The sequence below is a fragment of the Paenibacillus sp. LS-5 genome (assembly GCF_056121505.1).
Genome location: NZ_JBWAVA010000020.1, coordinates 57,672 through 103,341, shown reverse-complemented (window position 1 = coordinate 103,341; position 45,670 = coordinate 57,672). Strand labels below are relative to the sequence as shown.

General features: G+C 51.0%; 39 protein-coding genes and 1 riboswitch (1 of these 40 running past the window's edge). Of the genes, 33 read left to right on the top strand and 6 right to left on the bottom strand.

Annotation, left to right across the window (positions count from 1 at the left end; genetic code table 11):
* The first annotated feature begins 258 nt into the window (after positions 1-258).
* From AC0MA3_RS22965 to ilvA, 20 genes are all read left to right on the top strand, one after another.
* On the top strand, positions 259-1,488 hold the full coding sequence (locus AC0MA3_RS22965; RefSeq protein WP_474657942.1) for an MFS transporter: 1,230 nt from the start codon (positions 259-261) through the stop codon (positions 1,486-1,488).
* A gap of 80 nt (positions 1,489-1,568) precedes the next feature.
* Positions 1,569-1,832, top strand: coding sequence for a DUF1294 domain-containing protein (locus AC0MA3_RS22960; RefSeq protein WP_074102819.1), 264 nt, complete (start codon positions 1,569-1,571; stop codon positions 1,830-1,832).
* Positions 1,833-1,858: 26 nt separating this feature from the next.
* Positions 1,859-2,293 carry a universal stress protein gene (locus tag AC0MA3_RS22955; RefSeq protein WP_379163333.1) on the top strand — a complete coding sequence of 145 codons (435 nt, stop codon included), beginning with the start codon at positions 1,859-1,861 and terminating at the stop codon, positions 2,291-2,293.
* A gap of 161 nt (positions 2,294-2,454) precedes the next feature.
* Positions 2,455-2,556: riboswitch (purine riboswitch) on the top strand.
* Positions 2,557-2,798: 242 nt separating this feature from the next.
* Positions 2,799-3,284: a 5-(carboxyamino)imidazole ribonucleotide mutase gene (purE, locus tag AC0MA3_RS22950; RefSeq protein ID WP_379163330.1), complete on the top strand. Its 486-nt coding sequence runs from the start codon at positions 2,799-2,801 to the stop codon at positions 3,282-3,284.
* A 113-nt stretch (positions 3,285-3,397) separates the two neighbouring features.
* Positions 3,398-4,594, top strand: coding sequence for a 5-(carboxyamino)imidazole ribonucleotide synthase (gene purK, locus AC0MA3_RS22945; RefSeq protein WP_474657944.1), 1,197 nt, complete (start codon positions 3,398-3,400; stop codon positions 4,592-4,594).
* A gap of 6 nt (positions 4,595-4,600) precedes the next feature.
* Entirely contained in the window at positions 4,601-5,896 is a 1,296-nt protein-coding gene (gene purB, locus AC0MA3_RS22940; RefSeq protein WP_474657941.1) for an adenylosuccinate lyase, read from the top strand.
* A gap of 365 nt (positions 5,897-6,261) precedes the next feature.
* Complete coding sequence (locus AC0MA3_RS22935; RefSeq protein ID WP_474657940.1) at positions 6,262-7,152, top strand: phosphoribosylaminoimidazolesuccinocarboxamide synthase; 891 nt, start codon at positions 6,262-6,264, stop codon at positions 7,150-7,152.
* Positions 7,153-7,215: 63 nt separating this feature from the next.
* Positions 7,216-7,461, top strand: a complete 246-nt coding sequence (gene purS / locus AC0MA3_RS22930) for a phosphoribosylformylglycinamidine synthase subunit PurS (RefSeq protein ID WP_019913657.1) — start codon at positions 7,216-7,218, stop codon at positions 7,459-7,461.
* Between the two features lie 5 nt (positions 7,462-7,466).
* Positions 7,467-8,156 (top strand): phosphoribosylformylglycinamidine synthase subunit PurQ, encoded by a 690-nt coding sequence (purQ, locus tag AC0MA3_RS22925; protein WP_379163321.1) that lies wholly within the window; start codon positions 7,467-7,469, stop codon positions 8,154-8,156.
* Positions 8,134-10,380 carry a phosphoribosylformylglycinamidine synthase subunit PurL gene (gene purL / locus AC0MA3_RS22920; protein ID WP_474657939.1) on the top strand — a complete coding sequence of 749 codons (2,247 nt, stop codon included), beginning with the start codon at positions 8,134-8,136 and terminating at the stop codon, positions 10,378-10,380. Before purQ ends, purL begins: the two co-directional genes overlap by 23 nt.
* Positions 10,365-11,861 carry an amidophosphoribosyltransferase gene (gene purF / locus AC0MA3_RS22915; protein ID WP_379163315.1) on the top strand — a complete coding sequence of 499 codons (1,497 nt, stop codon included), beginning with the start codon at positions 10,365-10,367 and terminating at the stop codon, positions 11,859-11,861. The genes purL and purF overlap by 16 nt, the downstream gene beginning before the upstream one ends.
* A 113-nt stretch (positions 11,862-11,974) precedes the next feature.
* Entirely contained in the window at positions 11,975-12,136 is a 162-nt protein-coding gene (locus AC0MA3_RS22910; RefSeq protein WP_474657938.1) for a hypothetical protein, read from the top strand.
* A gap of 273 nt (positions 12,137-12,409) precedes the next feature.
* Positions 12,410-13,450: a phosphoribosylformylglycinamidine cyclo-ligase gene (purM, locus tag AC0MA3_RS22905; protein ID WP_474657937.1), complete on the top strand. Its 1,041-nt coding sequence runs from the start codon at positions 12,410-12,412 to the stop codon at positions 13,448-13,450.
* Positions 13,450-14,064, top strand: a complete 615-nt coding sequence (purN, locus tag AC0MA3_RS22900) for a phosphoribosylglycinamide formyltransferase (protein WP_474657936.1) — start codon at positions 13,450-13,452, stop codon at positions 14,062-14,064. Before purM ends, purN begins: the two co-directional genes overlap by 1 nt.
* A 362-nt stretch (positions 14,065-14,426) precedes the next feature.
* On the top strand, positions 14,427-15,974 hold the full coding sequence (purH, locus tag AC0MA3_RS22895; protein ID WP_474657935.1) for a bifunctional phosphoribosylaminoimidazolecarboxamide formyltransferase/IMP cyclohydrolase: 1,548 nt from the start codon (positions 14,427-14,429) through the stop codon (positions 15,972-15,974).
* 23 nt (positions 15,975-15,997) lie between these two features.
* The gene (gene purD, locus AC0MA3_RS22890; protein ID WP_474657934.1) at positions 15,998-17,263 is read left to right on the top strand and encodes a phosphoribosylamine--glycine ligase; all 1,266 of its coding nucleotides are present in this window, start codon (positions 15,998-16,000) and stop codon (positions 17,261-17,263) included.
* A 334-nt stretch (positions 17,264-17,597) separates the two neighbouring features.
* A complete protein-coding gene (locus AC0MA3_RS22885) occupies positions 17,598-18,911 on the top strand; it encodes an SEC-C metal-binding domain-containing protein (RefSeq protein ID WP_474657933.1) in 1,314 nt (437 codons plus the stop codon).
* A gap of 259 nt (positions 18,912-19,170) precedes the next feature.
* The gene (locus tag AC0MA3_RS22880; RefSeq protein WP_474657932.1) at positions 19,171-20,580 is read left to right on the top strand and encodes a transcriptional regulator; all 1,410 of its coding nucleotides are present in this window, start codon (positions 19,171-19,173) and stop codon (positions 20,578-20,580) included.
* A 233-nt stretch (positions 20,581-20,813) separates the two neighbouring features.
* Positions 20,814-21,071: an aspartyl-phosphate phosphatase Spo0E family protein gene (locus AC0MA3_RS22875; RefSeq protein WP_474657931.1), complete on the top strand. Its 258-nt coding sequence runs from the start codon at positions 20,814-20,816 to the stop codon at positions 21,069-21,071.
* A gap of 448 nt (positions 21,072-21,519) precedes the next feature.
* Positions 21,520-22,782, top strand: coding sequence for a threonine ammonia-lyase IlvA (gene ilvA, locus AC0MA3_RS22870; protein WP_474657930.1), 1,263 nt, complete (start codon positions 21,520-21,522; stop codon positions 22,780-22,782).
* Positions 22,783-22,855: 73 nt separating this feature from the next.
* On the opposite strand, the gene AC0MA3_RS22865 is transcribed toward ilvA, so the two are convergent.
* Both AC0MA3_RS22865 and AC0MA3_RS22860 read right to left on the bottom strand, forming a co-directional pair.
* Positions 22,856-23,809, bottom strand: coding sequence for a hypothetical protein (locus AC0MA3_RS22865; RefSeq protein ID WP_474657929.1), 954 nt, complete (start codon positions 23,807-23,809; stop codon positions 22,856-22,858).
* Between the two features lie 42 nt (positions 23,810-23,851).
* A complete protein-coding gene (locus AC0MA3_RS22860; RefSeq protein ID WP_474657928.1) occupies positions 23,852-24,514 on the bottom strand; it encodes a DUF1129 family protein in 663 nt (220 codons plus the stop codon).
* A 182-nt stretch (positions 24,515-24,696) separates the two neighbouring features.
* Here AC0MA3_RS22860 and AC0MA3_RS22855 point away from each other — a divergent pair, with 182 nt between their 5' ends.
* The 7 genes from AC0MA3_RS22855 to corA all read left to right on the top strand — a co-directional run bounded on the left by AC0MA3_RS22855 (position 24,697) and on the right by corA (position 31,076).
* Positions 24,697-24,897 carry a hypothetical protein gene (locus AC0MA3_RS22855; protein ID WP_379163280.1) on the top strand — a complete coding sequence of 67 codons (201 nt, stop codon included), beginning with the start codon at positions 24,697-24,699 and terminating at the stop codon, positions 24,895-24,897.
* A 211-nt stretch (positions 24,898-25,108) separates the two neighbouring features.
* Positions 25,109-25,939, top strand: coding sequence for an alpha/beta hydrolase family protein (locus AC0MA3_RS22850; RefSeq protein ID WP_474657927.1), 831 nt, complete (start codon positions 25,109-25,111; stop codon positions 25,937-25,939).
* A gap of 85 nt (positions 25,940-26,024) precedes the next feature.
* On the top strand, positions 26,025-26,801 hold the full coding sequence (locus AC0MA3_RS22845) for a DODA-type extradiol aromatic ring-opening family dioxygenase (protein WP_474657926.1): 777 nt from the start codon (positions 26,025-26,027) through the stop codon (positions 26,799-26,801).
* 225 nt (positions 26,802-27,026) lie between these two features.
* On the top strand, positions 27,027-28,139 hold the full coding sequence (locus tag AC0MA3_RS22840) for a DUF3048 domain-containing protein (protein WP_474657925.1): 1,113 nt from the start codon (positions 27,027-27,029) through the stop codon (positions 28,137-28,139).
* 187 nt (positions 28,140-28,326) lie between these two features.
* Positions 28,327-28,944, top strand: a complete 618-nt coding sequence (locus tag AC0MA3_RS22835) for a DUF47 domain-containing protein (protein ID WP_379163269.1) — start codon at positions 28,327-28,329, stop codon at positions 28,942-28,944.
* A gap of 13 nt (positions 28,945-28,957) precedes the next feature.
* Positions 28,958-29,947 (top strand): inorganic phosphate transporter, encoded by a 990-nt coding sequence (locus tag AC0MA3_RS22830; protein ID WP_379163266.1) that lies wholly within the window; start codon positions 28,958-28,960, stop codon positions 29,945-29,947.
* Positions 29,948-30,116: 169 nt separating this feature from the next.
* On the top strand, positions 30,117-31,076 hold the full coding sequence (gene corA / locus AC0MA3_RS22825; protein WP_474657924.1) for a magnesium/cobalt transporter CorA: 960 nt from the start codon (positions 30,117-30,119) through the stop codon (positions 31,074-31,076).
* A gap of 154 nt (positions 31,077-31,230) precedes the next feature.
* Here corA and AC0MA3_RS22820 read toward each other — a convergent pair whose 3' ends face one another.
* Entirely contained in the window at positions 31,231-31,791 is a 561-nt protein-coding gene (locus AC0MA3_RS22820) for a tyrosine protein kinase (protein ID WP_474657923.1), read from the bottom strand.
* Positions 31,792-32,219: 428 nt separating this feature from the next.
* On the opposite strand from AC0MA3_RS22820, the gene AC0MA3_RS22815 reads away from it, so the two are divergent.
* The 4 genes from AC0MA3_RS22815 (at position 32,220) to rlmD (ending at position 36,393) form a co-directional block, all read left to right on the top strand.
* The gene (locus AC0MA3_RS22815) at positions 32,220-32,510 is read left to right on the top strand and encodes a YerC/YecD family TrpR-related protein (protein ID WP_020428424.1); all 291 of its coding nucleotides are present in this window, start codon (positions 32,220-32,222) and stop codon (positions 32,508-32,510) included.
* A 3-nt stretch (positions 32,511-32,513) separates the two neighbouring features.
* On the top strand, positions 32,514-33,284 hold the full coding sequence (locus AC0MA3_RS22810) for a sirohydrochlorin chelatase (protein ID WP_474657922.1): 771 nt from the start codon (positions 32,514-32,516) through the stop codon (positions 33,282-33,284).
* 258 nt (positions 33,285-33,542) lie between these two features.
* Positions 33,543-34,436 (top strand): diacylglycerol kinase, encoded by an 894-nt coding sequence (locus AC0MA3_RS22805; protein ID WP_379163253.1) that lies wholly within the window; start codon positions 33,543-33,545, stop codon positions 34,434-34,436.
* 352 nt (positions 34,437-34,788) lie between these two features.
* Positions 34,789-36,393 (top strand): 23S rRNA (uracil(1939)-C(5))-methyltransferase RlmD, encoded by a 1,605-nt coding sequence (rlmD, locus tag AC0MA3_RS22800; protein WP_474657921.1) that lies wholly within the window; start codon positions 34,789-34,791, stop codon positions 36,391-36,393.
* Positions 36,394-36,554: 161 nt separating this feature from the next.
* Here rlmD and AC0MA3_RS22795 read toward each other — a convergent pair whose 3' ends face one another.
* Positions 36,555-37,613, bottom strand: coding sequence for a hypothetical protein (locus AC0MA3_RS22795; RefSeq protein WP_474657920.1), 1,059 nt, complete (start codon positions 37,611-37,613; stop codon positions 36,555-36,557).
* Positions 37,614-39,452: an HSP90 family protein gene (locus tag AC0MA3_RS22790; protein WP_474657919.1), complete on the bottom strand. Its 1,839-nt coding sequence runs from the start codon at positions 39,450-39,452 to the stop codon at positions 37,614-37,616. It abuts the gene before it with no gap.
* A 756-nt stretch (positions 39,453-40,208) separates the two neighbouring features.
* Here AC0MA3_RS22790 and AC0MA3_RS22785 point away from each other — a divergent pair.
* Together AC0MA3_RS22785 and AC0MA3_RS22780 are read left to right on the top strand one after the other, a co-directional pair.
* Positions 40,209-44,165 carry an S-layer homology domain-containing protein gene (locus AC0MA3_RS22785; RefSeq protein WP_474657918.1) on the top strand — a complete coding sequence of 1,319 codons (3,957 nt, stop codon included), beginning with the start codon at positions 40,209-40,211 and terminating at the stop codon, positions 44,163-44,165.
* 195 nt (positions 44,166-44,360) lie between these two features.
* Complete coding sequence (locus AC0MA3_RS22780; RefSeq protein WP_474657917.1) at positions 44,361-45,374, top strand: hypothetical protein; 1,014 nt, start codon at positions 44,361-44,363, stop codon at positions 45,372-45,374.
* Positions 45,375-45,390: 16 nt separating this feature from the next.
* Here the strand turns inward: AC0MA3_RS22780 and arr are convergent, their stop codons facing one another.
* Positions 45,391-45,670: the 3' portion of an NAD(+)--rifampin ADP-ribosyltransferase gene (gene arr / locus AC0MA3_RS22775; RefSeq protein WP_474657916.1), read on the bottom strand. 137 nt of this gene lie beyond the right edge of the window; the window shows 280 of its 417 coding nt (coding positions 138-417); its start codon lies beyond the right edge, outside the window; it ends in the stop codon at positions 45,391-45,393.

Sequence of the window (45,670 nt, the reverse complement as noted above, 5' to 3'; positions counted from 1 at the left end):
TGCTTAAAAATAGTATATCAAGATGGACGTTAATCTCCAATACAAAATCCTTGACAAGTATTAGCTGGTTTTTGTGGAGATAAATAGGATCGGCCTTCTCTGTTGAAAAAGGGATGTTCCTGATTGTCAGCTCAAGGGAATTCTGGACTGTCCAATACCTACAAGATGTGTTTTACTTGAAGTCGAAGCGATACAGATAGCGTCTTCGGGAAAATAGAAAAGAGTAGGTGATATGGTGTGGCAGCGAAACAGGAGGTAATGGATGCAAAACAAGCGGTGGAAATACAGGCGAGCTGGGGTGGCAGCCGTTTGTTCTTTTTAACAATTGTATTTATGTTCTGGTTCTCTTCTTATATCTATGTACCGGTGCTCTCGCCGTATGTGGAGCATTTGGGCGCTTCCTATATTATGGTTGGAGCGGTGCTTGGAGTATACGGGCTGATGCAGATTCTATTCCGGTTACCGATCGGTATTGGTTCAGATATTCTAAACCGGCGCAGGCCGTTTATCTACCTTGGACTGATCGCCAGCGGCTCCAGCTGTTTGCTGTTCCTCGCAGGTGCAAGTCCCGGCTGGGCCTTGGCCGCACGTGCGGTATCAGGAATTGCAGCATCGGCTTGGGTTGTCTACTCGGTGATGTTCGCCGGATATTTTCCGAAGGAGCAAGCTGGAAAAGCCATGGGCATGCTGCAGTTCACCACGGTGATTGCCCAACTGGCGAGTATGATGATCAGTGGATATATAACAGAGCATTGGGGCTGGAATGCTCCATTTATTATAGGGGGGCTGGTCGCAGCAGCTGCACTGATATTAACGCTCCGGTTACCGGAACAGCAGCAGGACAAACGCGAAAATACAATCAAGATCAAAGATCTTGCAGAAGTGATCAAGGAACCGCTGTTGGTTAAAGTTTCACTATTATCGGTACTGGCGCATTGTGTGCTGTTCATTACGATGTTCGGATATACTCCGAATCAGGCCCTCGCCATTGGAGCGAGCAAGGAAAGCCTGGGCTGGCTTACGCTGGCATTCATGCTGCCTCATGCAGCTGCGACGTTATATGGTTCCCGCTGGTTCGGCAGGCTGCTGGGAGACCGGGGGACGCTGTTGCTTGGTTTTGCCGGAAGTGCAGTGTTCACTCTGCTGATTCCATCCATGCCGACACTTGCAGCCCTGTGTGCGACCCAGGTGGGTAATGGGGTTATGCAGGGATTGATTTTCCCATTACTGCTGGGCAAATCAGTCTCGGGGGTGGCTCCGTTCAAACGTGCGACGGCCATGGGGTTCTACCAGGCGGTGTACGCGATCGGCATGTCGGGTGGGCCTTTTGTGGCGGGATGGATGAGTTCAGCGTATGGATTGAAGGGTGGATTTTGGCTGGGAGGGATCGCGGCGGTACTTGCTGCTTTGCTATCCTGGGTGTGGATCAGGGAAACAGGCGGAGCCGGTGGCCAGCAGCGAGGATACGGGCAGAAACTTGGCAGCTGATGTAAGGGTTATTGGTTTTTTGTCCAAAAGGGTAATATAATATATAGTAGATAGGATGTGTGGAGGAGGGGCTTGAAAGGATGGTCCAGGTTGTACTGCTATGGTTCGCACTCATTAATATTATAGGATATGTGGTCATGTCCGAGGACAAGAACAGAGCCCGTAAAAGGCGGGACCGAGTGCCGGAAAAAACATTGTTTCTGCTGGCATTCATGGGCGGAGCGCTGGGTGTTCTTATTGCCATGTACCGTAAACGTCACAAAACCAGGCATACTTCCTTCAGGATTGGAATTCCGCTCTTGCTGCTGCTGAATATCTTGCTATATGGTTACTTTTTGGGATAGATAAAACAGAAGAAGAGGTGGCGTACATGTTATTCTCGAAAATTTTGCTGGCCTATGATGGTTCCAAGGCTTCCAATCAGGCGCTGGAGCGCGCGATCGAACTGGCTAAGGTAACTCCGGGCTCATCCCTTTACGTCGTACACGCTTTCGAATTCCCGCGGTTTTTCATCGGGGAAGCTCTCGCGCCTCTGCCAGCTTCAGTGAACAAGGATTATTATGATTTGGCGGAACAGACTACCGATGAAGTGAAGGGCCGCCTGGAGGCGGAAGGATTGAATGCAACGGTTGAGTTGCTGCAGGGTTCTCCTGCTGAAGTGATATTAAGTTATGCTAAGACGCATGATGTGGATGTAATTGTAATCGGCAGCCGCGGGCTTGGCGGAATTCGTGAATTCGTTCTAGGCAGTGTGAGCCACAATGTGGTTCAGAGCGCGCGGATTCCTGTACTGGTAGTTAAATAATATATTTGCCTGGAGGAGCGCCGATGCGTTCCCCTTTTTTTCTTATAGGAAGTTAGATACCTTGCATGCAAGAGAATTCAAATGTGCTCAAAAGCGAACAATTTAACTCCTTTATATGACAATGTTCGTGTTTAAGTTGACATGAAGTGTAGGCCATTGTTAAGATGAACCTATGAAGAGCTCGTATAAAACCGGGGATAGGGCCCGGAAGTTTCTACCCGGTAACCGTAAATTGCCGGACTACGAGGGAATAGGATGACTTGAACGGCCGTCAGCACCGCCCCGGATCCGGGGCAGCGAGCTGTACGCTTGTCTTTGTTAGATGCCGCTGCAGCGATAATACCGATGCGGTAATCCTAATTCCTGCAGTAGTCTGGGTCCACCCGCATCAAAATGCGTCTGGAATCCGGGCTTTTTTTTTCGGATTTATGGAAAACTGAATGGAAACAGGACAAACTTATAGCAACATGAGTCTCTAAATCGGGAGTGGAAGGTAGGTTGAATCATGTCTGTGCAGGTTGGTGTCATCATGGGCAGCAAATCAGATTGGGAAACGATGGAGCAGGCTTGTATTGTGCTTGAGGAGCTGGGTGTAGCGTATGAGAAAAAAGTGATCTCAGCACACCGCACACCAGATCTAATGTTCCGCTACGCTGAAGAGGCGGCGGGCCGCGGCCTGCGGGTGATCATCGCTGGGGCTGGTGGTGCTGCACATCTGCCTGGTATGGTGGCAGCGAAGACGATGCTGCCTGTTATCGGTGTTCCTGTGCAGTCCAAGGCGCTGAACGGCCTGGATTCACTGCTCTCTATCGTGCAGATGCCGGGTGGCATTCCAGTGGCCACAGTAGCGATTGGCCGAGCCGGCGCCATCAATGCGGGGCTGCTTGCGGCGCAGATCATCGGCGCGTTCGATCCTGAGGTGCAGAGCCGGGCACAGCAGCGGCGCAATGCCATTGAGCGCGAAGTGCTGGAAAGCAGCGAGAGCCTATGAGGCCAGAGGAGCTGAAGGTGCAAGGCTCTGGCATAACGGGTCAAGGGAGCCGGGAACAGCTGAAGGCAGAGGATAAGGAGATTCCTAATCCGGTGGCTGCGGCTTCGGGAGACATGGCCGTGCAGGCTACGGGCACGGGCTTACCCCGTACGCTGCTGCCGGGGGCAACCATCGGGGTGCTTGGCGGCGGACAGCTTGGACGTATGATGGCGCTGGCCGGCAGCGCCATGGGTTACCGTTTCGTGGCGCTGGACCCTGCGCCGGATGCGCCCTGCGGGCAGGTAACGCCGCAGATTACGGCGGCGTACAATGACCGGGACGCGGCGCGTCAGCTGGCGCAGCGCGCAGACGTCATCACGTACGAATTCGAGAACGTTGACGCGGGCGTGGCCGCGCTGTTGACGGCTGAGTCGTACGTGCCGCAGGGCAGCGAGCTGCTGTATACGACGCAGCACCGGCTGCGCGAGAAAGCCGCCATCGAGGCAGCGGGCGTGCGCGTTGCCCCGTACCGCAAGGTCGGCAGCCTGGCGGAGCTTACAGCCGCGGCTGCCGAGCTGGGCTTGCCCTGTGTGCTGAAAACAGCCACAGGGGGGTATGACGGCAAGGGACAAGCCGTCATCCGTCAGCCGGAAGAGCTGGAAACCGCCTTCCGGCAGGTAGCGCCAGGCAAGGCAGCAGAGGAGGCCGAACCAGAGCTGGTTCTGGAGAAATTTGTCGCCTTCAAATGCGAAATTTCTGTGGTTGCCGCCCGTAGCGCCTCCGGTGAAGTCAAGAGCTTCCCGCCGGCAGAGAACATCCACGTGAACAACATTCTGCATTTGTCCATCGTGCCAGCAAGGGTGCCGGTGGAGATTCAGCGGCGGGCCTGTGAGCTGGCGGAGCAGATTGTTACCGGGATGAACGCGGTTGGATTGCTGGCCGTGGAAATGTTTGTTACTGAAGATGGTGAACTGTTCGTAAATGAGCTGGCGCCGCGCCCGCATAATTCCGGGCACTATACGATGGACGCCTGCGTGACCTCGCAGTTTGAGCAGCATGTGCGAGCCATCTGTAATCTGCCGCTTGGCGACACCTCCCTGCTGACCCCAGTGGTCATGGTGAACGTGCTCGGCCAGCATCTGGAAGGGGCCATTCAGGCATTCAGCACGGTGAATGAGGAAGCAAACCGGCTTGGAATAGCACCTAAGCTTCATATATATGGCAAGACTGAGAGCAAAACCGGCCGCAAAATGGGCCATATCAACCTGCTCTGCAAGGATACCGGCGACGGGCTGTCCTGGGTAGAGCAAACTAACCTTTGGAGGAACTGAACAGATATGATCGAACGTTACAGCAGACCTGAGATGCGGGCCATTTGGACCGAAGAAAATAAATTCAACGCGTGGCTGGAAGTGGAGATTTGCGCCTGCGAGGCGTGGGCCGAGCTGGGAGTGATCCCACATGAAGATGCCGCAAAGCTGCGGAAGGATGCCAAATTCGACATCGATCGCATTAATGAAATTGAACTGGAAACACGCCATGACGTGATTGCTTTTACCCGTGCAGTATCCGAGAGCCTGGGTGCAGAGCGTAAATGGGTGCATTACGGACTTACTTCTACTGACGTTGTTGATACGGCCCTCGGCTACCTGCTGCGCCAGGCTAACGAGATTCTGGAGAAGGACATTATTAATTTTATTGAAATTCTCAAAGACAAAGCTCTGGCTTACAAGGACACCCCGATGATGGGAAGAACGCATGGCGTACATGCCGAGCCTACTACTTTTGGTCTCAAGATGGCGCTATGGTACGAGGAAATGAAGCGTAACCTGGAGCGATTCCGCCATGCGGCGAATGGAGTGCAGTTCGGTAAAATCTCTGGTGCTGTTGGTACCTACGCTAATATTGACCCGTTCGTCGAAGAGTTCGTTTGCCGCAAGCTGGGAACCAGCCCGGCGCCTATTTCTACACAAACACTGCAGCGTGACCGTCACGCCGAATATATGGCTGCTCTAGCACTCGTCGCCACGTCTCTGGACAAATTCGCAACCGAAATCCGTGCGCTGCAAAAGAGCGAAATCCGCGAGGTGGAAGAAGCTTTTGCCAAAGGCCAAAAAGGTTCCTCAGCAATGCCGCACAAACGCAATCCTATCGGCTGCGAGAACATCTCGGGATTGTCGCGTGTCATTCGCGGCCACATGATGACTGCTTACGAGAACGTGCCGCTGTGGCATGAACGCGATATTTCGCACAGCTCCGTGGAGCGGATCATCCTTCCGGATGCCACTATGCTGCTGAACTATATGTTGAACCGTTTCGGCAATATTGTGAAGAACCTGACCGTATTCCCGGAAAATATGAAGCGCAACATGAACCGTACGTTCGGCGTACCGTTCTCCGGCCGTATTCTGACCAAGCTGATCGACAAAGGCTTCAGCCGTGAGCAGGCTTACGATACCGTACAGCCGCGTGCGATGCAGGCCTGGGAGGAGCAGACCCAGTTCCGTGATATCGTTGAAGCCACACCGGAGATCACAGCCGTGCTCAGTCCGGAAGAGATCGAGGACGCCTTTAACCCTTCCTGGCACCTTAAGCATGTGGACACCATCTTCCGCAAGCTGGAGCTTATTTAATAAAGGTAAGTTAGTGGTGAACTGAGGAGCTGGAGAATAATACGAGCGGAGCGGTGGGGAACTGCTGTTCAGGAGCGGCAGCGACAGAATTGAATCGAATAGGCCAGTTAATATGGAACGGAGAGGGATTTTGGAACTGGAAGAAGCGTCAGCGTTCGCCTTTATCCTCGGATTTCTACCGCGAGTAGCGGTTCAAATCAGGAAATCTGAGGATAACAGCGATCGGAAGTCCAAAATCCCTCGTAGTGTTACCGATTAACTAGCATTTCAGTTCAAATTCACCAGCGAAGCGGAGAATAAGCAATGCCCAAGCTCTTTTAGCTCAAGTATATACGCAAGATCATTAGTTCAAGGGAGGAAAGGTCATGGCATACCCTGCCGTATCCACGGCTGTGGATCTCATAAATGCACCGCTGCTCTACAAAGGAAAGGTCCGCGAGTTATACGATCTGGGGGAAGAAATGCTGGTCGTCGTCACAGACCGGATATCCGCGTTTGACTATGTACTTGAACCGGCGGTGCCGGAGAAAGGCAATGTGCTCAACCGGCTCAGTGCCTTCTGGTTCGGCTTAACCAAGGAACTGATAGAGAATCATGTCGTGCATATCGATGTGGACCAGCTCGGAGAGATCGCGAAAGACCGGGAGGCGCTCAGAAACCGTATTATGGTCGTCCGCAAAGCAGAGCGCATTGACATTGAATGCGTCGTGCGCGGCTGCATCACCGGCGGCGGATGGCGGCAATATCAGGAGACCGGCAAGGTCAACGGAATTGAGCTCCCCGCAGACTTGCGCAAAAATGCGGTGCTGACCCAGCCGATTTTCACCCCTGCCGCCAAAAATGATGTCGGTCATGATGAGGACATCCCTTTTGAGACCATGCAGGAGCTGATTGGTGAAGAGCTGACCCTGGAGCTGAAGGAAAAGAGCCTGAAGCTGTTCTCTTTTGCCAGAGAATACTGTGAAGAGCGCGGCATCATCCTCGCGGATTGCAAATTTGAATTCGGTCTGCTGGACGGCAAGGTAATTCTGATCGATGAGATTTTTACACCGGATGCCTCGCGCTTCTGGGCCAAGGATAACTACGCACTGGATATTGAGATCGACAGTATGGATAAGGAACCGGTCCGGACCTATTTGTCCGCATCCTCCTGGGACAAGAACAGTACGCCAGACCCGCTGCCTGTTGAAGTTGTAGAAGAAACTACACGCCGTTATCTGGATATTTATCATCGCCTCACCGGCAAGTCTTTATAGATTGCAAGTAGTTATGTTCATGCCAAGTCAGGCTCATTAAATTTTAGGAGGAACTACAAGCGTATGTTAAAAGCGACAGTCTATGTCACCATCAAGAAAAGTGTGCTCGATCCCCAAGGTGTAGCCGTGCAAGGGGCGCTGCATTCCGTAGGTTTTCAGGAAGTGGAGAGCTTGCGAATCGGTAAGTATATGGAACTGACCCTGGATACAGACAACCGCGCTGAAGCGGAAGGACGCCTTAAGGAAATGTGCGAAAAACTGCTGGCCAACACGGTGATCGAGGATTACCGCTACGAATTGGAGGACTAAAAGTCATGAAATTTGCTGTACTTGTCTTTCCGGGCTCCAATTGTGACATTGACTGCTACAAAGCAGTAGAAGACAGCCTTGGTGAACCTGTGGATTATGTGTGGCATACGGCGACGGATCTGTCGGCTTATGACTGCATTATCGTACCTGGCGGTTTTTCGTATGGTGATTATCTGCGCTGCGGTGCGATTTCCCGGTTTGCTCCGGTAATGGCCGAAGTGGCCAAAGCGGTAGAACAGGGCAAATACGTACTGGGCATCTGCAACGGGTTCCAAATTTTGACCGAAGCAGGCTTACTGCCTGGGGCACTCCGCCGCAACATGTCGATGAAGTTCCGCTGTCATGATTCGGTGCTTAAGGTGGTTAATAACACTACCCCATTTACAATTGACTATGCAAAGGATGAAGAAATCGTTATTCCGATCGCGCATGGTGAAGGCAATTACTACTGTGATGAAGAGACTTTGGCTGGACTAAAAGCTAACAATCAGATCGTATTCACATATAGCGATAACCCTAACGGTTCTGTGGAACATATTGCGGGGATTTGCAATGTGCAGGGCAACGTGGTTGGCATGATGCCTCACCCGGAACGCGCGGCGAACAGCCTGCTAGGTTCAGAAGACGGCAAACGGATGTTCACATCCATTCTTAAGACATGGAGGGATCGTTATGACGCAGCAAGTATCCGTTAAGGAGCCGACCGCAGAGCAAATCGCGGAGCAGAAAATTTACAGTCAATTCGGTGTGTCGGACAGCGAATATGAGCTCATCACTTCTTTCATGGGACGCAAGCCAAACTATACGGAAATCGGTGTATTCAGCGTAATGTGGTCTGAGCACTGCGCGTACAAGAATTCTAAGCCGCTGCTGGGCCGTTTTCCTACAAGCGGACCACGCGTGCTGATGGGACCGGGTGAAGGCGCCGGGATCGTAGACATCGGGGACAACCAGGCAGTGGTATTCAAAATCGAAAGTCATAACCATCCGTCGGCAGTTGAACCTTATCAAGGTGCGGCAACCGGGGTGGGCGGGATTATCCGCGATATTTTCTCCATGGGTGCAAGACCGGTGGCGCTGCTGAATTCGCTGCGTTTCGGGAAGCTTGAAAGCGACCGTGTTAAATATTTGTTCGAGCATGTGGTATCCGGTATCGCAGGCTACGGCAACTGTATCGGGATACCTACTGTGGGCGGCGAAATTATGTTCGACAACAGCTATGACGGCAATCCGCTGGTCAATGCCATGTGTGTCGGACTCATTGATCATGATAAAATCCAGCGCGGTGTCGCTAAAGGTGTAGGTAATCCTGTGTTCTACGTGGGTCCGCCTACCGGACGCGACGGGATTCACGGAGCAACTTTTGCCTCTGTCGAGCTGAGCGAAGAATCGGAAGCCAAGAAGACTGCAGTACAGGTCGGCGATCCGTTTATGGAAAAGCTGGTCATGGAATCCTGCCTGGAGCTGATCGACAGCGGTATCGTGCTAGGGATTCAGGATATGGGTGCAGCCGGACTGACCTGTTCCAGTGCTGAAATGGCAAGTAAAGCGGGCAATGGCCTTGAACTCTATCTGGACCAGGTGCCACAGCGTGAAGAAGGCATGACCCCTTACGAAATGATGCTCTCCGAATCACAAGAACGGATGCTGTTTGTGGTAGAGCCTAAGGATGAAGCTCAGGCCCAGGAGATTTTTGACCGCTGGGGTGTCATTTGCCGCAAAGTGGGCAAGGTAACGGATGATGGCCGCCTGAAGCTGTTCCATCACGGTGAGGTTGTTGGCGATATGCCCGTAACAGCACTTGTAGATGAATGTCCGATCTATAACAAGCCTTCTGCAGTTCCTGCGTACTATGAGGAGAACGCCTTGGTTGATACGCTGCGCTATGATGAGGTAACTGATCTCGGCGGCGCCCTGCGTACCGTATTGGCTTCACCAACTGTAGCAAGCAAAGCCTGGGTATACAACCAGTACGATTATATGGTACGAACCAGCACTGCGGTTCGTCCCGGCTCCGATGCGGCGGTGGTGACCATCCACGGTACACGCAAAGGGTTGGCTATGACTACGGACTGTAACGGTCGTTATGTTTATCTGGACCCTGAAGTGGGCGGACGCATTGCGGTAAGTGAAGCGGCGCGTAACATTGTTTGTTCCGGGGCCAAGCCGCTGGCGATTACGGACAACCTGAACTTCGGCAGTCCGGAAAAGCCGGAGATTTTCTGGCAGATGGAACAGGCGGTAGAGGGTATGGCTGAAGCCTGCCGAGTGCTGGATACGCCGGTTATCGGCGGAAATGTCAGTCTATACAACGAAAATGCATCCGGCGCCATCTACCCGACACCAGTTGTGGGTATGGTTGGTCTGGTTGAAGATACCGATCATATTACGACTCAGGCCTTCAAGCAGGAAGGCGATGCTATTCTCCTGCTCGGAGTCACCAAAGCAGAGCTGGGCGGCAGTGAATTCCAATATGCGGTGCATGGTGTGACTGAAGGCCGTCCGCCAGAGCTGGATCTGGCTACAGAGCAGAAGCTGTTGGATGCTGTACTCGGCACCATTCGCAGCGGTTTGGTCCGCTCAGCGCATGACCTCTCGGAAGGCGGCTTGGCTGTAGCATTGGCAGAGAGCTGCATCAGCGGCTCGGTCGGTGCGAATGTGGAACTGTCTGCTGGCGGACTGCGTCCGGATGTGGCACTGTTCAGCGAGAGTCAGTCCCGTATTATCCTGACATCGGCACCTGGCCGTGCAGAGGAGCTGAAAGCAGCAGTAGCTGCCTATGGCGTTCCGGTAGAAATTATCGGAACCGTTGGTGGCGACAAACTGCGCGTCTCCCTCGACGGCGCATCCGTGCTGGATGAGGCGGTAGCAGCATTAAAAACCACTTGGGAGGATGCTATTCCATGTCTTATGAAATAAAGACCGGGAACAAGCAGGAGACTCCTATCCTGTGGACCGGCGACTTTTACAACGAAGGAACGGGCTCGGGAGATATTTTTGACACGCTAAAAGAAGAATGTGGTGTCTTCGGTGTCTTCGGACACCCGGAGGCTTCCTCCATGTCATATTACGGCCTGCATGCCTTGCAGCACCGGGGAGAAGAGAGCGCGGGCATTTGCGTGGCAGACGGACGCGACTTCAACTATCACCGCGGTATGGGACTGGTCAAAGAAGTGTTCGATAAGGATAAAATCGCTTCGCTGATCGGCAATATGTCCATTGGCCATGTGCGCTATTCCACCAGCGGTGACAGCCGGCTGACCAATGCGCAGCCACTGGTCTTCAAATACCGTGATGGGGATCTGGCAATCGCCACCAACGGGAACATCGTTAATGAGCCGCTGATCCGCAAGCAGCTGGAGCAGGGCGGATCGATATTCCAGACCACAAGTGACACAGAAGTACTGGCGCATCTGATTGCGCGGTCACAGAAGGATTTTGTCGAAGCTACCAAAGATGCACTTAAGCAGCTTGTGGGGGGATTCGCTTTCCTGCTCATGACAAACGACAAACTGATCGTAGCCTCTGACACGCACGGTCTTCGTCCGCTGGTGATGGGACGTGTAGGTGAAGCCTATGTCTTTGCTTCGGAATCCTGCGCGCTGGAAGTCATCGGTGCCCAGTTTGTCCGCGACATTGAGCCAGGTGAATTGCTGGTACTTGATCAGGATGGCTTCAAGGAAGACCGTTTCGCTGAGCCTCAGCGCAAGGCGCTGTGTGCCATGGAATATATTTATTTCGCCCGTCCCGACAGTGATCTGAATGGCTCCAACCTCCACTCCGCCCGCAAGCGGATGGGCAGCCGGATGGCCCTCGAAGCGTTCGTGGATGCAGATATCGTAACCGGTGTACCAGACTCCAGTATCTCAGCGGCCATTGGCTATGCCGAGCAGACAGGTATTCCCTATGAACTTGGCCTCATTAAGAACAAATACACGGGCCGGACCTTCATCCAGCCCAGCCAGGAACTCCGTGAACAGGGCGTGAAGATGAAGCTGAGCGCGGTCCGCCGCGTCGTTGAAGGCCAGCGCGTAGTTATGATCGACGATTCCATCGTGCGCGGCACAACCTCGCGCCGGATTGTCAATCTCCTTCGCGAAGCCGGAGCCACCGAAGTCCATGTGCGGATCACTTCACCGCCGTTCAAGAATCCGTGCTTCTATGGCATCGACACACCAGACCGCCGCGAGCTGATCGCCTCTTACAAGACGATTGCTGAAATGTGCGAAGAGATCAATGCCGATTCCCTGGCGTTTCTCTCCCCGGAAGGCCTGATTCAGTCCATCGGCGGGTACAACAGCGGGGATTATAAAGGCGGCCTGTGTCTGTCCTGCTTCGATAATGATTACCCGACGCAGGTGGATTTCGGCGGGGAAGAGAAGGACGGATGCAGCTGTTAGACATCCCCCTAAGTCCCCCTTGCAAAGGGGGATTCCGAAGGGCGCTGCCCTCCGGCCACCCGAAAGTTTGGCGGTAGGAGTTTGCTTTTAACTTTCTAAGAGGGGGTAGGTTCGTGTGCCCGCTTTGTCCTGCGGACACGCTTAACGGCGCAACGCACCCTGGCGGCATGCTGCCTCGCCGGGCCAAGGAGCCCCCGCCCCCGTCCTGTTTGCTTCGCAAAAGCGGGGAGCTCTCGCTAAAGGAGGCGCTTGGCTTCGCCAGAAGCGCCGACTGACTGCCCCTGTGCAAGGCGCGATTCTTCGGCTTGCGGCTGGGCTTGAACCCGGTGGTTGGAGTGATGGAGAGGAAGTTTGGAACTGGAGGAGCGAAGCGTTCGCCTTTATGTTTGGATTTCTACCGCGGACAGCGGTTCAAATCAAGGAAATCTAAACATAACAGCGACCGGAAGTCCAAACATTCCTTGTAAGCACGATTATAACCACCCCAGATTCAAATCCCTACCGCCCCGAATACGCGCTCTAAACTAATTCAAATGAGGTGTCCAAAAGTGTCGGAAGCTTATAAAAACGCCGGAGTGGATATTGCGGCTGGCAATGAAGCGGTAGAACGCATGAAAAAGCATGTGAAGCGCACTTATCGTCCGGAAGTTATGACGGAGCTGGGTGGCTTCGGCGCGCTCTTCGGTCTCAATAAAGACAAGTATGATGAGCCGGTGCTGGTATCGGGAACCGATGGTGTAGGCACGAAGCTCAAAATCGCTTTCGCGGCCGACCGCCACGACACGATTGGCATCGATGCCGTAGCCATGTGTGTGAATGATATCGTCGTACAGGGTGCAGAGCCGCTGTTCTTCCTCGATTATCTGGCTTGCGACAAGGTGGTGCCAGAGAAGATTGAAGCGATTGTTGCCGGGATTGCCGAAGGCTGCCATCAGGCAGGCTGCGCGCTGATCGGCGGCGAGACTGCGGAGATGCCGGGTATGTATTCGGCGGGTGAATATGATATCGCTGGATTCACGGTGGGTGTAGCTGATAAGGCCAAGCTGGTAACAGGTGCCGACATTGCGCCTGGAGATACAGTCATTGGTCTGGCTTCCAGCGGTGTGCACAGTAACGGGTTCTCGCTGGTGCGCAAGCTTTTGCTGGAAGAAGACGGTTATGAATTGAACGCTGTGGTTCCAGAGCTGGGCGCTCCGCTGGTAGATGTGCTGCTGGCACCTACCAAGATCTACGTGAAGCCGCTGCTGGGACTGCTGGAGCAGCTCACGGTCAAGGGCATGGCGCATATAACCGGAGGCGGGTTCATTGAGAATATTCCGCGCGTATTGCCGGACGGTGTGAATGTGGAGATCAACTACGGCTCGTGGCCGATATTGCCGATCTTCGATTTGCTGCAGAAGAAGGGCAATGTGAGCAACCGTGATATGTTCACCACCTTTAATATGGGGGTAGGTCTGGTGATCGTTGTAGCTGAAACCGATGGAGAGCGTGCACTGGAACTGCTGAAGGCTGCCGGGGAAGAAGCTTACCGGATTGGCACAGTAACGGAAGGGGAACGTATCGTTACCTTTACGGGAGCTGAAGTCTGATGCAGTGGAGCCGGATCGCGGTCTTTGCTTCTGGGCAGGGCAGCAATTTTGCCGCGTTGGCAGAAGCGGAACGGGCAGGGCTGCTTGGCGGAGGACGCATTGAGCTGCTGGTGTCTGACAGGCCGGAAGCGCGTGTAGCACAGCGTGCAGAAGCGGCGGGCATTCCCGCCCTCCTGCTGCGGCCGAAGGATTTTGCGAGCCGGGAACTATATGAGGCCGAGATTGTGGCGGAGTTGCAGCGCCGGGACATCGGGCTTGTCGTGTTGGCCGGATATATGCGTCTGATTACGCCGGTTCTGCTTGAACCTTATGCAGGACGGATTATTAACATTCATCCTTCGCTTCTGCCGGCCTTTGCCGGGAAAGATGCAATTGGCCAGGCGCTGGATTACGGCGTCAAGCTGACGGGAGTGACAGTTCATTTTGTCGACGGAGGGATGGATACCGGTCCGGTTATCGCCCAGCGCAGTGTGGCTGTGGAACCAGGAGATACTCCGGAATCGCTTGCTGAAAGGATCCATAAGATCGAATACGAGCTGTATCCCGAGGTTGTATGTGCACTGGCTGAGGGGAAGGTTTCGCTGGACGGCAGACAAACCCTTATCCGCGAATAACAGCTTAACAGTCATAGTAAGTTCAAACGAAGCCTCAAAGCCTCAATAATTAGCATAAAATGTTCCTGAGAAATGTTCAACTTACTTGAGGATTCTTCCGTCATCATCAGTCATACACACATAAGTCGACTTGCTCAGACAAGCCCGACTTGTTCTGATATTTCTCGGGAAATATTGCATGGGCAGTGAGTAATTGCCCGGATGTAGGGGGATTTTGTTCTTAATTGCACAGAGGATGAAGGCGAATAACGCGGATTTTTGCCAGACATGGAATTTTGATAAAGTCATTTTCATATAGCAGTGCTTCAGTACCGATTGACCTGTAACTAAATTCAGCATCATCCGGAGGAGGACTATTCAAAGTGAGTATCAAAAGAGCGCTGGTCAGCGTATCGGACAAACAGGGCATCGTGGATTTTTGCCGCGAGTTGTCTGCATTGGGCGTAGAAATTATCTCCACAGGAGGCACGAGCACCCTTTTGGCTAAAGAAGGCGTACCGGTCATCGGCATTTCCGATGTCACGGGGTTCCCTGAAATTATGGACGGACGCGTGAAAACACTGCATCCGGCTGTACACAGCGGCCTGTTGGCGGTTCGTGACAACGAGGAGCATACGCGGCAAATGCAGGAGTTGGGTCTGGACTACATCGATCTGGTCGTGGTAAATCTCTATCCGTTTGCAGAGACGATTGCCAAACCGGATGTGTCCTATGAGGAAGCGATCGAGAACATCGATATCGGCGGACCGACGATGCTGCGTTCGGCAGCGAAGAACCACGCTTTTGTCAGTGTGGTAGTGGATGCGGCCGATTATGCTACTGTGCTTGAAGAAGTACGAGCAGGCGGAGATACGACTCTGGAGACCCGCAAACGTCTTGCGGCAAAAGTGTTCCGCCATACGGCGGCTTACGATGCCCTGATATCCGATTATTTGGCGAATGTGACCGGTGAACCGCTGCCGGAGCGCTATACGGTAACTTACGAAAAGATCCAGGATCTGCGTTACGGGGAGAATCCGCATCAGAAAGCTGCGTTCTACCGCAAACCTCTGGCTGCTCAGGATACACTAACGGCTGCCGAGCAACTACATGGCAAAGAGCTCTCCTATAACAATATCAATGATGCCAATGCGGCTCTGCAGATTGTGAAGGAGTTCGAAGAGCCTGCAGTTGTGGCAGTTAAGCACATGAATCCTTGTGGTGTAGGCGTAGGGGCGAGCGTATATGAAGCTTATCAAAAAGCCTACAATGCCGATCCTACCTCGATCTTTGGCGGGATTGTAGCCGCGAACCGGATTATCGACGCCGATACGGCCAATATGCTTAAGGATATTTTTCTGGAAATCGTGCTGGCTCCAGGCTTTACGGACGAAGCCCTCGAAATTCTCACCAAGAAAAAGAATATCCGGCTGCTCAAACTGGGTAATCTCAGCACGGCTGCTGCACGGAAATCTAGCTTTGTGGTGACCTCTATTGAAGGCGGTATGGTCGTTCAGGAGAGCGATGTGCATTCCGTCAATCCTGAGGAGCTGCAGGTAGTGACTACCCGCAAGCCAACAGAGGAAGAATTGAAGCAGCTGCTGTTCGGCTGGAAGGTCGTTAAGCATGTGAAGTCTAACGCTATCGTGCTGGCGGCAGACGATATGACAGTCGGCGTTGGCGCAGGTCAGATGAACCGTGTGGGTGCAGCGAAGATTGCTATTGAGCAAGCTGGTGAGAAGGCCAAGGGCTCCATACTCGCATCCGACGCTTTTTTCCCCATGGGTGATACGCTTGAAATGGCAGCAAAAGCAGGGATAACCGCAGTCATCCAACCAGGCGGTTCCATCAAGGACGAGGAGTCCATTAAAGTTGCAAATGAATATGGTATTGCCATGGTCTTCACAGGCGTTCGCCATTTCAAACACTAGAACGCTGGGAGGACTCATTTCATATGGATATCTTAGTAGTGGGCGGGGGTGGCCGGGAGCATGCAATCATCTGGAGCTTATCCCGCAGCGCCAAAGCCGGTAAAATCTACTGCGCACCCGGCAATGCCGGGATTGCGCAGCTTGCGGAATGTGTGCCGATCAATGTCTTCGAGTTCGATAAGCTGACCGCTTTTGCCAAAGACAATAACATTGACTATGTTGTTATCGGACCGGATGACCCGCTTGCCGCAGGCATTGTCGATGCATTTGAAGCGCAAGATATTCCGGTATTCGGCCCGCGCAAGAATGCAGCTGAAATTGAAGGCAGCAAGACCTTTATGAAGGACCTGCTGCATAAATACAGCATTCCTACCGCAGCTTATGAGAAGTTCAGTGAGTATGAGGCAGCACTCGCCTACTTACGCAGCCAGGGCTTGCCAATCGTTATTAAGGCTGACGGGCTTGCGGCTGGTAAAGGCGTAACTGTAGCCTATTCACACGAGGAAGCGGAGCTAGCCTTACGGGATATCATGGTGACTAAGGTGTTTGGAGAAGCTGGTGCACATGTGGTCATTGAGGAGTTTTTGGCCGGGCAGGAAATGTCGATTCTTGCTTTTGTGGATGGAGAAACCGTGCGCCCGATGGCCGCTGCACAGGACCACAAGCCTGTTTTTGACGGCGACAAAGGTCCCAATACAGGCGGAATGGGCACCTATTCACCTCTTCCTCATATTGACGAAGCAATTATTCAGGAAGCCGTAGAGACGATTATCAAGCCGACTGCACGGGCAATGGTAGCGGAAGGCCGTCCATTCAGCGGTGTCTTGTTCGCCGGTCTGATGATCTCACCGGATGGCAGACCGAAGACGATTGAATTCAATGCACGCTTTGGCGATCCAGAGACACAGGTTGTGCTTCCGAGGTTGAAGAGTGATCTGCTGGAGATTTTCCTTGCTGTAACCGAGGGAAGACTTGCGGATGTCGAGATTGAATGGAGTGAAGAAGCTGCAGTGTGCGTAGTCCTGGCTTCTGAAGGATATCCGGGTCCTTATCCTAAGGGTGTGCCGATCTCAGGACTGGAGAGCCGCTCGAATGAGCTGGTTTTTCATGCCGGAACTGCGCGCACGGAAGATGGGACATGGGTAACCAATGGCGGGCGGGTGCTGGGGGTGGTTGGCTTGGGAGCGAGTATAGCTGAAGCGCGTACTGCAGCATATGCCAGCGCCTCAAAGATTTCATTTCAAGGAATGCACAGCCGCACCGACATCGCGATGAAGGCATTGGTCTGAGGACAAAGAACTGTATTAGAGCAACCTTTTGCGCTATTAGTCCCAAAAAAGGACTGACAAGTAGTAGAAGAAGTGCTATAATACAACTCGTACGGGGGAAAAATGTGCGGATATATACAGATAAAGGGTCTTTCCTTTCAGGAAAGGCCTTTTTTAAAATTATATTTCTTACAGAACGGCCCCGTCCTTATGTAAGGACGGGGTAGCCGTTTCTGCCTGATCATCAGAAATACAAGTCATATAGATTGCCTCGTGCCGGGAAATGATACCTGTAGTGCAAAAGCAGCAATATGCTATGCGAATGGTTAGTTACAGATTTAAGGGGGAATTACTTTTGAGTAAGGTTGGAAGAAATGAGCTATGCCCGTGCGGAAGCGGGAAAAAATATAAAAGATGCTGCCTGGATAAGGAATCCTCTGCGGTAGAATCCATACTTCGGCTGGTGACTAGAGAAGAAGCGGCTGCGCAGGATGCTGATACCACTCCGCCTGTAATGGAAGAGTCGGTCCAGGAAACCGCGATTCAGCCGGAGAACAAGCTTACCTTGACGAAGCTGAAGAAGATGGTGACACGTGAGCTGAACTGGGAGCATCCGGCTCACGAACAGCTGGCTTTGCAGCTTATCGAGAGCATGAGAAATCAATACGAGCGGGAGCTGATTTTTGAAGCACTGGTTCTGTGGAACGGCTATTCCCGCCAGACCAAACCTGCTGTGAAGAAGACAGGCTCCTTCTGTGCAGCGATCGAATATCTGCTGTCTGAGGAATACGGGTTCAATATTTCACAGGCGGATCTCGCGGTCAAATATGAGGTCACAACGGCTACAATCTCACGCAAGATCAAAGAAATGCTTAACTACATCGAGGAGTATGGCATGGGCGGTGAGGCAGATGAGCTTTTGGCATTGAATGGCCCGGGCACACCTAAGGATAAAGCGCAGGCCCTGCTGTACAAAGCTATGGAGGCGACCTCGTCCAAACGGAGAATACAGCTGGCGCAGACAGCGCTTGAGATGTATCCCGACAGCTCGGACGCTTATCTGATCCTGGCGGAGGAATCGGAGAATGAGCATGAAGCACGGGCTCACCTCAAGGCGGGGATCGCTGCAGGGGAACGAGAGCTGGGTGAACTGTTTTTTGAGAAGAATAAAGGATATTTCTGGGGGCTTCATGAGACCCGTCCATATATCCGGATTTGTAAAAGCTACGCCGAGTCCTGCTGGTTTGGCGGAAATGCCAAAGAAGCTGCACAAATCCTCGAGCATATTCTGGAGCTCAATACGGAAGATAATACCGGAGCGCGCTACCTGCTTGCAGCGGTATACCTATACAGCAACCAATTGAAGCAGGCGGAGCAGGTGCTGGAGAAGTACGGCAAGGATGATGCCGCTGCCGCTTTTGCCTATGACCGCATCATTCTGGAATACAAGAAGAACGGAATCACCTCCCAGCTCAAAATGCTGTACCGCGTGGCACGGGGTGTGAACAAACATGTGCCTGATTACCTGCTGGGTGTGAAGCGGCTGCCGCATAACCTCCCTGATTTTGTCGGAATGGGCGATTCCAATGAAGCGATTGAATATGTCATCATGCACTCCCGTCTATGGGCGAGTGTACCTGATCTGCTGAAGTGGATGCTGAAGCAGTAAGGATGAACAAGGATGGATACTGTAATACGAATCACAGCCGGATATGGCTGTGATTTTTTTGTTTTTATATGTCATAATTTTACGCGAAAAAGGGCGTATTATATAACATGCTGCAGAAAAAAGTAGAATGCAAAAAAAAGAATTGACGGGGTTAAAAAACATGGTTATATTTGCAATATATTAGAAAATATTATCAAATGTTAGCGATGTTGCAGCGGGGAATTTCGCCATTGTGAAGCGTTTCTAAGGGGTGGTTTGTTTGAACCATGCAACCACGATTCGCACCGAGCTGGAGAGTTTTATCGAACGTGAAGCGCTGAGCTTCAGCCAGTTGGGAAAGCTTGCGGGGCTTAATGCAGGTACCGTGAGCTCTATTATGAAGGGTAACCGGATTATGGGCGTGGATCAGCTGGACCGGATGACTGCTGTCCTAGGCTTGCCCAAAGGACACTTTTACGAGCAGTATATTCAGGAATGTATGGTTGAAGCCGTACCGAACTGGCGCAGAGTCAGACCCTTTCTGTACCGCTGTGCGGAGCTGGACAAGCTGAATTGCATCAAGAGAATCCTGCCGCTGCTTTTGGATAATCTGACGTATTCTCCCTTGCTGTTTGAGACAGCGGAGGAGTTCTTCTCCGAGGGAAGGCATGCTGCGGCAGCTCTTCTCTATGAGAGTGTTGCCCTCAGTGAGAGGAGGCAACATTCCGAACGGCTGGCTTTTTGCCAATATCGCTTGTTTACGCTTCGGCTAAGTGATGATCAGGAGGACAATCTTCAAAGTGCGCTTCAGTTTGAGCCTTTTGTGGACAGACTTGACGAGATAGATCAGCTTGATGCGTTAAGAGACCTGGCGAATACGTACCGTTCACTGAGGCGTTGGGACAAAGTGGAGCGGATCGCTCAGGAAATGGAGCGCTTGGCCCATATTCAGCTCTTTACTCCTCTTCAACCGGCGAAAGCAAGACATGAACAACGTAAAAAGCCGAAGAAACCTATGTTTGTATACTTGGCCTTCTCTTATCTGCTTCAAGGAAATGTCTGTAATGCCAGGGGCGATTATGAGCAAGAGATGCAATTCACATACGCCTATCAAGATTTGAGCTGGGTCAAGGAAACCGATGAGGATACGTTGCACTGGCTGAAACTTTATAAAGGTTGGGCACAGGCCAATACGTGCGTATCCAAGCTGATGAATGGCGATGAGAGTATGCTTGCCGATTATGTAGAATATATCGAACAGAACAAAGATGAGCTTCTGGTCGGATTGTTAAACATAACAACTGCTGCCAACCTGTTCGATCTCAATGTGGATAACATCCTAGATTATTTTGATTCCGAAATCAAAAGCTACATGCAGATCAAACATCAAGGTGCTGTGGGTGTATATACGAAGCAAGTTGTTTCTGAGCAGCACGCCCGTTTTCTGTATGGGGTTGCCCAGTATTATTTGAGGAAAGAGTTGTACCAGAAGGGATTTGACTACTTATTGGCAAGTCTGTCCACCTCATCTTTGATCAACAATGAAACCCGTATTCTCGCTTGTGTGAGATTATTTGAGAAATATAGAATCCTGGCATCCCACGAAATACAAAATAAATATCAAAATCTATTACAAGAGGAGGAAGAAGAACATGAAAAGAAAATTGGCATTCCTGTTGGTCGTAGTTAGTTTTGCTCTGGTGCTGGCAACTCCAATTTCTGCAGCGTCAGGTCATTCTTTTGGTATTCTTTATGAACCTCATGGCGGTTAAATTATAGTAATTATTCTGGAGTTCATAATATAGTGGGAAAGGGACCAGTCCTCGGCTGGTCTTTTTCCAATTGTATACAAAAATTATCTGAAAAAATTTTCACCCGAAAAAAGACATAGCCCTCTAAAATACTAAAAAAGGAGGGATAAGAGTGAGAGAAGAAGATGGTTTGAAAAAAGTACTGGAACAAGCCCGGCAAGATTTGAATAATCTGCAATATCAGTACGAACTGGACCATCCAGCCGTGCTTCATCAATCGATGGTACTCGACGAGCTAATCAATCAGTACACCCGAAGCAACGTCGCCCAAGTGAAAAAAAGATCGGGTGCAGCAGGAAACCGGCTGGCAGCTGAAGAGCTATGGCCAACGCATGCACAGATCTATCGTACCGCAAACTCCGCGTCCTAAAACAATGCGTGGAAGTACTCTACGCACTACAGCCTTCGTAGTCATTCTCTCTCAGCTGCACCAGCATCCTTGAATATGCTCGAATGGAACAGCAGGTCGTGTACGCCGCAGGCTTTTAATTTGATTAAATACTATAACAATGCCTGCGGTAGTATAACGCCTCGAATTCCCTCTTTATAATAATCAGCCTCTTAATCAGGCATTTACATAGGTGAATGCTTGTTTAGTTACGTTATTTTTGCAAAATACCTTACACCGTAACAATTTATTCACAGCTTGGAGTCCTGGGATCTCCGAACAGCTACTGGAAGCCTGGAGAAACTGCTGAATAGCGTATTCAGGTTCAAGGCGTAATTGCCAGGGAGGGGACAATGCTTGAAAAAAAGTTCCCGGAAGAGTATGTTACAAGAAGCAATTTGATTAGTTAGAGACAGTGAGGCGAGGAATAATGAGAGAAGGCGAAGACCGGATCGTAGGAATGGAAGATATTGTACGTGCACATCATGTGCTTCGGGAGGTTATCGTCCGTACCCCTTTGCAGCTCGATGCGGTGCTGTCGGCCAGATACGGCTGTAATGTGTATTTGAAACGTGAGGATCTGCAGATTGTCCGCTCCTTCAAGATCAGGGGGGCCTATAATATGATCCGCAGCTTGTCTGCTGAGGACAGGGCCAAGGGCATTGTCTGTGCAAGTGCAGGGAACCATGCTCAGGGCGTAGCCTATTCCTGCAAGGCTCTGGGTATTAAAGGGAAGATTTATATGCCAAGCACCACCCCTAATCAAAAGATTAAGCAGGTCCGGAAGTTCGGCGGCGAGTACGTTGAGGTCATCCTAAAAGGTGACACCTTTGATGATGCGTACGAGGAGGCGCTTCAGGCATGCATTGATCATAGTATGACTCTGATTCATCCTTTTGATGAACCACGGATTATCGCTGGAAACGGCACGATTGCGATGGAGGTCATGGAGAGCCTGGACAAGCCTGCCGACTTTGTGTTTGTTACTATTGGCGGCGGCGGTCTGGCAGCAGGTGTGGCCACCTATGTGAAGACGGTGAGCCCTTCTACAAAAGTAATTGGTGTTGAGCCTTCTGGAGCGGCTTCTATGAGCGAAGCGCTAAAGCGCGGAGAAGTGATCACCCTGGAAGAGATTAATAAATTTGTCGATGGAGCTGCCGTGAAACGGGTGGGCGGATTGACATATGATATCTGCTCCCGCCGGCTTGACGATGTGGTTAAGGTTCCGGAGGGCAAGGCCTGTACGACCATTCTGGAGCTGTACAATGAGAATGCGATTGTTGTGGAGCCTGCAGGATCGCTGCCTATCGCGGCACTTGATCTGTACCGTGACCAGATCCGCGGCAAAACGGTGGTCTGCATTATCAGCGGCGGCAACAATGACATTGACCGGATGCAGGAGATCAAGGAACGTTCGCTGATCTATGAAGGTCTTAAGCATTACTTCATGGTTAACTTCCCGCAGCGCGCCGGTGCCCTGCGCGAGTTCCTCGCTGAGGTGCTTGGATCCGGGGATGATATCACCCGTTTCGAATACACGAAGAAGAATGAGAAGGAAAACGGCCCGGCGCTGGTCGGAATCGAGCTTCAGCATAAAGAGGACTACACCCCGCTCATTGAACGGATGCAGCAAAAAGGTGTGGATTATCTGGAAATTAATAAAGATCCGAACTTGTTTAATATGCTGATCTAATCTTTCATTAAAAACAGACGAAAAGGCCCGCCCCAGGAAGTTAGGGGGCAGGCCTTTTTTACAATCTAGGGATTTACGACTGGGGAACCTCTGTCTTCAGATATTCGGTAATGCCATCATCCAGCTTATAGCCATTCGCCTTCAAGAGCTTCATGAAGCCCTCCAATTTCAGTAGAAAAGGGCTGCTGCCGTTGTTCTTGCTGAGAATACTGCTGTAGGCCTTTTGCGCCTCCAGATCCATCTCCAGATTGTCATAGTGGAAAAGCGGGGTGTTATTCTGCCCATAAAAGGTATTGATTACATAGGTGGAATATAAGGCCCTCACTGCCGAAATGCGGTTCGATTTGGGATGGCTCTGGATGAATTCCTCCTGGGCCAGCGCCCGGGCGGCAACATCCCCCCAGGAAATGACCAGTCCGTTATCTTTTGAAGAAGGCAGATCTGCTTCGGTGGCCATAATGGAAATATAATCACGGATATCATTCATAACGTAAACTTTGTATTTGCGGTAAGCCGCATAATCGATTACCGGAAAAAAGGAGCCTTCAGCAGTCTCCAGCTTATAGCCGCTTTCCCCTGCACTCTTCAGGAGGTCCCGCAGAGAAGCGTCCTCCGTAATCTCAGCCAGCTTGGTCATGCTGATACCTGCTTTGTAGACTGAGGTCAGCTTCCGCTGAACACTGCTGCTGCTGAATTTGCTCTCCCAGGTCTTCATGGTGGCCTTATGGAGATTCTCCAGCTTCAGGATTAAGACGGTTGCCTGATAGGGACTGACGGCATATATATTGTTGTTCAAGAATCGTAGTGCTTCTGGTAATCTGGCGGAAGAGGCCAGCAGGGGCAGAGCCGCCTTGTACACCGCCTCAGCATGACTGTTGCCCGCCTCCGCGGTTACCTTGCTACCAGGGGCAGAAAGTCCCTCGGTTCCGGTGGATGAACTCTTGGCAAGCACATGTCCGTTAATCCCGGACGGCAGTCCCAGAATGGCAGCTATAGCGGCAGATAGAAGAATTGTTTTCATTTTCATGGACATTTCCCCCTGTTTGAGTTGACCTGAGAATCCTGACATCTATGATCTGAAAAAGAAATACTTTAGCGAAAGGCCGCCGGTCACGGCGAGAATCAGACTTACCCAAGGAGAGATGGAAATGACCGGAAACAGATTGTCAAGAAACACGCCAAGGAAGACCACCAGGATAGCAATACCTACATAAATTCCGAGTGCCTTGATATCGAATGCCTTGGGCTGTGGAGCATCATCCTCGGACAAGGAGGACATCCATCTCATGATCATCTCTATAAGGACGATGGCCCCTGCGCCCACAGTAAGGATGGTAAATATACTGATCTGACCGAACATGCCCGGTTCCCCGGTACTCCATGACAGAATCAGACCTGCAATGGCATACACGCTGAATAGTCCAGTCAGTGCAGCGCAGGAAATCATCAGATAGTGGTTCAGCTTGCTGCGTTCCTTGGGGACAGAAGTTTTGCCGGTAATCTCTTTGAAGTAGTCCTCAGGATGATCGCCAAAAATCTGTTTGGCGTTTTTACCCTTGCTTTGGCCCTCCAGCAGAAGTGCAGCCGCCTCAAGCAGCAGCTCTTCGGTGCGGACCGGGTCTACTTTGCTGGCACGGAGCCCCAGCAGCATATCTTCATAATAAGAGCGGTTGAACGGTGTCATCTGCTCACGCAGCACGTTATTTTGCTTCATCATAGCTTTGACTTTCATAGTAAAAATATAAACCTCCAGTAGTGGGTCGGAATAGGCCTTTAACCTAGAGTATACGTTTGGGTGGCGGTTGTGTGCAAGGACAAGCATTTCCGGTCCGGGATGAATAATCCGTTTGGAAGAGTGAACACTAGTAACGTTTCTGCTTCACTACTACGGCTACAAGGAAGGCAGGGAGCGTTATGGAGACTGATAACAGAGAAGAGCCAGGCAAATTCGTGGGTGATGGCTTCGCGCCTCCGCTTGCGGGTGAAGTGGGAGATTGGGGTAATTCCGATGGCTTAAGCTTATGGGATTCTGAATCGGATACGCCCGACAATGGCCTGGAAGGCTGGCAGGGCAGACGGCAGACGCATGATATGTTTCATGAAAGCTATGAATAATGCGTAATTGAAGCACGGTTCCTCCTGTGCTGGGCCTCTTTTGCTCCATGAGGAGCAGAAGGGGTCTTTTATTCGCCGGTACTGCCTGATTTATTCCTGCTTATTATTGACAAGAGACACGCAAAACGTATAATGAAGATATTAATCTGACTAATTTAATCGGGATAATTACAATTTGAAATAGGTTGCCTTTTTAAGGAGGGGTTCAGCAATGGAACGGAATATTACTATTCGTCATAACGGGGAAGAATTAACGGCAAGCATCCATTATCCATCCAGGGAAAAGGGGAGCTCCGGACGCTGCAAGGATAGGGTGCCGCTGGCGGTGATCTGCCATGGATTCGTCGGTAACCGAATCGGAGTCGACCGTATATTTGTCAAGGCTGCCCGCGAGCTGGCTTCTGACGGATATATGGTGATCCGTTTTGATTATGTGGGCTGCGGAGAGAGCAGCGGGAATTATGGCAGTGAAGATATGGAATCGATGATAGCCCAGACCCGGGCCGTCCTCGATTATGGTATCAGCTCTGCAGATGTAGATCCTCAGCGTGTCACGCTGATCGGGCACAGCCTTGGCGGCGCGGTGGCCCTGCTCACCGGGGTCCGGGACCGCCGCGTCAAGAATCTGGTCCTGTGGGCAGCGGTAGGCTATCCATTCAATGATATTGTGAAGATCGTGGGCCGGGAAGCTTTTGACCGTTCGGTGAAGAGTGGTTCTTCGGATTTTGCGGGCTATTCTTTTACACCCGTCTATTTCAACTCGCTTGCTGCTTATCAGCCGTTTCAGGAAGCCGGCAAGTTCAGCGGCGATGTACTGGTGATCCACGGAACCTCAGATGATGTGATTCCTGTGGATTATGCGTTCCTCTACCAGAAACTGTTCTGGACACGCCCTGAGGGGCGCTGCGACAAAGAGGTGATTTTTCAGGGGGATCATACCTTCTCATCAGGCCCGGCGCAGGCCCAGGTGCTGAAGCGCACCAAGGATTGGATGAATCAGCAGGAGCATATACAGGAAGAGTGGCAGAACTGGATGATATAGGGGTCGTCCTCCGCTCGCATTAACCCAGAATAAGCGGTAAAATAAAAATGCAGACCATATACTGGGTTATGGAGGTGGGCACCCTATGAAATTACCGGCATTTTTTATTGCACATGGTTCTCCGCTGCTTGCCCTTGAGGATAACGAATATACCCGTTTCCTGGAACGGCTGGGTGCTGATCTGGGTACCCCCCGCGGGATCGTTGTCTTTTCAGCACATTGGGACAGTCCTGAGCAGCTGATTACGGTGGACGGACAGCACGAAACCATGCATGATTTCTATGGATTCCCGGACGAGATGTACTCGCTAACCTACCCCGCAAAGGGAGATCCTGCACTCAGCCGCCGAATCTCCGAACTCTTTGCCGCCAAGAATCTTCCCCACCAGCCGGTGCTGGGACGGGGGCTCGATCATGGAACCTGGGTCATTCTGAAGAAGATGTTCCCGGCAGCTGATATCCCTGTAGTGGCCTTGTCTGTCGATTCCTTGCGCTCCCCGGAGGAGCAGTATAATATCGGCAAGATGCTGGCTCCGCTGCGAGATGAGGGTATTCTGCTGATCGGAAGCGGGGGGCTGGTTCATAATCTGCGGCTGCTGAAGCAGGACGACCAGCCGGTGCAATGGGCCCTTGACTTTGATGCCTGGATCGCAGCTGGCCTTGAAGTATGGGATCTGCCTGCACTATTCGCCTACGAGAAAAAAGCGCCGCATGTGCGCGATGCGGTTCCCAGCTATGGGCGGGAGCATTTTGTGCCGCTCTTCTATGTGATGGGAACAGCCGACGAAGGCAGAAGTGCGCAGCTTATGATCCAAGCCTATCAATACGGGACACTTAGTCTCAACTGCTGGATGATGGACTAAATCACACATACGATACATGAGGGATACAGCCTGAAGAGGGGTTGTATCTTTTTTAGTGAGGGAATCAAGACAAATGAACTCCGCTATGATTAAATGGGAGATAGCTTACATAAAGATCACGAAGCAAGGCTCCATAAAACTAAGCTCATGCTTCCGATGCCAGTTTTATTACGTAGAAAGATCACGAAGTAAGGCTCCATAAAACTTTTAGGAGGAAAAACACATATGACCCTAAGCCGATATTCTTCCCGCCTGATCACCGGCTGTGTGCTTGCGGCCCTGCTGCTCTCTGCTTGCGGGGAAAAGGAAGCGGAAATAGTGACTGCGCCTTCACCTTCGGCAGTACCAACCCTTGCGCCGTCTCCGGTCACATCTGCGGAGCCATCACCGGCGGACGAGCCTGTGATTGGGCGAATCACCTCCGGGCTGACCGGACTTCCGCTGGAAGAGAGCGTTCTGCCCCGCCCTTTGGCGGTGATGATCAACAACGCACCTGCTGCACGGCCGCAGTCAGGAATCAGCGAAGCGGATATTCTGTACGAGGTGCTGGCCGAGGGCGGAATTACACGGCTGATCGGGATTTTCCAAAGTCATACCGGAGTGGTCAAAATCGGACCGATCCGCAGCATTCGCCCGTATCTCATCGACATCGGTGAAAGCTACGGCGGTGTAACGGTACATGCGGGAGGTAGCCAGGCAGCGTATGCCATTCTCCAGAAGGAGAAAAAGGATGACATGGACGAGATCGGCAGAGCCGGAGCTTACTTCTGGCGCGACAAAGCGCGCAAAGCGCCTCATAATCTGTACAGCAATGCCGCCAAGCTGCGCGAGGGTGCGGACAAGCTCGGATACGCCGGAACAGTGGAGGTTCCCGGGTATCTTTTCACAGATCCCAATTATGTGCCGGTTGAGGGGAAGCCTGCAGCAGAGTTCACAGTCAATTTTCTGCTGAAAAGCTATAACGTAGGGTACAAATACAGCAATGAACGTGAGACCTATCAGCGCTGGGTGAACGGTAAGCCGCATCTGGACCTGAATAACGGCAATCCGGTAGAGGCGGCCAATGTGATGGTGATGGGGGCAGATCATAAAGTGCTCGATGACGTGGGAAGACTGCAGATCGATATCGAGCTGGGAGGGGAGGCCGTGCTGTTTCAGCGTGGACAAGTACAGAAGGGCAGATGGTCACGCAAGCCTGGAGATGTGATCCGCTTCGTGAAGAATGATGGCACAGAGGCGCTGATGTACCCCGGAATCACTCATATTCTGATAGTGCCGAACGCTCCTTCCTTCAGCAGTCATATTCAATATGCACCGACTCCAGTGCCTAACGGGTAGAGACGCCAAAACATGCGGTTTGGATGATTATTTTTACGATTACAGGGAATTGTTATTATAGTGTAAAAAAGTTCGTTTCTTTTACTTCTATCCCTCCTATTGATATGATAAGATAACAAGGGTTGTCATTCATTTTCATGCTGTTTACATATGAATGGCTGCATTTTATGTAAAGGGGTTTAAACTAATGAAGTTGAGAAAAAAGGACATATTCTTTGAGACGCTGGAAAACATGGCTGATACCATTGTCCAGGCGGCAGATTATTTCGCTCAGAATATTACGACTCTGCGGGAGAATGTCGAGAATTTCGCAGCGGTGATGAAGAAATATGAATCCCAATGCGACACGTACACGCACACCGTTATCAAGGAATTGAACAAGACGTTTATCACACCGCTGGAACGCGACGATATTATGGACCTCATCACCAGTATGGATGATGTTATTGACGGTCTGGAAGCTTCAGCTTCACGTTTCTATATGTACAATCTGCTGGAGCCGGACGAATATATCGTGCAATTCGCAGAGATTCTCCGCCAGTCCGCCTATGAAATTCAAAAAGCGGTTCATTTGCTCTCCCAGAAGAAGCTGCTGGCGATCCGTGAGTACACTATCCGTCTGAACGATCTGGAGAACCAGGGCGACGAAGTGCTCCGCATCTGTACCAAAGCCTTGTTTGAAACGGTAAAAGACCCGATTGAGCTGATTAAGCGCAAAGAGCTGTACGAGCGGCTAGAAACTACAACCGATAAATGCGAAGATGTAGCGAACATGCTGGAATCGATCATCATGCGCAACTCATAAGGGGCCTGGAAAAATGGAAACATCAATATTTGTACTAGGTTTTGTTATTTTTCTAGCGCTTGCATTCGATTTCATCAACGGGTTCCACGATACCGCTAATGCGATTGCCACTTCGGTCTCCACACGGGCGCTTCGTCCCCGGACCGCTATTCTGATGGCGGCTTCGATGAACTTTATCGGGGCACTGATGTTTACGGGTGTAGCCAAAAAAATCGGGGGCAGCATCACCGATCCAGCCCTGCTGGATAACGGGATAGACATCGTCATAGCGACACTGATCGCTGCGATTATCTGGAATCTGGTAACCTGGTGGCTGGGGATTCCTTCCTCCTCTTCCCATGCGCTTATCGGTGCGCTTGCTGGAGCGGTCTACGTAGGTGCCGGTACGGAGCATATCAAATGGCATGGCTTTATTGAAATTGTCGAGGGGCTCGTATTCTCCCCGCTGATTGCTTTTGTCATTGGTTACATCGTCATGACGATTCTGAAATGGATCTTCGCCAAACGCAGTCCGCATACCGTGAATAAGGGCTTCCGCTCCATGCAGGTTATTACGGCGGCGCTTCAATCCTTCACACACGGTACCAATGATGCGCAGAAGGCGATGGGGATTATCACTTTTGCACTCGTTACCTCCGGACGTCTGGAGACTATGGAAGTTCCTCTATGGGTAAAAATCGCTGCAGCAACGTCCATGGCACTGGGCACGTCGATTGGCGGCTGGAAGATTATTAAGACTATGGGAACGAAGATTTTCAAGATTGAGCCTATTAACGGTTTCGCTGCAGATATTTCCGCCGCTTCTGTTATTTTCTCGGCTACACTGCTGCACTTGCCGGTAAGTACGACACACGCCATTACATCGTCCATTCTCGGTGTAGGTTCAGCCAAACGCTTCTCTGCTGTGAAATGGGGAGTCGCTGGACGAATTGTGATCACCTGGTTTATTACTATTCCAATCAGCGCTGTGTTGGCAGGGATTATATTCAAAATCATATTCTAAGCAGCATTGCTGCTTATCAAGATGTCACGGAAGCCACGGATGGCTGCGGACATCTTTTTTTGTTGAGCGGGGAGCGGCGGCAGACCATTTGGGGTGAAAGCGCTTCTTGCTGTACAATGGTTACGTGCAATAAAGAGCGATGGGAAGATGTAATAGACGGAGGCCTTATATGATACGAACGCTTGCAGTTACACATAAGGGTGAGGTGTTGACGGATCTGCCGCTTCAGGACATTACCCTGGCAGACTATGCCTGGATTTGGGCGGATTTCTCCACCCCTACAGCGGAGGAGACCCTGCTGCTGGATACTTATTTTCATTTTCATCCCTTGGCGATTGAAGACTGCATGCATATTCTGCAGCGCCCGAAGCTGGATTATTATGAGAACGTGCAGTTTTTTGTACTGCATGCGCTGAATGAACGGACGCTGGAGGCCGAGGAGATTGACCTGTTCCTCAGCAAAGGCTTTCTCGTATCCTATCACCATCAGGAGAAACCGGAGATGGATGAAGCCTGGCAGATGGTAAAGGCAGAAATTCATAGCCGCAAAGGCTGGTCCGGCGGTCCTATGGCTGCTGCGTACACCGTGATGGATAAGCTGGTAGACCGGTATTTTCCAAGCTTGTACGCTTTGGAGGATGAGCTTGCTGATCTGGAGAGCCAGGGCGGCAGCGAGTCTGTCGAAGACCTCATGAGCCAGGTTTTTAATGTACGCGGACGGCTGCTTAAGCTGCGCCGGACGATCGTGCCGATGCGTGACTTGATGTACCGGATCGTGAACTCCCAGCATGTGCAGAGCAATGGGGAGGAACGGATCTATTTTGGGGACATCTACGATCATCTGCTGAAGCTGACGGACATGATTGAAGTGGACCGGGAAATGACCGCCGATCTGCGCGACAGCTACATCTCGCTCAACTCGAACCGGATGAACTCGATCATGAAGACCCTGACGGTGATTACGACCGTCTTCATGCCGCTGACCCTGATCGCCGGGATTTACGGGATGAATTTCCGGGTCATGCCGGAGCTGGACTGGAAATATGGCTATTTTGGGGTGCTGATGCTGATGCTGGTGCTCGGTGTGGGCATGTTCCGCTGGTTCCGGCGTAGTGGCTGGTTTAAGTAAAGTGCTGAGAAAAGTATGAAGCTAGCGCCAGGTTTGCCTGAAGCGTACCCTGAGAGGTACGCTTTTTTTTGTGGTGTTCTAAGCATGGAGCGGGGCAGCGATGTACTGCACTGCAGAACCCTTGATACCTGTCAAAAAGCATTAAAAAAGCCGCCTACTTCCGGCGGCGTTTAACAGAGGCGGGGGAGGATTTGCGCCGGCTCTTCGGCGCTGTTTTTTTGCGTGGCTGTGATCCTTGGCGTCTCTTCTTGCGCCGTTTGGGGCTGTAGAGTGCTGCATCTTCTTCAGCTGCAAGCTCACCTGCACCCGAGCCCTTCTTCTTGCCAAAGCTGCCCATGACCAGCTTCACCATCGGGGCCATCTGCTGAAATCCCTGCATAACCTTCTGCACCTTGCCCATGGAATTGACGATGCCGTCGACGCCGCCCAGCCGGTCAACAATCCCCTTGATCTGTTCCATGTTGGCGAGATTGCCGAGATTGCCTAGTCCTCCAAGCAGCCCGCCGGGTTTGGCAGTAGCGGCTTCGGCAGCGGCAACGGGTATTGCGAGTGCGGTCTCTTCGGCTGCCTCTGCACCTACGGCAGGTAGCATTCCGGGTTGCCCGTAGACGGGAGGGTAGGCATATGAACTGATCCCGGGATACGGCGATGAAGGATACGGCTCGGCCAGTGAACGCCCGCCCCGGCGGGAATGATTATAGTAATGATCAGGCATAACATCACATTCCTTCGTTAGTGGTTTGCTATACTGTATGTCATAGGCGAACATAAGGTATAGACGAACGCCCGGTTTACCGGGATAGCAGCGGAAAAGGGCGGATGCCCACCTGCCGGTGCCGGAAGTGAAGAAACCGTGACCATGCTTGATTTTCGGCACTTATGTAGTACTATAGTTAAGGCAGTAAATTCTTATGGATTCTGAGCAGAGGCTTGTGAGCAGGTTTGAATTTGTACACGTGGGGTGGACGTTTGTCCGTCATTTTCGCTCATTACAGCGTGAAATCGTTAATGCTTGAAAAATGTGCTCCAGTACAATATAGTAGAGGCAAGATAGTCATTACATTTAAGCTTTTGAACTCTTTTTTTTGAAGGATATCTTATCAGTGATATCAGCACTGACCAAACTTTAGGGGATGATAATCGATGCAGCTTAAGAAGCTAAACGATAAAAGTATAGACCAATTATTTGAAGCCATTTTAACATTAAAAGATATGGAAGAGTGCTATGTTTTCTTTGATGATTTGTGCACGGTGAATGAGATTCAATCCCTTTCGCAGCGTCTGGAAGTCGCACGTATGCTGGGCAAAGGGTCTACATACAATCAGATCGAAGCGGAGACCGGAGCCAGCACGGCGACAATTTCGCGTGTGAAGCGCTGCCTGAACTACGGAAATGACGGATACAAATTAACGCTGGAACGTCTGGGACGATAAACCATGAAGACGGGCGTACTGATTATTAGTCACGGCTCCCGCGACCAAGCCTGGGTGTCGATTGTCGAGGAAGCTGTAAGCCATTTGGTGCTGGAGGAGGAGATGCCCGTTGCGGTTTCTTTTCTGGAGCTGGTCGAAGGCCGGTTAATTCAAGATGGTATAGATAGTCTGGAATATGAAGGGGTCACAGATATTATTGTGATCCCCTTGTTTGTTTCTTCCGGCAGTACGCATGTCGATGAAATAGAGTATGCGCTGGGTGCCAAACCTGCGCCGGAGAAGGAGACGGATCTTGAGCCTTTTGACGTCAAGGCCAAGGTGCATTACGGTTACCCGGTCGATGACGATCCGGATATTGCTGTTATGATCTGGGACAAGCTGCGTGAACTGTCTAAGCACCCGGAGCGGGAGACGATTCTGCTCGTAGGCCATGGCAGCGTCCATGAGGGCTTCCGGCAGCGCTGGCAGCAGGGAATCTCCTCGCTGGCAGAGCGCGTCCGCCAGATTAGCGGAGCCGCAGCGGCGGACTACGGTCTGCTGAACCCGGACAATGTGCGGAGCAAGGTGGAATATTGGCGGGAGCAGGGGCATGACGTACTGGTGGCTCCGCTTTTTTTGAGTGAAGGCTATTTCACCAAGCGTGTGATTCCCGAGCGGCTCCTCGGTCTGGAGTATGCCTATTCGGGACAGACGCTGCTGCCGCATCCCTTACTGCCGCACTGGATAGAGCAGCAGGTAAAGGTTATGCTGGAGCGGATCCGGCAAAGCTGTTAAGAATATTGTGCTGCAAAAGATAGCGCTTCCGGTATTTATTACACCTCCTGCCGCATACACTGATTTATGCTTACTGCTGAGGAAACCCTTCTCGTTGAAACGGCACCTGAAAGCGATAGAGAGTAAGATTTCTTCGTTTGCAGAGTCCCTTATACCAGGATGGCGAAGCCGCTTCTGCTTACCGACATTGCTTGTAGGGTTCCGAATTGGGTATAATCAGTAAGGTTATCTATTATATAAACAGGTGGCGTTCCGGTAATGAAAACTGCGAGATTGATCTATAATCCCACTTCCGGTCGGGAAGAAATGAAGAAACGGCTCGCCGATATTCTGGACCGGCTGGATATTGGCGGCATTGAAGCCTCGTGCCATGCAACAAGCGGAGAGGGAGATGCTACGGCAGCGGCAGCGGAGGCTGTCGAGCGCGGGTGTTATGATCTGATTATTGCGGCGGGCGGCGATGGTACGCTGAACGAGGTGATTAACGGCATGGCTGAGAAGCCGAATCTTCCCCCGCTTGGTGTATTGCCACTGGGTACAACTAATGATTTTGCCCGGGCGATGGGCATTCCGAAGAACTGGGAGGATTCTGTTGATCTGATTCTCCGTCAGGAATCGCGCCTGATTGACCTCGGCAAAGCTAACGACCGTTATTTCATTAATATAGCCGGCGGCGGAAGACTGACCGAGCTGACATACGAGGTTCCCAGCAGGCTGAAGACTATGATGGGCCAGCTTGCCTACTACCTGAAGGGTATTGAAAAAATGGCCAGCCTGTCACCGCAGGAGCTGTACATCCGTGCCAATGGCCAGGAACTGATTCATGATGAGTTCATGTTATTCCTCATCGCCAATACCAATTCTGTAGGCGGCTTCGAGAAGCTTGCTCCGGATGCCCGGATCGACGATGGGCTGTTCGACGTGATTGCCGTTAAGAAATGCAATCTGGCCGAGTTCATCCGCCTGGTTAGTCTGGCGATCCGTGGTGAGCATCTGCAGGACAAGAAAGTCGTGTACTTCCGTACCGATGCGATGGAGGTCACCTCCCCGGGATATGTTCAGCTTAATCTGGACGGGGAACTCGGCGGCACGTTGCCAGGCAAGTTCCAGATCCTTCCGCAGCATTTGCGGATTTTTGCGCAGAATAACTAGAGGGTTGTCCGGGTCTGGATTTGGAGAAAATCGGCCGCGGGGTCATCAGATTACGGTGATATCGCAACGAGCTCCCGATCGGGAGGGATGTCTAGTTCGTAACGGACTGAGCGGCTCTTATTCCGGGCGAGAGTCGATTTTACACAAGCTAACGGACCCCAGTGCGCTTATTTACCGGTATTTCCTCTGAAAATGGCTGGTGAAGCAGTCTTAAGCGCGCTACGGTCCGTTAGTCAGTTAAAGTATCCCTTTTCTGCCCAATAGAGGCTGTACAGTCCGTAAGCGATAGATTACAAGGATTGGCCATAACAAGATGAATCGTGAAGATAATGAAAGAAGTGAACCTATACACATGAGTAAACACCGCAGTGGACGCAGCGCAAGCCGCCCTGAACCTGGACCGGCCTCTGTCGCCGGACTGCCAGTGAATAAGAATGATGAGGTCCTGCTCGATATCATCGGCATGACCCATGAAGGTGAAGGGGTAGGCCGGGTCGAGGGCTTTACCCTTTTTGTGCAGGGCGCTCTTCCCGGTGAGAAGGTCCGGGCCAAGGTGCTCAAGACCAAGAAGCAGTATGGCTATGCCAAGCTGCTCGAGCTTGTACGGCCCAGCAGCGACCGGAGCCAGCCGCCATGCCCGATCTATGATCAATGCGGCGGCTGCCAGCTGCAGCATATGGATTACACCGCCCAGCTGGCGTGGAAACGGCAGCTGGTGGTGGACAACCTGCAGCGGATTGGGAAGCTGAATGTAACTGGTGCGCCGGGTAGAGGTGCGGGGAGTGGCAGTGTTAAGGGCGAAGCTAGCTACACGGGCGCGGAGGCGACAGATGAGAACGGCAATGGGACGAATACAGGTGCTGCGGATTCTTCGGCTGAAGGTTCTAATGTGGCAAGTACAAATGCCACAGTTTCTCCAGTTGAGGGAATCATCGTTCGGCCTACCTTGGGTATGGACGAGCCTTGGCGCTACCGCAATAAGGCTCAAGTGCCAATAGGTGTCACCGAAGGCGGTCTGGTCGGCGGCTTCTACGCCCGCGGCAGCCACCGGATTATCGACATGGAGACCTGTCTGATCCAGCACGAACATAACGACGACGTCGTAGCTGCGGTGAAGCGAATCGGCAGAGAGCTTGGCATCTCTGCCTACGACGAAGAAACCGGACGAGGTCTGCTGCGCCATGTCGTGGTGAAGAAAGCTTTCCGCACCGGCGAAATGATGCTCGTCCTCGTAACCAACGGCCGCGACATCCCGCATCTGGACGCTTGGATCGGCAGCATCCGTGATGCGCTGCCGCAGGTGGAGAGCATCTGCCAGAACGTGAACACCCAGCGGACGAACGTGATCTTCGGCAACGAAACCCGCGTACTGTGGGGCAGAGATGTCATCTACGATTATATTGGCGATGTGCAGTTCGCCATCTCCGCCCGTTCGTTCTACCAGGTGAATCCGGTACAGACTGAGGTGCTATACGGCAAAACCGTAGAGTATGCCGGACTGACTGGCAACGAAACGGTGATCGATGCCTACTGCGGCATCGGGACGATCTCGCTATTCCTGGCCCAGCATGCGGCTAAAGTGTACGGCGTAGAGATTGTGCCTGAAGCTATCGAGGATGCGCGGGCAAATGCCCGGCTTAATCATATGAACAACGTAGTGTTCGAGGTTGGCGCCTCTGAGGATGTCATTCCTGCCTGGAAAGAGCAGGGCGTTGCACCGGACGTAATCGTTGTTGATCCGCCGCGTAAGGGGTGTGATCCGCACCTGCTGGATACGATTCTGGCGATGAAGCCGGAGCGGGTGGTGTATGTGTCGTGTAATCCATCGACACTTGCTAGGGATTTGCGGGTGCTTGAGGATGGCGGGTACAAAACAGTGGAGGTCACTCCGGTGGATATGTTCCCGCATACGGTGCATGTAGAGGCTGTTTGCTCCTTAATTTATAAGGGTTTTTGAGTACCGGAATCAAATAGACCGCATGCCTTTGCCGGCAGTGCGGTCTATTGTTTGTATTGGACAGCGGCGCTACGATAAGCGCATCAAAGGTTAGGATAAGGCATCATTGCGTCTAACACTGTGCCTATAATAAAAATGTGAAACTGGAACAGGAACATAGTCTACAATCGTTGCAGGAGTGCGGTATAGTAATCGTTACCGTTTCGGTTATCCAGTTTTTCCGCTGTGGCGAGAGCGTCTTGCTGGAAGTGCTTCGCAAGCAACGTTACCTCCCCGGACTGGTGCTCACACGGGTGTCCTGCCGGAAGCTTGACCTGGAACCGGATGGATTCTCCCGCCAGCTGGCGGAACAGCTTGGCCGAATAGGCGTTGAATATCATTCGGTCGACCGGGTTCTCATGATCGAGAGAGGAGGCAATATACTCTTCAAAGACCTCCAGCGCCTTGATTGGATCAGTCAAGGTCAGGTAACCGATGTGCTCTCCCTGATGATACAGGAAATCGCGGTTACCCCTTACCAATTGTAAACCTTTCTTCTGAAGCTTATCTGCTTCCTGCTGACGGCCCAGCCGCAGGAGAGGGAACAGCACCTTCGTGATGGTCACATGAGGCACCTCGCCGCAGCTCATTTTACCTTTGAGAATCGGTTCGGCCGCCTTCACGGTTCCTTCGTCGTCTCCCCGCTTCGCCAGAAACTCGACAAGGCGGTTTTGCTCACAGGCCGGACAATCGCTCATCTCATCCCGATCCATGGCCTGCACGATATCCCATTCTGCCTGAGAATGGTCCAGTTCTCCAAACTCCGCGAAGATGTGCGCCCGGTAGTAGTGATAGGAACGGCTGCTATAGCCTTCGGCTGCAAAACGTATCTTCATGTCCTCCAGCAGGTTCTCGATCTGAACACGGCTAATATCTGCAAAAGAGGTGATGCGATCCAGAACCCACTTGTAGGACCACAGCAGGGTGAAGCTATCAAACTGGTCCGGATTTTTGTCATACTGTCCCAATTGCCAGGAAAAGGCGACCAGCGCCTTCATTGGATAGCCGTGGAAGCTGCCCGTCTCTACGATTTCGCTGCGTGCCTCAAAACCCTGATCGAGATCTCCTGCGGCATCTGCCACCCGTACCGCCTGCTCCAGCAGATCCAGCTTAGCCTTTCCGCCTGGCATGTCATAGGCTTCGTCCATCAGCTCTTCAAAACTCATCCCGGTAAGGTTCATCTACTCGTCTCCTCCTGTCGTATGACTGGCCGTCATACCCCAATCAATAAATTGAATAATGCCTTTGTTCAGAAGCATTGTCTCTTGACGGTTCATCGGATAATGTCCCATCATCAGCGCATTACAGTACAGCATCTCGATAATGGAAGGCAGCATTGCCTTGTGTGCCGGATGAAATGCCCGCTCAATGACAGGATTGTTCAGGTTAAAATAAAGCGTTGCGTACGCTGTATCTTTTAACGTAGCGCCCAGGCTGCCCAGAACGGAGGACAGAGCGTCGGTGCTCACTTCTTTGGTTGCCTCCATAACCCGCCATTGAGCGGACTCCTGAGACAGCGTGTAGAGTACAGGAATTTCCTCTGGCTTGAAGCGGCGAAGCTGCACCTGGCAGCGGAATTTCTGCAGCACACTATCTGCCAATCTTACGGATTCATAGTAGTCAAGCCGCTCTTGGGGTGTAATATCGGTAAAAGATAACGACACCTCCTCCGGCAGCAGCCGTTCTGTCTGCACGTCCGGGTCAATTAGGGGTAGCAGAGACAGCAGCTCGGCATCATAAATATACCCGCCATTCACCACCAGCATGGATTGGGCCGCAGCCACATGGGTAATCTGGCGGTACTCGTCCAGCGTAGCAGTAAAGTAAAGAGGGGATTGCTGCTTCAGCTCGCCAAGCGGCTTCGTGCCAAACGTGCTCTCAAACGGGAGCCACTCGTGAATAATCGAGTAGAAGGACGAATCTTCCACCGCGAGGGCCTTCATGGATAAGGCATGCAGGGAAATGATGGATTGCAGGCGATCCGGATCATACTCTGCCATCCGCATCAATTCCTGACGAATGGTGTTCCCCAGCTCTTCCCGCACCTGCTCCAGCTGGACGTTCTCATAGAAATGCTCCCGGGAAGCGGTCGGCTGTAGATCATCGGTCCAGATCATGCATTTAACGAAGAACGCCCAGTCCGGCAGGACATTGTCGGCGGCCTCGGAGACCAGCATGTGCTTCAAGTACACCCGGTGATTGCGTTTGGCGCCCAAGTTCACTGCATGCGGCAGGATGAAGGCGATGCCTCCCGTCCGGCCGGAGGAGGTATGCAAAGGAATGAAATCCCGGAACGTCTCCCCAAGCACCTGCTTACCAAAGGCCAGCACCTCGCTGCGATGCTTCCGGGCCAGCTGCGGATCTTTGACCCAAGGCGGGGAAGGCGGATTAATCAAGCGAGTGGTTTGATTGGACACCAATTGGATGGGATAAGGCAGCAGTGCTCCATAATGGAACAGCCATTCTTGAAGATTGCCTTCCTTGAAGTACGGCTCGGAGCCTTCTTTGCAACGCAAAAAAACTTTGGTTCCCGGAGCATGTATCCCTTCGAGCTTGCGGATCGTATAGGTTCCATCCGGCTTCCCGCGCCATTCCAGTGCAGGTCCGCCCTTGGCGGATTGTGTAACCATGACGATATCGTCACTCACCATAAAGCAAGACAAGAGCCCGATGCCAAACCGCCCGATAAAAGAGGTGTTGGTCTGGAGAAAGTCCTCGCCCCGCTTGGAGGATTGTCCGATCATAGCCAGGAACTCATGAATTTCCGACTCGTCTAACCCGATCCCGTTATCTTCTACTAATAAGGTCGCCCCGGTTGAAGTCTCGCTTACCTCGACATGAATCCTGCCATCGTATCCACCCTGGGAATAAGCCTGCCGTGCAGTAATCGCGTCTACGCCATTTTGCAGCAGCTCCCTCAAGAATACCTTCGGGCTGCTATACAAATGGTTAGACAAAATGTTGATCATACCGCTTAAGTTGACCTGAAAACGATATGTATCCTGGGTTTGATTATTCATTTTTGTTCTCCTATTCTGTAATAATCGCGCTTATCATCCACAGGAGGACAACCGTATTGTCCTTTATGCCAATAACAGACCGTTATGTATGCGGATGCCGCTTTATATATTACCCCCGAGCTGCTTATCAAGAAACAAATATTGACAATATACTTCCACATATATACACAATCCCTAATTGCCGCTTTGTAATGCTGAATAATTTTTTGCTATGATTGCCCATCAGGGATTCCATTAAATAGGCAAGATGTGTTGACGTTGCTTATTCCACATATGTGGAGAGTGTGGCGCTGTTGATTAATCAAATGGCGTGTGAATGACCTGATGTGAACTCGGCCGGATTCTGTTCAATTAGGCTTATGTAGGATCAGATGAGAAGTTGTCTATTTTCGTATTATATTAAAATCATTCGTGCATTACCCATATTTAGACTTTCCCTTCCTGTTGTTATTATGAAAGCTGTTACAGCAAGTATTTGGCGGATTAGTGTGGTCAGCAGATGCAAGGCTGCATCAAATGTCACGGCTGTAAATAATCGAGGTCTTCTACCCGTCCGCTATTGTGAATGCGTTTTCAAACCTTGTCTGCCATTTATGTTCAGAGGGAGGTGTTTGGATTAATCGGTAAGCCAGACATGACGTAACCAAAGGAGAGAACATTAGGAAATACGATATCTTCATCCAAAACAACATATTAATTGGGGTGACTCTAAAACGAGACTTTAGAGGTTTCCTTAAGAAAAGGAGTCAAACTAAGATGAACAGTCGAAAATGTGTAATCAACATCTCCCGCCTCCTCATCGTCATCATGTTGTTCTCCGTATTCACATATGCTCCCGTCCCAGCTGCTGCGGCCGGAGACGAACTGTCAGTTGAACTGAACGACCTCATTGCTCAAGCCGAAGCGTTAAAAACCGGCAATCAGGAATTCCCGCTCCAAGTCAGTCAGTCTGTCTATGGATCCGTCTATGGTTCCGATGTGAACCGAGCTTTTCCTTGGGTGCATGTCGACGAACTCCAAGCTCTTAATAATGCTCTTGAGTTCGCGCGCAAAGCGGACACTCCCACCGCCGAAGCTATAGCGATTCTTAAAGAAGCAATCGTGGTTTTTACTGGAAAGATCAAATCAGACGGTTCCGATCCCTATTTCCGTCTTGATCCGGGTCCGGGTAAAGTTCCTGTAAAAGTAACTGCGCCCACTAATAACTGGACTGCAAGAACTCCGCTTGACAATCGTGTCCCCGCCGACTTTGCCGGTGGCACATTCTCAATGATTCCGTATCCTTTTGCAGATTCCCAGGGCAAAGCTGAAGTGCTCCAGATTAATTACGCCCATAGCGGAAAAAGCACGTTCGGCGGCATAAGTATTGAATCCCCGTTGTCCCCGGCCGTAAATGTCACAGAGGGTTCAACGATTGAATTCGATGTCTACTATCCCAAGAGCGCGCAAGGCAAATACATGAGGTGGAGAATCAGAAATACTAATACTAACCTCGATACCTACCTCAGGGATTACCAGTACAACAACCTGAATCCCGACTGGGTTGGCAGCTACAACGGTGAATCCTGGTTGAAGGCTCATCACAGCATTACCGCCTCAACGGGCAATTCCTCGAACTTTATTCTTGAGCTTCATGGTGAGAATGCCCGTCCTGCGGAAACCGGAATGCTGCTTGTCGCCAACATCCAGATTACTGCACCTGATCCTAACGGCATTGCGCTTCCCGACGTAGTCAACAAGGAACACCAGAGTGCCGTAGCGCCTCTAAAGAGTGTATACAATAAGGAGAATGGCCTGTTCATGGTCGGTGCGATCGGAACCGGAGCCGTAACCGGAACCAGAGCCAATCACTATGAAATCTTTGTCGACGGCAACAATCTGAAGGCCGATGGAACGCATCCCCGGGGCCCCGAATGGCTGAAAAGCGTTAACGGCGAGGCCCTGAACGGCGCAACCACTACCCCTGGCTTAGCGGAATACAGCTTCCCGACCAACGCTTATCAGGCGATCAGGGATTCCGGAACTCCCGGACAGTACAAGTCTCACGGCCATGTTCTGGCATGGTACAATCAGGCCCCTGGATGGATGACGCAGATTATTCCCGCGAACCTTTCCTCAGGGTATAATGGCTCGACCGATTTCTACGGACTGGGCAACGGCGTTACAACTACAGTTAAGGTAGACAAAGAAATGGCGAGAAGAGTGCAGTTTAACCACACCATGTATGTGATGCGGCACTTCCTGACCACAGATACGAAGTACGGCTCAAGCGTATCCCGTGGAGTCATCCCCTTCAATTCATGGGATGTACTCAACGAAGAGGTTCACGAAAGCCGCCACAGCGAACTCATCCCCACGAATGCGAACAGCTGGAGAACGAGCCTGAAACACACCAACTGGCTTGCTGCAATGTCGGATGATCAAATTGGCGGCGACATCACGGAGCATTACGTATACCTGCTCTTCAAAAACGCACATATCGCGGCTCCCAACGCCAAGATGGCGGCAGCTTACAAGGCCAATTACGCGAACCTTCCGGAGTACATGAAGCTCGACGGGCACGACAACAACGGCAGTATTGATGCTTACATCGTTGACAATCCTCCGAAGCTGACCTACAACGATTACGGACTTGCGACCCGCAGTAAAGCGAGGACCGTCTACAACATGGTTCTCGAATTAAATACCGCATGGCGCTCCGATCCGCTGTATGACGGAAGACCCCTGATCGAAGACATCGGTATCCAGGGACATGACGCGGTGGGTAAGACCCTTGCAAGCGATAACCAATATGCGATGGCCCTCTATGCCTCTCTCATTGACAGGGGCCTGCTATCTGGTATTACCTATTCTGAGCTTGACCTTAAGGTGCCGACTGATGCTCCCGGAGGAGGCGCGACCGCTCCTGCTGTGCTTAATGTCAGACAGTCGGATGCTCTTGGTTATGAGTACGCGCTGCTGTACAAAATGTTCAACAAGTTCGCCCCGTATATCGATCACATCATCAGCTGGGGCGTATCCGGTTCAGGATGGCAGGGAAGTTATGTCCTGTTTGACGGTCAGAGCAATGCGAATGCCGGCTACTATGGCGCCATGAATCCGGACAGATTCATTCTTGGACATTCGTATCTGGATGGTTACTTTGCAGGCGAATATGAGACAATCCGGAACGATGCCATTGACCTTGGCGATCTTGGAGTCTATAGACCCGGCAGTGTGAATGCGGACCTCAGCAGCTTGACTCTGAGTGCGGGAACACTCCAGCCGGCGTTCAACGCAGCAACCACCGAATACGATGTTTCCCTGCGGGATGCTGGCAGCATTACCGTGACAGCGGCGGCGGCAGACAGCAGATCATCCATCAAAGTGAACGGCACGGGGGTAGCCAGCGGTACAGCTTCCGGAGCTATAGCGCTTACACCAGGTACAAGAACGGATATAAAGGTTGAGGTAACAGGTGCAGACGGCAGGGTCAAGACATACACCCTAAAAGTAACCAATAGCAAGACAGAGACTCCGTCCACCCCCGGCTCCGTAACACCATCTTCAACGCCTGCACCTGCAGTACCAGTTGTTCAGGATCAAAAAGTAACCATGCAGACAACGGTGGAGAATGGAACCGCATTTGTTAAGGCGCTGGATCTGGCAAAAGTAAAGGAATTTATGGAGAAAAATGTTACCCTAGACATACCAGTGGCGCAAGGAGTGAATTCATACTCGGTATGCTTGCCAACTGCAGCACTGACAAGCGGAACAAAGGATGACAAACTCACGATTTCCACTGTGCTGGGTAAGGTAGTAATACCCGGTAATATGTTGACGGGCACAACTGAAAGCAGCAGCAAGGAAGTAGCGCTGGAGATTGGAAAAGGCGACAAGTCCAAGCTCCCTGCGGAAGTGAAGGCGGCTCTCGGCGATAGGCCGATCATACAGCTTAGTCTTAAGGTGGATGGAAAAGAAACGGTCTGGAGCAATCCCAGTGCACCTGTAACCGTATCCGTGCCTTACAAGCCGTCTGCGGATGAATTGAAGAATCCCGAAATGATTGTTGTCTGGTACATTGACGGAAGCGGAGATGTTCGAACAGTACCGAGTGGACGCTATGCTCCCAAGACCGGTATGGTAACCTTCACAACAACTCAATTCAGCAACTACGCAGTAGCTTACGTATCCAGGACATTCACAGATCTCGGAACGGCAGTATGGGCCAAGAACGCGGCCGAAGTACTGGCGGCAAAGGATATTCTCAAGACAGAGGGTCATGTATTCAATCCCTCAACCGATATCACAAGGGCAGATTTCCTCTACTCCCTTGTCAGGGCACTTGGCTTGACTACAAGAGTAAATGGGAATTTCAGCGATGTACAGAAGAGTACTTATTACTATAATGAAATTGCAATTGCCAAAGCTCTTGGTATTACGAATGGCATAGACAATGACAGATTCGGCAGCACCTCTAAGATCACAAGACAGGACATGATGGTGTTGACCGAAAGAGCCTTGAAACTTGAGAAGAAGTTGAATAACCAGGGTGAGGCTGCGGATTTGGAGAGATTCTCCGACAAGTCCGAAGTTGCCTCCTATGCGGTGAACAGCGTAGCTGCGATGCTTAAGGAAGGGTTGATCGAAGGCAGCGGCAACAAAGTCAATCCGACTGGAAACACAACCAAAGCAGAAGCTGCGGTGTTCCTCTACAGACTGTATAATAAGTAAGAATTTCGCATAAGGATGATAGAAACCGTGACAGCTATTGCTGTCGCGGTTTCTGCTATGTGTATCAATTTATGTCTCTGACCATTCCCCAAATGTAGTTCTTGGAGGACTTATAGAGATAAATGCCGAAATTTATCAATTAAGAATAATATCCTTGGAAAGTTTCATTTAAATAGTTAGAGGGAGATAAATTGTATGCTTTCTGAAAAGTATAAGGAAAATTGTTATGAACATATTGAAGGTTCAGTTCATTATTGTAATGAAGATTTAAAGGCTTTTAAGGGGAACGAGCTAAATATAAACTATGCCATTGTAGATAGTATGGAATTTAACGCGAATAGTAGCGTATTTGATGATAAAACCTATAAATTGAAAATGAATTCTGAGGTCTTCGAGAAAACATTTCATATCTTAAACACATTATTGTACAAAGAGAACATTAATTTCTATAGGATCATCTCTGGCGGTGAGAAGACATATAACAGTGAAAAGGCAAACTTATATTTAGATTTAATGCATGCAATCTCGACAAGATTAATCATTTTCCACGAATTAGGCCATATTTATAATGGCCATTTAGATTATTATCAGTCTTTTAGAACAGGAGCCCAGGGATTATCCCTTTTCCTGAATTCAAGTGAAAATCAATTACCTCCTTTAGAGAGTCAAGTACTCGAGATGGATGCAGATGCTTTTGCTGCTACAAGAATAATAGGTCAGTTCACCTTTTCACCAAACATCGAAGCCTACAATAAGATTATTCCTGATCTATTTAAGCACCATATTCATTCCTTGATTTTGGTAATTATTAGCTCATGTATTACATTTAGCATTATGGGATTGGGACGAAAGAGAGAACCGGGAGACTATCTGAGTTCTAAATATTTGCCGCTTAGAACAAGACAGGATTATTTTGTCAGGTGTGCTCTGAATGCTTACAAGATATTGAATGATGATCAAACGATTTATCAGGAATCAGAATTATTAGATATTAATTTCTATAGAGAGGTATTATTTAATGTTGAACAGTATGTGAATTTGTATTATCAAGAAGCTTTAGGAATACACAAGGATGATATGAATTCAAGTAACAACAAGAATGAATTAGACGAAGTGTTAATTAAGCATGCAGATTTTTTAGAAGACTTTTGGTCTATAGAAATGAGAAGTAAGTTGTTACCATTTGCCCATTTGGGTTTGGCTTATTAAACGGAGATAATCTGTCTTAATCGTAAATTACGAATTTCCCTTGTTCATGCAGCTTGTTTATGGAGGTCATCATATGATTGATTTGTTCATCGGAATGTCTTTCCCACGCACTTAATTCAGCTACGATTTTCAGTGGTGATTTAGATCGATAGGAACGTGTCGGGTTCCCGGGAAATCTTTTGTCCGTTACGTTCGGGTCATTCTCAAATTCACCTAATGGTTCTACAATATAAATTCTTTCTTTCAATGTAGAGGCCGCTAATTCGGCACCCCATTTAGCAGCCTCTAATGTTGCT

Coding starts and splice junctions, on each gene's coding strand:
- purE (WP_379163330.1), top strand. CDS start 2,799: ATGTCTGTGCAGGTTGGTGTCATCATGGGCAGCAAATCAGATTGGGAA.
- purB (WP_474657941.1), top strand. CDS start 4,601: ATGATCGAACGTTACAGCAGACCTGAGATGCGGGCCATTTGGACCGAA.
- AC0MA3_RS22865 (WP_474657929.1), bottom strand. CDS start 23,809: ATGAAAATGAAAACAATTCTTCTATCTGCCGCTATAGCTGCCATTCTG.
- AC0MA3_RS22795 (WP_474657920.1), bottom strand. CDS start 37,613: ATGAACCTTACCGGGATGAGTTTTGAAGAGCTGATGGACGAAGCCTAT.
- purD (WP_474657934.1), top strand. CDS start 15,998: ATGGATATCTTAGTAGTGGGCGGGGGTGGCCGGGAGCATGCAATCATC.
- AC0MA3_RS22815 (WP_020428424.1), top strand. CDS start 32,220: ATGCAGCTTAAGAAGCTAAACGATAAAAGTATAGACCAATTATTTGAA.
- AC0MA3_RS22965 (WP_474657942.1), top strand. CDS start 259: ATGGATGCAAAACAAGCGGTGGAAATACAGGCGAGCTGGGGTGGCAGC.
- AC0MA3_RS22785 (WP_474657918.1), top strand. CDS start 40,209: ATGAACAGTCGAAAATGTGTAATCAACATCTCCCGCCTCCTCATCGTC.
- rlmD (WP_474657921.1), top strand. CDS start 34,789: ATGAGTAAACACCGCAGTGGACGCAGCGCAAGCCGCCCTGAACCTGGA.
- AC0MA3_RS22855 (WP_379163280.1), top strand. CDS start 24,697: ATGGAGACTGATAACAGAGAAGAGCCAGGCAAATTCGTGGGTGATGGC.
- AC0MA3_RS22810 (WP_474657922.1), top strand. CDS start 32,514: ATGAAGACGGGCGTACTGATTATTAGTCACGGCTCCCGCGACCAAGCC.
- AC0MA3_RS22790 (WP_474657919.1), bottom strand. CDS start 39,452: ATGAATAATCAAACCCAGGATACATATCGTTTTCAGGTCAACTTAAGC.
- purL (WP_474657939.1), top strand. CDS start 8,134: ATGACGCAGCAAGTATCCGTTAAGGAGCCGACCGCAGAGCAAATCGCG.
- purF (WP_379163315.1), top strand. CDS start 10,365: ATGTCTTATGAAATAAAGACCGGGAACAAGCAGGAGACTCCTATCCTG.
- corA (WP_474657924.1), top strand. CDS start 30,117: ATGATACGAACGCTTGCAGTTACACATAAGGGTGAGGTGTTGACGGAT.
- AC0MA3_RS22835 (WP_379163269.1), top strand. CDS start 28,327: ATGAAGTTGAGAAAAAAGGACATATTCTTTGAGACGCTGGAAAACATG.
- AC0MA3_RS22845 (WP_474657926.1), top strand. CDS start 26,025: ATGAAATTACCGGCATTTTTTATTGCACATGGTTCTCCGCTGCTTGCC.
- AC0MA3_RS22860 (WP_474657928.1), bottom strand. CDS start 24,514: ATGAAAGTCAAAGCTATGATGAAGCAAAATAACGTGCTGCGTGAGCAG.
- AC0MA3_RS22805 (WP_379163253.1), top strand. CDS start 33,543: ATGAAAACTGCGAGATTGATCTATAATCCCACTTCCGGTCGGGAAGAA.
- AC0MA3_RS22820 (WP_474657923.1), bottom strand. CDS start 31,791: ATGCCTGATCATTACTATAATCATTCCCGCCGGGGCGGGCGTTCACTG.
- AC0MA3_RS22840 (WP_474657925.1), top strand. CDS start 27,027: ATGACCCTAAGCCGATATTCTTCCCGCCTGATCACCGGCTGTGTGCTT.
- purK (WP_474657944.1), top strand. CDS start 3,398: ATGGCCGTGCAGGCTACGGGCACGGGCTTACCCCGTACGCTGCTGCCG.
- AC0MA3_RS22955 (WP_379163333.1), top strand. CDS start 1,859: ATGTTATTCTCGAAAATTTTGCTGGCCTATGATGGTTCCAAGGCTTCC.
- AC0MA3_RS22780 (WP_474657917.1), top strand. CDS start 44,361: ATGCTTTCTGAAAAGTATAAGGAAAATTGTTATGAACATATTGAAGGT.
- AC0MA3_RS22830 (WP_379163266.1), top strand. CDS start 28,958: ATGGAAACATCAATATTTGTACTAGGTTTTGTTATTTTTCTAGCGCTT.
- AC0MA3_RS22960 (WP_074102819.1), top strand. CDS start 1,569: ATGGTCCAGGTTGTACTGCTATGGTTCGCACTCATTAATATTATAGGA.
- purQ (WP_379163321.1), top strand. CDS start 7,467: ATGAAATTTGCTGTACTTGTCTTTCCGGGCTCCAATTGTGACATTGAC.
- purS (WP_019913657.1), top strand. CDS start 7,216: ATGTTAAAAGCGACAGTCTATGTCACCATCAAGAAAAGTGTGCTCGAT.
- AC0MA3_RS22935 (WP_474657940.1), top strand. CDS start 6,262: ATGGCATACCCTGCCGTATCCACGGCTGTGGATCTCATAAATGCACCG.
- ilvA (WP_474657930.1), top strand. CDS start 21,520: ATGAGAGAAGGCGAAGACCGGATCGTAGGAATGGAAGATATTGTACGT.
- AC0MA3_RS22850 (WP_474657927.1), top strand. CDS start 25,109: ATGGAACGGAATATTACTATTCGTCATAACGGGGAAGAATTAACGGCA.
- purN (WP_474657936.1), top strand. CDS start 13,450: ATGCAGTGGAGCCGGATCGCGGTCTTTGCTTCTGGGCAGGGCAGCAAT.